This window comes from Sphingobium psychrophilum, from assembly GCF_012927105.1.
Lineage (GTDB): Bacteria > Pseudomonadota > Alphaproteobacteria > Sphingomonadales > Sphingomonadaceae > Sphingobium > Sphingobium psychrophilum.
Genome location: NZ_JABBFV010000022.1, coordinates 1 through 55676, shown reverse-complemented (window position 1 = coordinate 55676; position 55676 = coordinate 1). Strand labels below are relative to the sequence as shown.

General features: G+C 63.8%; 55 protein-coding genes, 1 tRNA gene and 4 pseudogenes (1 of these 60 running past the window's edge). 20 read left to right on the top strand and 40 right to left on the bottom strand.

All coding sequences use genetic code 11. The features are described from left to right. The 3 genes in view from HHL08_RS21055 to HHL08_RS21045 are tightly spaced (at most 46 nt apart) and all read right to left on the bottom strand, a layout consistent with a single transcriptional unit that may run on beyond the window. On the bottom strand, nucleotides 1–9 hold the start of the coding sequence (locus HHL08_RS21055) for a CcdB family protein (protein WP_169574920.1). It extends 288 nt beyond the left edge of the window; only the first 9 of its 297 coding nucleotides appear in the window; it begins with the start codon at nucleotides 7–9; its stop codon lies beyond the left edge, outside the window. Continuing rightward, nucleotides 9–251, bottom strand: a complete 243-nt coding sequence (locus HHL08_RS21050) for a type II toxin-antitoxin system CcdA family antitoxin (RefSeq protein ID WP_169574919.1) — start codon at nucleotides 249–251, stop codon at nucleotides 9–11. Before HHL08_RS21050 ends, HHL08_RS21055 begins: the two co-directional genes overlap by 1 nt. A 46-nt stretch (nucleotides 252–297) precedes the next feature. Then, entirely contained in the window at nucleotides 298–1218 is a 921-nt protein-coding gene (locus HHL08_RS21045; protein WP_206378020.1) for a LysR substrate-binding domain-containing protein, read from the bottom strand. A gap of 131 nt (nucleotides 1219–1349) precedes the next feature. Here HHL08_RS21045 and HHL08_RS21040 point away from each other — a divergent pair, with 131 nt between their 5' ends. From HHL08_RS21040 to purC, 7 genes are all read left to right on the top strand, one after another. Further along, entirely contained in the window at nucleotides 1350–1511 is a 162-nt protein-coding gene (locus tag HHL08_RS21040; protein ID WP_169574918.1) for a hypothetical protein, read from the top strand. Nucleotides 1512–1641: 130 nt separating this feature from the next. Then, complete coding sequence (gene otsB, locus HHL08_RS21035; protein WP_235955206.1) at nucleotides 1642–2346, top strand: trehalose-phosphatase; 705 nt, start codon at nucleotides 1642–1644, stop codon at nucleotides 2344–2346. 125 nt (nucleotides 2347–2471) lie between these two features. Further along, nucleotides 2472–4250, top strand: coding sequence for a glycoside hydrolase family 15 protein (locus HHL08_RS21030; protein WP_268932744.1), 1779 nt, complete (start codon nucleotides 2472–2474; stop codon nucleotides 4248–4250). Beyond that, nucleotides 4247–5653, top strand: a complete 1407-nt coding sequence (otsA, locus tag HHL08_RS21025) for an alpha,alpha-trehalose-phosphate synthase (UDP-forming) (RefSeq protein ID WP_169574917.1) — start codon at nucleotides 4247–4249, stop codon at nucleotides 5651–5653. The genes HHL08_RS21030 and otsA overlap by 4 nt, the downstream gene beginning before the upstream one ends. Nucleotides 5654–5664: 11 nt before the next feature. Next, entirely contained in the window at nucleotides 5665–5796 is a 132-nt protein-coding gene (locus tag HHL08_RS26000) for a hypothetical protein (RefSeq protein ID WP_254913722.1), read from the top strand. 87 nt (nucleotides 5797–5883) lie between these two features. Next, a complete protein-coding gene (locus HHL08_RS21020; protein ID WP_169574916.1) occupies nucleotides 5884–7158 on the top strand; it encodes an aminotransferase class V-fold PLP-dependent enzyme in 1275 nt (424 codons plus the stop codon). A 142-nt stretch (nucleotides 7159–7300) separates the two neighbouring features. Beyond that, nucleotides 7301–8089: a phosphoribosylaminoimidazolesuccinocarboxamide synthase gene (purC, locus tag HHL08_RS21015; protein WP_169574915.1), complete on the top strand. Its 789-nt coding sequence runs from the start codon at nucleotides 7301–7303 to the stop codon at nucleotides 8087–8089. A 60-nt stretch (nucleotides 8090–8149) separates the two neighbouring features. On the opposite strand, the gene HHL08_RS21010 is transcribed toward purC, so the two are convergent. Beyond that, nucleotides 8150–8902, bottom strand: coding sequence for a sulfite exporter TauE/SafE family protein (locus HHL08_RS21010; protein WP_169574914.1), 753 nt, complete (start codon nucleotides 8900–8902; stop codon nucleotides 8150–8152). A 63-nt stretch (nucleotides 8903–8965) separates the two neighbouring features. Beyond that, on the bottom strand, nucleotides 8966–9115 hold the full coding sequence (locus HHL08_RS21005) for a hypothetical protein (RefSeq protein WP_169574913.1): 150 nt from the start codon (nucleotides 9113–9115) through the stop codon (nucleotides 8966–8968). Nucleotides 9116–9276: 161 nt separating this feature from the next. Here HHL08_RS21005 and purS point away from each other — a divergent pair, with 161 nt between their 5' ends. Beyond that, nucleotides 9277–9510 (top strand): phosphoribosylformylglycinamidine synthase subunit PurS, encoded by a 234-nt coding sequence (gene purS / locus HHL08_RS21000; protein ID WP_088182756.1) that lies wholly within the window; start codon nucleotides 9277–9279, stop codon nucleotides 9508–9510. Nucleotides 9511–9513: 3 nt separating this feature from the next. Next, nucleotides 9514–10188, top strand: a complete 675-nt coding sequence (gene purQ, locus HHL08_RS20995) for a phosphoribosylformylglycinamidine synthase subunit PurQ (RefSeq protein WP_169574912.1) — start codon at nucleotides 9514–9516, stop codon at nucleotides 10186–10188. A 119-nt stretch (nucleotides 10189–10307) separates the two neighbouring features. Here the strand turns inward: purQ and HHL08_RS20990 are convergent, their stop codons facing one another. The 5 genes from HHL08_RS20990 to wecB form a co-directional block, all read right to left on the bottom strand. Beyond that, a complete protein-coding gene (locus tag HHL08_RS20990; protein ID WP_408021797.1) occupies nucleotides 10308–12425 on the bottom strand; it encodes a GumC family protein in 2118 nt (705 codons plus the stop codon). After that, complete coding sequence (locus tag HHL08_RS20985; protein WP_169574911.1) at nucleotides 12425–13132, bottom strand: polysaccharide biosynthesis/export family protein; 708 nt, start codon at nucleotides 13130–13132, stop codon at nucleotides 12425–12427. The genes HHL08_RS20990 and HHL08_RS20985 overlap by 1 nt, the downstream gene beginning before the upstream one ends. Nucleotides 13133–13234: 102 nt before the next feature. After that, nucleotides 13235–14530 carry a UDP-N-acetyl-D-mannosamine dehydrogenase gene (gene wecC, locus HHL08_RS20980; RefSeq protein WP_169574910.1) on the bottom strand — a complete coding sequence of 432 codons (1296 nt, stop codon included), beginning with the start codon at nucleotides 14528–14530 and terminating at the stop codon, nucleotides 13235–13237. A gap of 94 nt (nucleotides 14531–14624) precedes the next feature. Continuing rightward, on the bottom strand, nucleotides 14625–14861 hold the full coding sequence (locus tag HHL08_RS20975) for a hypothetical protein (protein ID WP_129926133.1): 237 nt from the start codon (nucleotides 14859–14861) through the stop codon (nucleotides 14625–14627). 175 nt (nucleotides 14862–15036) lie between these two features. Then, nucleotides 15037–16164 carry a non-hydrolyzing UDP-N-acetylglucosamine 2-epimerase gene (gene wecB / locus HHL08_RS20970; RefSeq protein ID WP_169574909.1) on the bottom strand — a complete coding sequence of 376 codons (1128 nt, stop codon included), beginning with the start codon at nucleotides 16162–16164 and terminating at the stop codon, nucleotides 15037–15039. 175 nt (nucleotides 16165–16339) lie between these two features. Here wecB and HHL08_RS20965 point away from each other — a divergent pair, with 175 nt between their 5' ends. Beyond that, the gene (locus tag HHL08_RS20965) at nucleotides 16340–17644 is read left to right on the top strand and encodes a UDP-glucose dehydrogenase family protein (protein ID WP_169574908.1); all 1305 of its coding nucleotides are present in this window, start codon (nucleotides 16340–16342) and stop codon (nucleotides 17642–17644) included. A gap of 148 nt (nucleotides 17645–17792) precedes the next feature. Here HHL08_RS20965 and HHL08_RS20960 read toward each other — a convergent pair whose 3' ends face one another. Next, nucleotides 17793–18653: an ABC transporter permease gene (locus HHL08_RS20960; protein WP_169574907.1), complete on the bottom strand. Its 861-nt coding sequence runs from the start codon at nucleotides 18651–18653 to the stop codon at nucleotides 17793–17795. Between the two features lie 116 nt (nucleotides 18654–18769). On the opposite strand from HHL08_RS20960, the gene HHL08_RS20955 reads away from it, so the two are divergent. Then, entirely contained in the window at nucleotides 18770–19465 is a 696-nt protein-coding gene (locus tag HHL08_RS20955; protein WP_169574906.1) for a GcrA family cell cycle regulator, read from the top strand. Nucleotides 19466–19535: 70 nt separating this feature from the next. On the opposite strand, the gene HHL08_RS20950 is transcribed toward HHL08_RS20955, so the two are convergent. Continuing rightward, nucleotides 19536–20375: an outer membrane protein gene (locus HHL08_RS20950; protein ID WP_169574905.1), complete on the bottom strand. Its 840-nt coding sequence runs from the start codon at nucleotides 20373–20375 to the stop codon at nucleotides 19536–19538. A 157-nt stretch (nucleotides 20376–20532) separates the two neighbouring features. Here HHL08_RS20950 and parE point away from each other — a divergent pair, with 157 nt between their 5' ends. Further along, nucleotides 20533–22509: a DNA topoisomerase IV subunit B gene (gene parE, locus HHL08_RS20945; protein ID WP_169574904.1), complete on the top strand. Its 1977-nt coding sequence runs from the start codon at nucleotides 20533–20535 to the stop codon at nucleotides 22507–22509. A 68-nt stretch (nucleotides 22510–22577) separates the two neighbouring features. Beyond that, the gene (locus tag HHL08_RS20940; RefSeq protein WP_235955204.1) at nucleotides 22578–23819 is read left to right on the top strand and encodes a serine hydrolase; all 1242 of its coding nucleotides are present in this window, start codon (nucleotides 22578–22580) and stop codon (nucleotides 23817–23819) included. Here the strand turns inward: HHL08_RS20940 and HHL08_RS20935 are convergent. The 10 genes from HHL08_RS20935 to uvrC form a co-directional block, all read right to left on the bottom strand. Beyond that, entirely contained in the window at nucleotides 23800–24210 is a 411-nt protein-coding gene (locus HHL08_RS20935; RefSeq protein WP_169574903.1) for a hypothetical protein, read from the bottom strand. The genes HHL08_RS20940 and HHL08_RS20935 overlap by 20 nt on opposite strands. A 21-nt stretch (nucleotides 24211–24231) precedes the next feature. After that, nucleotides 24232–25023, bottom strand: coding sequence for a LysR family transcriptional regulator (locus HHL08_RS20930; RefSeq protein WP_169574902.1), 792 nt, complete (start codon nucleotides 25021–25023; stop codon nucleotides 24232–24234). Next, nucleotides 25020–25418 carry a Co2+/Mg2+ efflux protein ApaG gene (gene apaG / locus HHL08_RS20925; protein WP_088182769.1) on the bottom strand — a complete coding sequence of 133 codons (399 nt, stop codon included), beginning with the start codon at nucleotides 25416–25418 and terminating at the stop codon, nucleotides 25020–25022. The genes HHL08_RS20930 and apaG overlap by 4 nt, the downstream gene beginning before the upstream one ends. Before the next feature lie 32 nt (nucleotides 25419–25450). Further along, a complete protein-coding gene (locus tag HHL08_RS20920; RefSeq protein WP_169574901.1) occupies nucleotides 25451–26659 on the bottom strand; it encodes a trans-sulfuration enzyme family protein in 1209 nt (402 codons plus the stop codon). Next, nucleotides 26656–27654, bottom strand: coding sequence for a threonine dehydratase (locus tag HHL08_RS20915; RefSeq protein ID WP_169574900.1), 999 nt, complete (start codon nucleotides 27652–27654; stop codon nucleotides 26656–26658). The genes HHL08_RS20920 and HHL08_RS20915 overlap by 4 nt, the downstream gene beginning before the upstream one ends. A gap of 149 nt (nucleotides 27655–27803) precedes the next feature. Next, the gene (gene leuB / locus HHL08_RS20910) at nucleotides 27804–28847 is read right to left on the bottom strand and encodes a 3-isopropylmalate dehydrogenase (RefSeq protein WP_169574899.1); all 1044 of its coding nucleotides are present in this window, start codon (nucleotides 28845–28847) and stop codon (nucleotides 27804–27806) included. Nucleotides 28848–28896: 49 nt separating this feature from the next. Continuing rightward, nucleotides 28897–29631 carry a DNA repair protein RecO gene (gene recO / locus HHL08_RS20905; protein WP_169574898.1) on the bottom strand — a complete coding sequence of 245 codons (735 nt, stop codon included), beginning with the start codon at nucleotides 29629–29631 and terminating at the stop codon, nucleotides 28897–28899. A gap of 49 nt (nucleotides 29632–29680) precedes the next feature. Further along, entirely contained in the window at nucleotides 29681–31045 is a 1365-nt protein-coding gene (locus tag HHL08_RS20900; protein ID WP_169574897.1) for an NAD-dependent succinate-semialdehyde dehydrogenase, read from the bottom strand. A gap of 62 nt (nucleotides 31046–31107) precedes the next feature. After that, the gene (locus HHL08_RS20895) at nucleotides 31108–31728 is read right to left on the bottom strand and encodes a hypothetical protein (RefSeq protein ID WP_169574896.1); all 621 of its coding nucleotides are present in this window, start codon (nucleotides 31726–31728) and stop codon (nucleotides 31108–31110) included. A 98-nt stretch (nucleotides 31729–31826) separates the two neighbouring features. Further along, a complete protein-coding gene (gene uvrC, locus HHL08_RS20890; RefSeq protein WP_169574895.1) occupies nucleotides 31827–33740 on the bottom strand; it encodes an excinuclease ABC subunit UvrC in 1914 nt (637 codons plus the stop codon). A gap of 142 nt (nucleotides 33741–33882) precedes the next feature. Here uvrC and HHL08_RS20885 point away from each other — a divergent pair, with 142 nt between their 5' ends. Beyond that, a complete protein-coding gene (locus HHL08_RS20885) occupies nucleotides 33883–34935 on the top strand; it encodes an NAD(P)-dependent alcohol dehydrogenase (protein ID WP_169574894.1) in 1053 nt (350 codons plus the stop codon). Between the two features lie 244 nt (nucleotides 34936–35179). Here the strand turns inward: HHL08_RS20885 and HHL08_RS20880 are convergent, their stop codons facing one another. The 5 genes from HHL08_RS20880 to HHL08_RS20860 form a co-directional block, all read right to left on the bottom strand. Next, entirely contained in the window at nucleotides 35180–35791 is a 612-nt protein-coding gene (locus tag HHL08_RS20880; protein ID WP_169574893.1) for a F0F1 ATP synthase subunit B family protein, read from the bottom strand. Continuing rightward, nucleotides 35784–36278: a F0F1 ATP synthase subunit B family protein gene (locus tag HHL08_RS20875; protein ID WP_169574892.1), complete on the bottom strand. Its 495-nt coding sequence runs from the start codon at nucleotides 36276–36278 to the stop codon at nucleotides 35784–35786. The genes HHL08_RS20880 and HHL08_RS20875 overlap by 8 nt, the downstream gene beginning before the upstream one ends. A 90-nt stretch (nucleotides 36279–36368) precedes the next feature. After that, nucleotides 36369–36596, bottom strand: coding sequence for a F0F1 ATP synthase subunit C (locus tag HHL08_RS20870; protein ID WP_006961951.1), 228 nt, complete (start codon nucleotides 36594–36596; stop codon nucleotides 36369–36371). Between the two features lie 53 nt (nucleotides 36597–36649). After that, entirely contained in the window at nucleotides 36650–37435 is a 786-nt protein-coding gene (locus tag HHL08_RS20865) for a F0F1 ATP synthase subunit A (protein ID WP_088182781.1), read from the bottom strand. 48 nt (nucleotides 37436–37483) lie between these two features. Then, nucleotides 37484–37807 carry an AtpZ/AtpI family protein gene (locus tag HHL08_RS20860; RefSeq protein ID WP_169574891.1) on the bottom strand — a complete coding sequence of 108 codons (324 nt, stop codon included), beginning with the start codon at nucleotides 37805–37807 and terminating at the stop codon, nucleotides 37484–37486. Between the two features lie 192 nt (nucleotides 37808–37999). On the opposite strand from HHL08_RS20860, the gene HHL08_RS20855 reads away from it, so the two are divergent. Then, on the top strand, nucleotides 38000–38305 hold the full coding sequence (locus HHL08_RS20855; protein ID WP_169574890.1) for a metalloregulator ArsR/SmtB family transcription factor: 306 nt from the start codon (nucleotides 38000–38002) through the stop codon (nucleotides 38303–38305). Nucleotides 38306–39234: 929 nt separating this feature from the next. Here HHL08_RS20855 and HHL08_RS20850 read toward each other — a convergent pair. Genes HHL08_RS20850 through HHL08_RS20840 form a run of 3 tightly spaced genes read right to left on the bottom strand, consistent with a single transcriptional unit; the run spans nucleotide 39235 to nucleotide 43045 of the window. Beyond that, a complete protein-coding gene (locus HHL08_RS20850) occupies nucleotides 39235–39636 on the bottom strand; it encodes a YdbL family protein (RefSeq protein ID WP_169574889.1) in 402 nt (133 codons plus the stop codon). After that, entirely contained in the window at nucleotides 39633–39821 is a 189-nt protein-coding gene (locus HHL08_RS20845) for a YnbE family lipoprotein (RefSeq protein ID WP_066601632.1), read from the bottom strand. Before HHL08_RS20845 ends, HHL08_RS20850 begins: the two co-directional genes overlap by 4 nt. Then, a complete protein-coding gene (locus HHL08_RS20840; protein WP_169574888.1) occupies nucleotides 39818–43045 on the bottom strand; it encodes an intermembrane phospholipid transport protein YdbH family protein in 3228 nt (1075 codons plus the stop codon). Before HHL08_RS20840 ends, HHL08_RS20845 begins: the two co-directional genes overlap by 4 nt. Nucleotides 43046–43205: 160 nt before the next feature. Here HHL08_RS20840 and radC point away from each other — a divergent pair, with 160 nt between their 5' ends. Then, on the top strand, nucleotides 43206–43901 hold the full coding sequence (gene radC, locus HHL08_RS20835) for a RadC family protein (protein ID WP_169574887.1): 696 nt from the start codon (nucleotides 43206–43208) through the stop codon (nucleotides 43899–43901). Nucleotides 43902–44114: 213 nt separating this feature from the next. Here radC and HHL08_RS20830 read toward each other — a convergent pair whose 3' ends face one another. Continuing rightward, nucleotides 44115–45611 carry a DEAD/DEAH box helicase gene (locus HHL08_RS20830; RefSeq protein ID WP_169574886.1) on the bottom strand — a complete coding sequence of 499 codons (1497 nt, stop codon included), beginning with the start codon at nucleotides 45609–45611 and terminating at the stop codon, nucleotides 44115–44117. Nucleotides 45612–45736: 125 nt separating this feature from the next. Next, nucleotides 45737–46171, bottom strand: coding sequence for a hypothetical protein (locus tag HHL08_RS20825; RefSeq protein ID WP_169574885.1), 435 nt, complete (start codon nucleotides 46169–46171; stop codon nucleotides 45737–45739). 77 nt (nucleotides 46172–46248) lie between these two features. Here HHL08_RS20825 and HHL08_RS20820 point away from each other — a divergent pair, with 77 nt between their 5' ends. From HHL08_RS20820 to HHL08_RS20810, 3 genes are all read left to right on the top strand, one after another. Then, on the top strand, nucleotides 46249–47688 hold the full coding sequence (locus HHL08_RS20820) for an FAD-binding oxidoreductase (RefSeq protein ID WP_169574884.1): 1440 nt from the start codon (nucleotides 46249–46251) through the stop codon (nucleotides 47686–47688). 135 nt (nucleotides 47689–47823) lie between these two features. After that, nucleotides 47824–48624 (top strand): SapC family protein, encoded by an 801-nt coding sequence (locus HHL08_RS20815; protein WP_169574883.1) that lies wholly within the window; start codon nucleotides 47824–47826, stop codon nucleotides 48622–48624. Between the two features lie 377 nt (nucleotides 48625–49001). Beyond that, nucleotides 49002–49076 (top strand) — tRNA-Glu (locus HHL08_RS20810). 210 nt (nucleotides 49077–49286) lie between these two features. On the opposite strand, the gene HHL08_RS20805 is transcribed toward HHL08_RS20810, so the two are convergent. The 5 genes and pseudogenes from HHL08_RS20805 to HHL08_RS20785 all read right to left on the bottom strand — a co-directional run. Beyond that, nucleotides 49287–49526: an excisionase gene (locus tag HHL08_RS20805; protein WP_328804714.1), complete on the bottom strand. Its 240-nt coding sequence runs from the start codon at nucleotides 49524–49526 to the stop codon at nucleotides 49287–49289. A gap of 331 nt (nucleotides 49527–49857) precedes the next feature. After that, a complete protein-coding gene (locus tag HHL08_RS20800) occupies nucleotides 49858–50409 on the bottom strand; it encodes a lytic transglycosylase domain-containing protein (protein ID WP_235955203.1) in 552 nt (183 codons plus the stop codon). Between the two features lie 445 nt (nucleotides 50410–50854). After that, nucleotides 50855–51193, bottom strand: a pseudogene (locus HHL08_RS26320) (relaxase domain-containing protein); the annotation flags it as partial. Then, nucleotides 51190–52275 (bottom strand): annotated as a pseudogene (locus tag HHL08_RS20790) (type IV secretion system DNA-binding domain-containing protein); the annotation flags it as partial. The pseudogenes HHL08_RS26320 and HHL08_RS20790, both read right to left, overlap by 4 nt. Continuing rightward, a pseudogene (locus HHL08_RS20785) lies at nucleotides 52275–52397 on the bottom strand (DUF736 domain-containing protein); the annotation flags it as partial. The pseudogenes HHL08_RS20790 and HHL08_RS20785, both read right to left, overlap by 1 nt. Nucleotides 52398–52743: 346 nt before the next feature. On the opposite strand from HHL08_RS20785, the gene HHL08_RS20780 reads away from it, so the two are divergent. Further along, on the top strand, nucleotides 52744–53019 hold the full coding sequence (locus HHL08_RS20780) for an HU family DNA-binding protein (protein WP_169574881.1): 276 nt from the start codon (nucleotides 52744–52746) through the stop codon (nucleotides 53017–53019). Nucleotides 53020–53317: 298 nt separating this feature from the next. Here the strand turns inward: HHL08_RS20780 and HHL08_RS20775 are convergent, their stop codons facing one another. The 3 genes and pseudogenes from HHL08_RS20775 to HHL08_RS20765 form a co-directional block, all read right to left on the bottom strand. Then, nucleotides 53318–53674, bottom strand: coding sequence for a hypothetical protein (locus tag HHL08_RS20775; RefSeq protein ID WP_169574880.1), 357 nt, complete (start codon nucleotides 53672–53674; stop codon nucleotides 53318–53320). A gap of 97 nt (nucleotides 53675–53771) precedes the next feature. After that, nucleotides 53772–54326 (bottom strand): nucleotidyltransferase family protein, encoded by a 555-nt coding sequence (locus HHL08_RS20770; protein WP_169574879.1) that lies wholly within the window; start codon nucleotides 54324–54326, stop codon nucleotides 53772–53774. 88 nt (nucleotides 54327–54414) lie between these two features. Continuing rightward, nucleotides 54415–55563, bottom strand: a pseudogene (locus tag HHL08_RS20765) (Tn3 family transposase); the annotation flags it as partial. Between the last annotated feature and the right edge of the window lie 113 nt (nucleotides 55564–55676).

The following is a 55676-nucleotide window of genomic DNA, read 5'->3' as shown; positions in this document are numbered from 1 at the left end:
ACGCGCCATTAGAATTGCCGGTATTTTTCAAGCGGCAATCCATGTTTTTCAACATAGGCGTTGGAGGCAGCGATGCCGGCGGCATTGTCTTCTTTCCAGCGCCGCCCGCGCTCTGCCGCAATTTCGCTGCGCAATGCCTCTTCGCACGCACGGGACAGGTTGATGCCCAATTCTTTCGCATCGGCCACCAAATCAACATCCAACGACAGATTCGTCGCCTTGCGCGTAGCGATCCGCTTATGCCTGGTCATCACAAACTCCTGCATCCATCATGCGTACAAATATACGCATGACGCATCAGCGCGGCAAGTATCGTCCTTCGGGATCTGCGGCGATCTCGGCGGCGAATGCCGCCACGATCCAGTCGCGAAAGGCCTTCACCTTGGGCGTGTTGCGGGCATGGGGCGGATAGACCACCCAATAGCTGGCGATTTCGCGGACATAGGAGGGCACCGCTTCGACCAGCAGGCCGGATTCGATCTCCATCTTCCACAGGAAATGGTTGAGGATGGCGACGCCCTGTCCGCCGATCGCGGCGCGGCCCTCCATGACCTGGCTGTCGAGCGCAATGCCAGGCGGGCCATCGGCGGGATCGGCCTCCACCGCCATCGCGGCGAACCATTCATGCCACCACATGTCGTCGGGCGACAGGCGTGGCAGGGCATGGAGGGCCTCCGCACCGGCGATGGGACCGTGCCGGTCCAGCCAGGCCGGGCTGCACATCGGCACGAGGCGGTTGTGGGTCAGCAATGTCGCCTCCAGCCCCGGCCATTGTCCCTTCCCGCCACGGATCGCCAGGTCCACGCCGTCGCGCGCGAGATCGACTACGCCGTCCTCCGCCTGTATGCGCACGGCCAATTGCGGATGGCGCATCTGGAAGGCGCCGATCTTGGGCGCGAGCCAAAGGTGCGCGAAGCTGTTGGTGCAACTGATCGTCAGCACGGCCGAATGATCCTGTGTCAGAGCGGCGAAGCCCTGGCGCATCTGATCGAAGGCGCGGGTCAGGACGGGCGCGATGTCGCGCCCCTTGTCGGTCAGTACGACCTTTCGCCCGATGCGCTGGAACAGGCTGAGGCCCAGTCGCTCCTCCAACAGCTTCACCTGATAACTGACAGCGGCCTGGGTCATCCCCAATTCCAGCGCGGCGGCGGTGAAATTTTCGCGGCGGGCCGCCGCCTCGAACACGCGGATGGCGGACAGGGGCGGCAGGATCGACATAGCCTTATCAATAAGCTGAGCTTATCTAAGACGTCCAGCCTTTTGTTGGCGACCGTAGCGGCAATCGGGCAGAGGCAACGGTGCGGACGGTCTTTCCGATCCGCCTCCCGCTTCAGGGAAAGGACCGCATCATGCGTGACGAATATGACGACCGGTTGCGGCATGACGGCCGCGCGCAGATCAACAGCGGCATCGACCGGTTGCTGGCTAGGATCATGCAGGCGTTCCGCGTTCTGCACATGATCCATTGGTCCGCACCCTGGGCGATCCATGAGCGCCGATGCCGTCACTGAGCCAGCCGCCGGCAAAATCGACCGGCGGCGGCAAATCGGGGGTTGCGGTTTCGGGCGGGAACGCCACTTTGCGCCCGTGTCCGAATCCGCATTTGCTCCCCTTCCCGCCCTTCCCCCTCCCCCAACGGCGTTGCTGAACGGCGCGGCACTGTTCCTCGATTTCGACGGAACGCTGGCACCGCTGGCCGAAACGCCCGACGCGGTGGATGTGGACGACGACCTGCTCTTGCTGCTGGCCCGGCTGCGCGATCAACTGGGTGGGCGGCTGGCGATCGTCAGCGGCCGATCGATCGCGACCCTGCGCGAGTTGGGTTTTGGCGACTTCCTGCTGTCCGGCACGCATGGCCTGGAGTTCGCCCGGCCCGGTGCGGCTGTGGACGCCCCGCCCCGCCTGCCCGCGATCGATGCGGTGGAGGCCGCCTTCAACGCCTTTGTCGAGGGCAAGCCTGGCCTGCTGGTCGAGCGCAAGTCCATCAGCGTGGGGCTGCATTTCCGCGGCGCGCCGATATGGGACGAGGAGGCGGGCCAATTGGCGAAGGCTCTGGCGGATGCGCATGGCCTGGCGCTCCAGCGCGGCAAGATGCTGTATGAATTGCGCCCCGGCGGCGCGGACAAGGGCAGCGCCCTCCTTGCCCTGATGCAGACTGCGCCGATGGCGGGGGGCGTGCCAGTGTTCATCGGTGACGACGTGACCGACGAGGAAGGCTTTGCCGCCGCCGCCGAACTGGGCGGCGCGGGCATATTGGTCGGGGCGCCGCGACCGACATTGGCCGCATTCTGTTTGGAACAGGTTGCCGCCGTCAGGCATTATCTGGCGGAGGGGGTCGCCGGATAGAATTTTCGGCGTCCCTTGTCGTGAGCAACGAAAGGGGCAGACCGATCCAAGCACAGCAGCAATCCACCTTTGGCCAATCCGTGCCGGGCGAATCCATTCTGGCCGGTAGCGCACGCACGCTCGACCTGTGGCCCATCGGCAATTGCCAGGCATCCGCACTGATCGACCGCATGGGCCGCATGGTGTGGGCGTGCGTCCCGCGCGTCGATGGCGACCCGGTCTTTTCCGCCCTGTTGGATGACAAGGCATGGGATGATCCGCAGGCAGGGGGTTTCTGGGCGATCGAGCTGGAAAATTGCGTCGCCGTCGAACAACATTATATCCGCAACACCCCTATTTTAGTGACCCGCCAGAGCGATGCGCAGGGCAATGCGATCGAGATCATCGATTTCTGCCCACGGCATAAACATAAGGGTCGTATCTACCGCCCGGTGGCGTTCATCCGCATCGTGCGGCCGGTGGCCGGCTCCCCCCGCATCCGGGTGAAGTTGCGCCCGACCACCGCCTGGAACGCGGAAAAAGTGCCGGTCAGTTACGGTTCCAACCATATCCGGATGATCCTGTCCTATATGGCCATGCGGATATCGACCAATGCCCCCATCGGCCTGATCGCGCAGGAAAGCTGGTTCCGACTGGAGCAGGACGCGCATTTCTTCATGGGACCGGATGAAGGCTTTTCCGATGCGCTGCGCCCGGCGATCGAGCGGATGCTGGACGATACCATCAACGAATGGCAGCTTTGGGTGCGCGGCCTCGCTATCCCGGCCGAATGGCAAGAAGCCGTGATCCGATCCGCCATCACGCTCAAGCTATGCCAGCATGAGGAAACCGGCGCGATCGTCGCCGCGCTCACTACGTCCATCCCCGAACATGCGAACAGTGGGCGCAACTGGGACTATCGCTACTGCTGGGTGCGCGACGCTTATTATACGGTCGAAGCCCTGAACCGTCTGGGCGCGCTCGACGTGCTGGAAAGCTATCTCGTCTATCTGCGCAACATCGTCGATGGCGCGAAGGGCGGGCACATCCAGCCGCTTTATGATGTCCGTGGTAATGCGACGCTGACCGAATGGGAAGCCGAGCAACTGCCGGGCTATCGCGGCATGGGGCCGGTGCGCGTGGGCAACGCCGCCTATGAACAGATCCAACATGACGCCTATGGCCAGATCGTGCTGTCATCCGTGCAGGGTTTCATCGACCAACGTCTGCTGCGCATGGCCGGCCACGCCGATTTCGAGGCGCTGGAGGTCGTGGGTGAACGCGCCTGGGCCGTCTATGACCAGCCGGACGCGGGCCTGTGGGAGCTCCGTACCCGCGCCCATGTGCATAGCTATAGCGCGGTGATGTGCTGGGCGGCGTGCGATCGCCTGGCCCATGCCGCCACCGCGTTAGACCTGCCATTACGGTCAGCCCATTGGCAAAACCGTGCGGACACGATGAAGGCGCGCATTTTGGATGCCGCATGGCGCTCCGACAGCAAGGCGATCTCCGCCAATTTCGAGGATGATTCACGCGATGCGTCGCTCCTGCAACTACTCGACCTGCGCTTCCTGACGGCAGACGATCCAATGTTCATCGGCACGCTGGCGGCGCTGGAAGCCGACCTGCGGCGTGGCAACGACATGCTGCGCTACAGCGCGCCCGATGATTTCGGCGAGCCGGTGACGGCGTTCAACGTCTGCACATTCTGGCTGATCGAAGCGCTGCATCGCACCGGCCGGACCGAAGAGGCGCGCGCCTTGTTCGAGGAAATGCTATCCCGCCGCACCGCCGCGGGCCTGCTGTCCGAGGATATCGACCCCGCAACCGGGGAATTATGGGGCAATTATCCCCAGACATACTCATTGGTCGGCATCATCAATTGCGCCGTCTTGCTGAGCAAACCATGGAGCGTCATGCGATGAGCCGCCTTATCGTCATATCGAACCGGGTCAGTCGCCCCAGCAAGTCGGGCAATCAGGGAGGCCTCGCCGTCGCATTGTCGCAAGCCTTGCGCGAAAGCCGGGGCATCTGGGTCGGCTGGTCGGGCGAGGTCACCGACAATTTCACCGGCCATATCGGCTTTGCCGAGGATGAAGGCGTCAAGACCGCGACGATCGACCTGGAAGAACAGGATGTCGACGAATATTATAATGGCTATGCCAACAAGACGCTGTGGCCGCTCTTTCATTTCCGCATCGACCTGGCCGAATATGCCCGCGATTTCGAGGGCGGCTATAATCGCGTCAACAAGCGCTTCGCCGACACTGCGGCTCCGCTGATCGAGCCTGAAGACGTCATATGGGTCCATGACTATCATATGATCCCGCTGGGCCAGATGCTGCGCGACAAGGGGCTGAACAATCGGATAGGCTTTTTTCTGCATATTCCTTGGCCGCCGACCCGGCTGCTGGTGTCGCTGCCCCATCACAGCAAGCTGGTCAGCACGCTGTTTGCCTATGATGTCGTGGGTTTCCATACCGAGGAATGGCTCGAATCCTTCCGCCATTATGTCGAACGGGAAATGGGCGGGACCGTCGATGGCGACTTCGTCACCGTGGGCGATCGTACCATCCAGGCGGTCGCCTGCCCGATCGGCATCAATGCCAAGGAGTTTGCAGAAGCCGCCGAGAGTGAGCAGGCGCAGGACATGCTGACCCTGGTCCGGGCATCGTTGCAGGACCGGTCGATGATCGTCGGGGTCGATCGGCTGGATTACAGCAAAGGGCTGGAGGAGCGGTTCAACGGCTATGCCCGCTTCCTGAAGGACCATCCCGAACATCATCGCAAGCTGTTGCTGACCCAGATCGCGCCACCGTCGCGCGGCGAGGTAGAAAGCTACCAGCAGATCCGCGCGACATTGGATTCGCTCGCAGGACGGATCAACGGCGAATATAGCGACGTCGACTGGACCCCGATCCGCTACGTCAACCAGGGCTATCCGCGCGACAAGCTGGCTGGCATCTATCGCGCGGCAAAGATCGGGCTGGTGACGCCATTGCGCGACGGCATGAACCTGGTGGCGAAGGAATATGTCGCGGCCCAAGACCCCGAAGATCCTGGCGTGCTGATCCTCTCCCGATTCGCCGGGGCGGCGATGCAGCTCAAGGACGCGCTGCTGATCAACCCCTACAGCCCGGAAGAGATGTCCGACGCGATCCTGCGCGCGCTGGCCATGCCGCTGGATGAGCGCAAACGGCGCTGGCGCGCGATGATGGACAGTGTGGAGGGGCAAGACATTAGCTGGTGGCGGCAATGCTTCACCGGACGATTGATGGCGGTCGATCGCGACACGGCACGGGTTGAGCCGGAGACAACAGCAGGTTAACGCTGTCGCCGATGACAGAGGATGACGACGAACCCCGCGGCCTGATCGCCGCTATGCGCGCCCGATCGGGTGTCATCATCGCGGCCGTAGGCATGGTGGCCTGGGCCGCGTTGCTGTGGGCGATGTTCGGGGATGTGCTGTAGATTGCAATAGCGCGCGGATTTCCGCTTGAGCATCGTTGAACATCGGGCAGACTTGTCAGTGGGCCATGCCGGCCCGGAAAGGCGCCCATGTTCGATCGTCGCAGTTTCCTAGGTTCCGCCACAGCCGCTTCCCTCGCCTCACCCGCCGCCGCGCAGGCGCTCAAGGCTGTGCCCTTACCCGCCGCAGGCCTGTATGGCCGGGATGAGGATGCCTATTGGAAGGCGCTGCGCGCGCAATTCCTGATCCCCGCCGATGTCGTGAACCTGAATGTCGGCACGGTCGGCTCCTCCCCCCGCCCGGTGCTCAAAGCCATTTTCGACGGGTTCGAGCAGACCGAGCAGATGACGCAGGCGGGATCGGAAGATTATCCGATCTGGGGCTATGGATCGTGGGAGGCCTATCGCAAGCCCTTCGCCGACTTCATGGGCGCGCAGGTCGACCAGATGGCGATCCTGCGCAACTGCACCGAGGCGAACAGCTACGTCGCTAATGGCTTCGACATGAAGGCCGGCGACGAGGTGCTGATGAGCGACGAGGAACATGGGTCGGGCGAAATGCCGTGGCTGCTGCGATCCCGCCGCTATGGCGTGGTTGTAAAGACATTCGCCATGCCCAAGCCGCCCAAGGATGCGGCGGCAATATTGAACCGGATCAACGATGCGATCACCCCAAAGACGCGGATCATCTTCGTCAGCCATATCAGTACGGCCACGGGCGTCGTTCTGCCGGCCAAGGAGATTGCCGCGCTGGCCCGGTCGAAGGGGATCGTGTCCGCCTTTGACGGCGCCCATGCGCCGGGCATGATAAAGGTCGATCTCAACGATATAGGCTGCGATCTTTACACCGGATCGATGCACAAATGGCTGTTCGCGACGAAGGGAACGGGTTTCCTCTACTTGCGCGACGAAAGCGTGATGGACCGGGTGTGGAGCACGATCGCGACCGGCGGCTATGACGATCCGGCGCGCAAGGCGGACCGCTATATGCAGATCGGTTCCTCCTGCATCCCCACCTTGATGGGACTGAACGCCGCGATCGGTCTGGCCAACAGCATCGGCATGGACCGGATCGAGGCGCGCAATCGCCTGTTGGCCGACTATATCCATGGCGAGATGGTGAAGCGCGGGGCGGAAAGCTGGACCTCCCCTGACCCGACGCTGCGTGGGGCTATCGCCACCGTCAATGTCCCGCCGGTGCAGCGCATGGAATTGCAGGATTGGCTGTGGACCAACCATAAGGTTCGCATCCGCGGCGGCAACCCCAGCAAGCTTCGGCTGGCGACCCCCTATTTCCTGAGCAAGGCGGATATCGACCGTTTCCTGGGGCTGTTCGACGAGTTTCGGAAGATGAAGGGCGCGTGATGCGCGCGCTTGGAGAACGCATGGAATTGCACGCCTTTCAACTTTGCTCTATGGGCGGCCCAAGCAGCCCCGGCACCCGCTGATCCTCAACGATTCGCGATTGCCGGGGCGCAGTGTTTTCTAAGACAAGTCAGGAACGCGCATGGCCCGTCGCCGCCAGATTTACGAAGGCAAGGCAAAGATCCTTTACGAAGGTCCTGAGCCAGGTACGATCATCCAATATTTCAAGGATGACGCCACGGCCTTCAATGCCCAGAAAAAGGGTACGATTTCCGGCAAGGGCGTTCTGAACAACCGGATTTCCGAGCATATCTTCACCCTGCTCGGCCAGATCGGTGTCCCGACCCACTTCATCCGCCGCCTCAACATGCGCGAACAGTTGGTCCGCCAGGTCGAAATCATCCCGATCGAGGTCGTGGTGCGCAACGTCGCCGCCGGATCGCTCAGCAAGAAGCTGGGCATCGAGGAAGGCACGCAGCTGCCGCGCACGCTGATCGAATATTGCTACAAGGACGATGCGCTCGGCGACCCGCTGATCTCCGAAGAGCATATCGCCTGCTTCGGCTGGGCGACGCAGGACGAGATGCACGACATTGCCGACATGGCGATCCGCATCAATGATTTCATGTGCGGGCTGTTTGCTGGCATCGGCATCCGCCTGGTCGATTTCAAGCTGGAATTCGGCCGGCTTTATGACGGCGAATATAGCCGCGTCATCCTGGCCGACGAAATCAGCCCGGATGGCTGCCGCCTTTGGGACATGGTGACCAACGAGAAGCTGGACAAGGATCGCTTCCGTCGCGATCTGGGTGGCGAAGTCGAAGCCTATCAAGAGGTTGCGCGCCGTCTTGGCCTGCTGCCCGAAGGACTGGACACCACCGTCCTCGACCTCGACACGCATCGCAAGAAGCGCGAGAAGGAAGAAGGCTGATCCTTCGCCCTGAACGAACAAACCCGGCGAAGGCATCAGGCTTTCGTCGGGTTTTTCGTGTCAGGCGATCAGCGCGTCGGCCATCAGTTTGATACCCAGCAGCACCATCAGCGCGTAGATGAGCGTGTAGAAACGCGCCGGATCGACCCGCCGGACCAGAGCCACGCCGGCGAAGGTCGATAGGATCGCCACCGGCGCCAGCATCGCCGTCGCCATCAGATTGGCGTGGGTAAACTGCCCCAGCGCGGCATAGGCGGGCAGTTTCATCCAGTTCATCGCGGCAAAGGCGAGCGCGGTGGTCCCCACCAGCATGTCGCGGGGCAACCGCTTGGGCAGCACCCACATCTGGAAGGGCGGCGACCCGGCATGGGCGATATGGCTGGTGAAACCGCTGCCGATGCCGAACAGGAAGCCGACCCAGCCAGGCGAGTCCGACGGCAGCACCACGGCCTTGCCTCGCTCGATCCACAGGCGTTGCAACCCAAACAGCACGGAGATGCCGCCAAGTACGCCCAGCACCGCCGTTTCCGACACCTGCGCCGCGAACAGATAGCCAAGGCCGATTCCGACCGCCGCGCCCGGCAGCATGACCTTTAGGATGTGGCCATCCCAGCTGTGGCGATAGACCCAGACGCTGACGACGTCCTGCAGGATCAGGATCGGCAGCAGGATGGCCGCCCCGCGCACGGGATCGACGGCGAGCGCCAGCACCGGCATGGCGAGCGCGCCGATCCCGGCGAAACCGCCCTTGGCCAGCCCGGCGAGGCTGACGGCGATGATGGCGCAGACATAATAGAATGTATCGGGGTTCATCCTCGTCGCTTAGGGGATGCGCGCGGGGATGAGAATGGGAGATTTACCGGCACGGGGGTGCCATCAATGATTGGCGCGATAGCCGATCAGCAGGCCGAAACTGAAGGTTGCGAGCAGCGCGAGTTGGACCTTGCCGTGTGGATCATCATATCCCACGATCTGCTGTCCCCATGCGAACAGCCCGACAAACATAGCCAGCGCCAGCCCGGACATCGTCCCGCACGTCCCCCAAAATCATCCAATCACAGTAGCGTAATGGTCGCTACCAAAGTCATAATGGCTTGCCTACGCGCCGCGCCGCGCTTAGGGGGTGCGGCAAAGTTCGGCCGTGCGGAATCGCGCGGCGCCAGTCGATTCCAAGGAGTCCGCGTCCCATGAAAGCCCGCATCTTCGTCACTCTCAAGGGCGGTGTCCTCGACCCCCAGGGCCGGGCCATCCACCATGCGCTCGACGGGCTGGGCTTTGGCGGCGTCAATGACGTGCGCGCCGGCAAGCTCATTGAACTGGACCTGGCCGACGACACCAGCGACGAGGATATCGACGCCATGTGCCGCAAGCTGCTGGCTAATACGGTGATCGAAAACTACCGCATCGAAAAGGTAGCCTGAGCCATGAAGAGCGCCGTCATCGTCTTTCCGGGCAGCAATTGCGACCGCGACCTGGCGGTGGCGTTCGAGGCTGCGACCGGTCAGAAGCCCGCCATGGTGTGGCATCGTGACACGGACCTGCCCGACGGCATCGACCTGATCGGCGTGCCGGGCGGGTTTTCCTACGGCGATTATCTGCGGTCCGGCGCGATGGCCGCCCGTTCGCCGGTGATGCAGGCGGTGGCTAAGGCCGCGGAGCGCGGAGCGTTCGTACTGGGCATCTGCAACGGTTTCCAGGTGCTGACCGAAAGCGGCCTGCTGCCCGGCGCGCTGCTGCGCAATGCCGGCGGCCATTTCGTGTGCCGCGACGTCGCCCTGACGGTCGAGAATGCGCAGAGCGCCTTCACCAGCCGCTATGCTGCGGGCGAGGCGATCCGCTATCCGGTGGCGCATCATGACGGCAATTATTTCGCCGACGATGCGACGCTCGACCGGTTGGAAGGGGAAGGCCGCGTGGCGCTGCGCTATGCGGAAAGCGTCAACGGGTCGGCGCGCAACATTGCCGGCATCCTGAACGATGCAGGCAATGTGCTGGGCATGATGCCGCATCCAGAGCGCGTGATCGAGCCGGCCCATGGCGCGACCGATGGCAAGCGGCTGTTCCAGGGCCTGGTCGAAGGGCTGATGGCACGGGCATAAGCCGCCCCGTACCGATCGTGCCATGAAAACAGCGCCTCCCTATGGGATGGCGCTGTTTTCATTGTAAGGCAGTAAGGGACTTCGACAGGCTCAGGCCGAACGGATTTTGAGAGTGGTCATCACCCGCCGCGGTGATAGTCGTAGTCCATCGCCCGGCCTTGCTGTTTGGTCAGGATGGCGCCGACGATCGCGCCGCCGCTGCGTCGCAGCCGTTCGACCGCCGCGCGCAGGCCGCCATGATGGTTGCGGCCCCATTCGACCACCAGCAGACTGGCTTGCGCCTTGGCCGCCAGCAGGGGCGCGTCGGCGATCCCCAAGATCGGGGGCGCATCGATCAGCACCGTATCGTAGCGGTCGCGCACGCCAGCGAGCAGCCCGTCCAGCGCCGGGGTCGACAGCAGTTCCGACGGATTGGGCGGCAGCGTGCCGCAGGGCAGCAGCGCCACGCCGGTAACGCCGGTGTCCACGATCACATCCTGCGCCGTAGCCTGACCGGTCAGAACTTCGCTGATGCCGCGCGTGGGCGACAGGCGGAAGAGGCGATGCTGCACCGGCCGACGCATGTCGCCATCGACCACCAGCACCGACTTGCCCAAACCCGCCAGCGCCAGCGCCAGCGCGTGCAGGGTGAGCGACTTGCCCTCCCCTTCCTGCGCGCTGGTCACCAGGATAGATTTTGGCAGGCCTTCGGCCGACGCCAGCAGCAGCGACGCGGCGATCGGGGTGAAGATGTCGGGCGGCTGAGGATTGTCGCCGGTAACCGGCACCGCGCCGAGCAAAGGCAGTCCGACTCGTTCCGCCAGCGTATCGGCGGAGGTCACGGCGTCGTCGAACATATGCCGCGCCGCCACCAGCAGCAGACCCAGCGCCAGCCCACCGAGCGACGCCAGCAGCAAGGTCACGCCGATCCGAGGCGAAAAGGGCCGCGTCGGCACCGCCGCGCGATCGAGCGGCTGGATGCGGCCAGCCTGGAAACCCGCCTGCGACGCCATGTCGCGATAGCGCTGCAGCAGGCTGTCGTGCAGCATCCTGTAGGTATCGACCGAGCGTTCCATGATGCCCATCTGGACATCGCGGCCTTGCTCCACCTGGGCCTGTTGTTCGAGCTGCGCGATTTCCCTGGCGATCTGATCCTCGCCGCGCACCGCAACGATATATTGCTCGCGTAGCGACGCACGGATCGTGTTGGCCATCGAATCGGCCTGCTCGTCCAGCGCCGCCAGCTTCGCCCGTGCTTCCCGCATTTCGGGATGCGCGTCCTTGCGGAACTGCCGTTCCTCGGCCACCGCCGCGCGAGCCTGTGCCCGATCTGCCATGATCTGCTGCATCGCGCCGTTGCCCAGCACTTCGGGCAGCGTGTCGGCATTGGCGCGCCGCGCGCTTTCCCAGCGTTTCTGGGCCGTGATACGATCGGCCGCGGCCTGCGCGCGGAAGGCGTTGAGTTGCGTCAATCGTGTCGCCACCGATCCGTCGGGGGCGGCAGGTTTGACGGGCTTGCTCTCTTCTCCTGGCTGGGCCGGTGTGCCGGTGCGCGCGGCATAGACGGCCATGTCCCGCTCGGCTCGCGCCAGATCGTTGCGCGCGCCGTCCAGTTCGCCCAGCAGGAAGCGGCGCGCCTGCACCCCGGATTCGAAGCCGCGCTTCAAATCGGCGCGGATCAGGCTGTCGGCATAGCTGTTGGCCACGCGCGCCGAGAGCACCGGATCGGCGCTGACGAAGCTGATGCGCAGCACCCGCGACTTGCCGGGCAGTTCGACCTCCAGATTGTCGCGCAGCAGCCGCACGACCATGTCCTGCTCCACTTGGCGCTGCGACAATGTGCCGACGCCCTCTGGCGGGCGGACTTCGTCCATGCCGCTGAAGAAGGTCGGCGTGCCGACCAGCGACAGATCCCGCGCAACATCCTCCGCCAGCGCCCGGCTGCGCAAAACCTCCAATTCGGTCTGCATCAGCGTTTCGGTGTCGTTGGCCGAGCCCGAGCGCTGGGCAGCGGCAGAACCGGCCGCTCCGGCAGGCACATCCTCCACCTCCACCGAGGCGGTGGCGCGATAATCAGGCGTCGATGTCAGGATGAAGAACGCGCCGGCCAGCAGGCAGAGCGCCATGGTGACGAACAGAATGACGCGGTGGCGGCGAAGCACCAGCCAGCAGCGTTGCGCGGCGGCGGACAGGCGAGCGCTGAACCCTTCGCCGTTGCTGTCGGTGTCATCACGCATCGGGAAAGCAGGAAGACCCATCAGTGATTTCCGTCCAGCGCGATAAAGCCGGTGGCGAGCGCAGGCAAGGCCAGCAGCGTGCCGCCCACTATCGCCTTGGCCCGCGACAGGCCGACGATGACCAGGTCGCCCGGCAGGATTTCAGGATCAGGCGCGCGCCCCTTGCGAATGGCGGCCAGATCGAACAGAGCGGCCTGCCGCTGGCCGTCCAGTTGGCGTATGACGACCACCTGATTGAGGCCGGCAAGCCGGGTCGGCCCCTTCGCCAGGGCCACGGCCTGCAACAGGGTCAACCGCCCCTCGACCGGATAGAGGCCGGGTTCACGCACTTCGCCATCCAGCGTGACGCGGCGTCCCACCGCCTTCTTCACGAACAACGTGACCTGCGGCGACACCAGATAGCGTTCGCCCAGCCGCCCGGCGATGACATCGCCCGCCTCGCCAGCGGTCAGGCCCGCGACCGAAACGTCGCCGATCAGCGGCATCCGGATCATACCCGCCGCCGTGACCTGCGCATCTTCCAGCGACAGGCCAGGTTCGTGATAGACCTGGATGCGCAGCACATCGTCGGGCGCGATGCGATAATCCATCCCGATCGCCGGCGGTGGCGGGATCGCCGCATAGGCGGCCTCGCCCCGCGGCGCATCCTCCACGGTCGCGCACGCCCCCAGCAGCCCGCAGACGGCCAACGCCGCAATCGATCGGTTGATGCTGTTTCCGCGCTTCATCCGCGCTCCCGCCCCGTCTTAACCCAGATGAGGCCGGGGGTTAACGGCGCGGCACGGTGATGGCAACCACGGACGGGACGGGCCGAATAGGCCCGGTGACTGTTAAACGGCGAGGCGGTCGGGTGCCGGCTGCGCCAGACGGCGCGGCTGATCGGGCCAGATTCCGCGCGTGTCATAGACAGCCTTGCCGGCGCGTTCATCGACGGGGACAGATTTGAACATGTCATGATCGACTAGAATGACGAAAACGCCACATTGTTCCAGTGCCGTATCGAGATCGATCAGTTCGGCCCCCGTTCCGGCAAATTCCATTGGCAGCGCCTGGGCATAGGGTTCGACCAGCTTGATGCGGCGGCCATAGCGCCGCGCCAGTCGCGCCGCGACCTTCACCGCGGGGCTTTCGCGGAAATCGTCGATATTCGCCTTGAAGGCGAGGCCGAGGCAGGCGACGTCTTCGCCAGCAAAGGCATCGATCATGTCCGACGCCTTCGCCACGACATAATCGGTCTTGCCGTCATTCACTTCACGCGCCGTGCGGATGATGCGGGCATTTTCCGGATCGCCATGGACAATGAACCAGGGATCGACGGCGATGCAATGCCCGCCGACGCCGGGACCGGGCGAGAGGATATTGACACGCGGATGACGGTTGGCGAGGCGGATGACCTCCCACACGTCGATGTCCATATTCTCCGCGATCACCGACAATTCATTGGCGAAGGCGATATTGACGTCGCGAAAGCTGTTTTCGACCAGCTTGACCATTTCGGCAGCGCGGGCGGTGGTGGTGATGCAGGCACCCCGCACGAACTGGCGGTAGAAGCCCAGCGCCTTGCGCGCGCAACGGGGCGTGATGCCGCCGATGCAGCGATCATTGTCGATCAGTTCGACCAGGATGCGGCCTGGCAGAACCCGCTCCGGGCAATAAGCGATCGCGATATCACCCTGCGTCCCTTGCCCCGGCATTTTGAGATCGGGACGGATGGTCCCGATGACGTCGCGCATCGCTTCGGTCGTGCCAACGGGCGAGGTGGATTCAAGGATCACCGTATCGCCGGCCTTGAGCACCGGGGCGATGGTGCGTGCGGCTTTGAGGACGTAAGAGATATCGGGCGCGCGATCTTCCGATACCGGGGTCGGCACGGCGATGATGAAGACGTCGCTTTCCTCGACCTCCAGGCTGGCGCGCAGGTTGCCGCGGGCGACCACGCCCTGCACCAGGCCATCCAGGTCGACTTCCTCGATATGGACGCGGCCGCTATTGACCGTTTCGACCACATGGGCGCTGACGTCGACGCCCACCACCTGCGCGCCGCCACGCGCGATCAGCGCGGCGGTCGGCAGGCCGATATAGCCAAGGCCAATGACGGAAACCTTCTGCTTTGCGTCGACGGGCATGAGGCGGACAATCCTTCAAACGGTGAATTTGCCCGCTTTTGTGCCCGGAAATGCTGAAGATTTCGGTAACGCTCCGCCCGCCTCGGTCTAACCCCTAGCGATAGCGCGGCAAAGGCTGGCGCGCCATGTGCATGGGCGAGCGGACGACGGGCGTGGTGATGATCTTGGTCTTCATCAATGTGCGGATGCGATCGGCGCCATCGGGATTGAGCAGCACGACGCGGGTGCCGCCCGACGTCAGCGGCTCAATGGTCGAAATGGCGATGGCGTGGCGGGCGCACAGCGCAGTCACATCATCCAGCGGCGCATTTAGATTGATGGCGCGGCTCATGCGGACGGCCTCGTAAGATTGAGAATTGTGTTGGCGCGAATCGATAAGGTCATGAGACAGGCTCCTTGCATGGCAAGCGGGAGCGCGATCTGTCTCTCGGTCGTAGCGAATGCTTGCGGGCAGGTTTCGCGGCGATGCCGTCCGTTAGCAGATGGCGGCCGGAACGTCGCCGCTTTTATTCCGACGGGACCGCGTCCGCGCCAATCACCGCGGCGATTCGCGCCGCCGCCTGGCCGTCGCCGAATGGATTATGCGCCCGCGCCATCGCCTGATAGGCGTCCTCATCGTCCAACAACGCCAGCACCTCACGCACGATGCGCTCCCGGTCCGCGCCGACCAGCCTGGCGGTTCCCGCATCGACACCTTCGGGGCGCTCGGTCGTTTCGCGCATCACCAGCACCGGCTTGCCGAGAGAGGGCGCTTCCTCCTGTACGCCGCCGCTGTCGGTTAGCACCAGATGGCACATGTCGAGCAGGCGGACGAAATGAGGATAGTCGAGCGGATCGATCATCGCGACATTGGGCAGGTCGCCGAGTACGGCGTCCATCACCGGCCGGACATTGGGATTGGGGTGAACGGGGAAGATCACCGCCACGTCGGGGCGCGCCGCGATATCGGCGATCGACTGCGCGATCGCCTCCATCCCGCCGCCGAAATTCTCGCGCCTATGGCTGGTGACGGCGACGATTCGCTTGCCCGCAAAGCGCGCGGCCAGATCATCCAGGCCGCTGGCCAGCGCCGGCTCCGCCATCAGCCGATCGCGGGTGGCAAGCAGCGCGTCGATTACGGTGTTGCCGGTGATGTGGATGCTGGCGGCGTCCCGGCTTTCGCGCAACAGCGCATTGGCCGCCGCCTGGGTCGGCGCGAAATTCATGTCGGCGATGCAGGCGACGACGCGGCGGTTCACTTCCTCTGGCCATGGATGATGGATGTCGCCGCTGCGCAGGCCAGCCTCGACGTGGGCGACCGGGATCTTGCGATAATAGGCGGCCAAACTGGCGACCATGGTGGTCAGCGTATCGCCATGGACGACGATGCGGTCGGGCTTTTCCGCGTCAAACGCCTTGCCCAGTTCGACGATCAGCTTGGCCGTCAGCCCGTCCAGCGTCTGGTTGGGGACCATCACGTCCAGGTCGATGTCCGGTACGATCCCGGCAATGTCCAGCACCTGGTCCAACAAGCCGCGATGCTGCGCGGTCACGATGACGCGCGTTTCCACCCCCGGCTGCGCGCGCAACGCATGGATGACCGGGAACATCTTGATCGCTTCGGGCCGCGTCCCGAACACCAGCGCTACTTTCACATTTGCTCCTTCGCCTGCCGCTACCTGCCTGCCGCTCCGCCCAGCATGTCGCAGAAATTGGTAACCAGCGGCTGAACGCCATGACAAATTCACCGCTGCAATGCAGCGAATTGAAATATACGCGGACGATGATACAGCCGCTTTTAGTCACCACGCCTTCGGAGCTGAATAGTCCATGAAAATCACGATGATCGGCACGGGCTATGTTGGACTTGTGTCAGGGGCCTGTTTTGCGGATTTCGGTCATGACGTGGTGTGCGTGGACAAGGATGCCGGCAAGATCGCGGCGATCGAGTCCGGGCGGATGCCGATTTTCGAGCCGGGGCTGGACAAGCTGGTGGGCGATAATGCCGCATCGGGCCGGCTGACCTTCACCACCGACCTGGACGCTGGCGTCAAGGGCGCCGAAGCGATCTTCATCGCGGTCGGCACGCCTTCGCGCCGGGGCGACGGCCATGCGGACCTGAGCTATGTCTATGCCGCCGTCAGGGAAATCGTGGAAGCGCTGGATGCGCCCGCGGTGATCGTGACCAAATCGACCGTTCCCGTGGGCACCGGCGACGAAGTCGAGCGGATCGCGCGTGAATTGAAGCCTGACCTCGACATTCAGGTCGTGTCCAACCCCGAATTTCTGCGCGAAGGCGCGGCCATCGGCGATTTCAAGCGGCCCGACCGCGTCGTCGTGGGCACCACCGGTTCGGAACGCGCGATTGCGGTGATGAGCCAGGTTTACCGTCCGCTCAACCTCAACCAGGCGCCGTTGATGTTCACCGGACGTCGCACCGCCGAACTGATCAAATATGCTGCCAACGCTTTCCTCGCGACCAAGATCACCTTCATCAACGAGATGGCGGATCTGTGCGAAGCGGTCGGCGCAGAGGTGCAGGACGTGGCCCGCGGCATCGGCCTCGACAATCGCATCGGAGCCAAGTTCCTGCATGCAGGGCCAGGCTATGGCGGCTCCTGCTTCCCCAAGGACACGCTGGCGCTGGTCAAGACCGGCCAGGATTATGACGCTCCGATCCGCATCGTCGAAACGGTGGTGCAGGTCAACGACCTGCGCAAGCGGGCGATGGGCCGTAAGATCGTCAAGGCGATGGGCGGCGACGCCCGCGGCAAGACGATCGCGCTGCTGGGCCTGACCTTCAAGCCCAACACCGACGACATGCGCGACGCGCCCAGCCTGGCCATCGTCCAGGCGCTGGAAGACGCCGGCGCGAGGATCGTCGCTTATGATCCCGAAGGCATGGAGATCGCCGCGCCGATGATGCCCAAGGTGGTCATGGCCAAGGACGCCTATGAGGCCGCCGACGGTGCCGATGCGGTCGTGCTGATCACCGAATGGGACATCTTCCGCGCTCTAGATTTGAAGCGCCTGGCGGCTGCAATGACAGGTACGGCGCTGATCGACCTGCGCAACATATATCCCGCAGGCGAGATCGAAGCCGCCGGCCTCGACCTCTCTCGCGTCGGTGGATAAGCATAAGACGGGGCATCCTGACGACGCCCCGCCTTCTCTGAATCGCTGGCCGCGCCTGCATCATTGGCTGATCGCGGCGGCCACGCTTTTCATAATGGGGATCGCCGTCCCGCTCTTCGCCGCCTTCATCTGAAGCGGCGGCAGCGGATCAGGCCTTGATCTTCCAGCCGCGCTTGAGCAGCGTGTAGCACAGCCCGCCCAATATCAGGTTCAGGCCCAGCAGCACGCTACTACCTACCACGACATTGGTGTCCGCCGCCGCGACGAAGCCGTAGCGGAAGCCGGAAATGATGTAGAAGAACGGGTTGGCGTGGCTGATCGCCTGGAAAATGGGGGGCAGCCGATCAATCGAATAGAATGTCCCCGACAGCAGCGCCAGCGGCCCGATCACGAAATTGGTGATCGCCGCGCCATGATCGAATTTGTCCGCCCAGATCGACGTCAGCACACCCAGGAAAGCGATGAAGCTGGTGCCGAGAAGGCCGAACCAGGCGACCGCCCACAGATGCGCGGGCGTGACATGGACGCCGGGCCACAAGGCCATGGCCAGCCATAGGGCGAAGCCGACGAACATCGCGCGCGTCACCGAGGAAGCGACCAAGGCGAACAGCAATTCACCCACCGCGATCGGCGGCATCAGATAATCGACCAGCGTGCCCTGTACCTTGCCCACCATCAGCGCGAAGCTGGCATTGGCGAAGCAGGCGTTGATCATGCCCATGATGATGAGGCCCGGCGCGATGAAATCGGCGAAAGCCACGGCTTCACCGCGTAGCAGCACGGTCCGCCCGCTGCCCCCCAGCGCGACGATGAAGATCACAAGGAACATCAGTGTCGTGATCGCCGGCGCCCAGACGGTCTGGAGTTGGACCTTCAGGAAGCGCCGCACTTCCTTGGCGTAAAGCGCCCAGGTGCCGGCCCAGTTGATGTTGCGAATCTGCGGCACGCCCGGTTCGGGGAATGGCGGCCGTACCGCGGGCGCGGCGTGAATTTTGGGCTGGTCGTTCATGGTTGGATCGACTATCGGCTGGTCCGTTATGCTGCAAGGGGGAAGATCCAAGGATTTGAACCTGCGGCGCGGCTTCCCATATAGGAAGCCATAGAAGATTTGTGAGGAGTTTTTCATTGTCCTGGACCGACGAGCGTATCGACCAGCTCAAGGGTATGTGGGAACGCGGCCTGACCGCCAGCCAGATCGCCGATGAACTCGGCGGGGTCAGCCGCAACGCGGTGATCGGCAAGGCGCATCGCCTGGGCCTGCAATCCCGTCCTTCGCCGGTGAAGGCGAACGAGACGCCCAAAAAGGCTACTGCCCCTGCGCCGCGCAAACCCGCGCCCGCCGCGGATGTAGAAGCGCCGCGCGCCGCCGCACCGGCCGTGTCTGCCCCGGCACCTGTCCGTGCGCCCGTCGCCGCGCCGGCAGCCCCTGCGGCACCGGCTCCCGCCGCGGCAGCCGCGACCGACGCACCGCCCCCGCCGCCTCAGCCCCGCATCATTTCAGTCGGCCCCGGCGGCTTCCTGCGCCAGGGTCCGGGTGACCAGCAGGCACCGATCCCGCCCGCGCCGCCACGCCGCCTGGTGCCGGCCAAGCCGAGCGCGGAGATTGCGGACAAGACGACGCTGCTCGACCTGACCGAGCGGATCTGCAAATGGCCGATGGGGCATCCGGGCGAACCCGACTTCCATTTCTGCGGCGAGCAGGTGAATCCCGGCTTCCCCTATTGCGTCGAGCATTGCGGTCGCGCCTATCAGGCGCAGTTGCCGCGCGGCACGCGCCGTCCGCCCCCGCCGCTGCCTTTCGGTGGCCCACGGGTCCGCTAACACTTCACGCCAGACGCGAAAAAGGCCCGGTTTCCATATGGAAACCGGGCCTTTTTCGTAGTCGCTGCAATCAGAAGCGGAAGCTGGTGGTTACCATCACGCTCTGGGTGTCGAATTTGTCGCCACGGTTCATGCTGGCGCCGCCCGACGGGGTGATGCGGAACGGATTGGTCGCCGGTGCCGTGCCTGCGCCGACATCGACGCGATAGTCGCCGACATTATAGCGGGTCCACAGATAGCGTGCGCCGACCGAGAAATTATCCGATACCTTGGCTTCAATGCCGCCGCCCATCGTGTAGCCCCAGCCATCTTCCTTGCGGTCGAATTGTGTGAAGCTGTTGGCGCCGTTGCTGGTGGCGAAGCTGTTCTTCACCTTCGCATAGGCAAGGCCGCCGGTGATGTAGGGCATAATGCCGCCGGGGGTGGTGTAGCCCAGGCGGGCGCGCAGGTTGGCGTTATAATTAATCCGCCGGGTCATGGTGTAGAAAGCAGGCGTGGTCGAATATTCGGTCACGCTATCGCTGATATAGGCCTTGCCCGCTTCGGCGACGACGCCCGCAACGATGCTGCCGAACTGCCGGTCATAGCCGACATGGCCCATCCAGCCGATCGCATCCTTGTCATCGTCGCAGCCAGCAACCGGGGTTGACCCGCGTGAGGCACCGCCACAAGTGCCCGGCGAAAAGGCATTGGCACCGGTCGTAGTGCGGATAACATCATTATAGTCGCCATTAGCGTCGGTATCGAAACGTAGATGTTCGCCCTGGTCGCTTTTCTGCCAGTTGTAGCCGAACGATCCACCAATATAGGGGCCGGACCAATCGACGGCACCACTGTCCTGCGCCATGGCGGGAGCGCCAATGGCAAATGCGAGCGCAGCGCCCAGCGGCGCGATTAATGTGAGCTTCAAGATAATGTCTCCTCCTTATACGGAGAGCCCATCTCCGCATTCCCGCCGCTAACGACTGACATTGGATTTTTGTTGCACTGCCCTTTGTGACATATCGTTTCTGTCCCGACATGGCTCGGCGCTTGCGCCCGCCGCGCGCCCGCTTATAGCTTGTGGCATGTCCGAAGACCTGTTCGCCGCCAACACCTCCGCCACACCGCAATATGACGCCTCCACCATCGAGGTGCTGGAGGGACTGGAGCCGGTCCGTCGTCGCCCCGGCATGTATATTGGCGGCACCGACGAGCGCGCGCTGCATCACCTGGCGTCCGAAGTGCTGGACAACAGCATGGACGAAGCCGTGGCCGGTCACGCTACCCGGATCGAGGTGACGCTGGAGGCCGGCAACAAATTGACCGTAACTGACAATGGTCGCGGCATTCCGGTCGATGCGCATCCCAAATTCCCCGGCAAGTCGGCGCTGGAGGTCATCATGACCACGCTCCATTCGGGCGGCAAGTTCGAGGGAAAGGCCTATGCCACATCGGGTGGCTTGCATGGCGTGGGCATTAGCGTGGTCAATGCGCTGTCGACCGACACGGTGGTCGAGGTGGCACGGAACAAGGAACTGTTCCGGCAGAAATTTTCGCGGGGCTTGCCCGTCACGACGCTGGAAAAAGTCGGCGCGGCGCCCAACCGGCGCGGCACTTTGGTCAGCTTCGTCCCCGACACCGAGATTTTCGGCGAGCAGAAGTTCAAGCCGGCCCGGCTGCATCGCCTGGCCCGCTCCAAAGCCTATCTGTTCGCGGGCGTCGAAATCCGCTGGAAATGCGATCCCTCGCTGATCAGCGATGATACCCCTGCCGAAGCCGTGTTCCAGTTTCCCGGCGGGCTGGCTGACCATCTGAAGGAGCAGGTCGGCGACCGCGACTGCGCGACCAGCGTCTTCTTTTCGGGCAATCAGGATTTCCCTGGCACCGCAGGCCGCGTTGAATGGGCGGTCGCCTGGCCGCTCTGGTCGGATGGCAGTTACAGCTGGTATTGCAACACCATCCCGACCCCCGATGGCGGCACGCATGAAGCCGGCCTGCGCACCGCGCTGGTCAAGGGCATCCGTGCCTTTGCCGAACTGATCGGGCAGAAGAAGGGCAAGGATATCACCGCCGACGACATCATGACGTCATCGGAAATCATGCTGTCCGTCTTCATCCGCGATCCGCAGTTCCAGAGCCAGACCAAGGACCGGCTGACCAGCCCCGATGCGGCACGACTGGTGGAAAATTCGGTGCGCGACCATTTCGACCATTATCTGACCGACCATATGGATCGCGGCAAAGCGCTGCTCGCCTATGTGCTCGACCGGATGGACGAGCGCCTGAAGCGCAAGCAGGAGAAGGAGGTCAAGCGCAAGACCGCGACCAACAGCCGGAAGCTGCGCCTGCCCGGCAAGCTGACGGATTGTTCGAACGATGACCCGGAAGGTGCTGAAATCTTTCTGGTCGAAGGCGATTCGGCCGGCGGTTCGGCCAAGCAGGCGCGCGACCGAAAGACCCAGGCCATCCTGCCCCTGCGCGGCAAGATATTGAACGTCGCTTCCGCCAATAATGCCAAGATCCTGGCCAATCAGGAAATCGCCGACATGACCCTGGCGCTGGGCTGCGGCACGCGCAAGGATTGCAACCCGGACCATCTGCGCTACGAACGCATCGTCATCATGACCGACGCCGACGTGGATGGCGCGCATATCGCGACGCTATTGATGACCTTCTTCTTTCAGGAAATGCCCGAACTGGTGCGGCGCGGCCATCTCTATCTGGCGCAGCCGCCGCTCTATCGGATCGTGTCGGGCGGCAAGAGTCTATACGCCAAGGATGATGCCCATCGCGAAGCGCTGATGGCGAAGGAGTTCAAGGGCAAGAAGGTGGAGGTCAGCCGTTTCAAGGGGCTTGGCGAAATGAACCCCATGCAGCTGCGCGAAACGACTATGGACCCTAAGACCCGGATGCTGATCCGCATCACCCTGCCCGACAATGTCGAGGATCGGGCACAGGTGCGCGATCTGGTCGATCGGCTGATGGGCACCAACCCCGCCCATCGCTTCGCCTTCATTCAGGAAAATGCCGCTGCGGTGGACGAGGAAGCGATCGACGCGTGAGGATGGGGGCGGCCCGCCCGAAGCGAACACGCTGCGTTTGGCTGGTTGTCCTGCTATCGTTGCTGACCATGTCCCTTTTCCCCGCATCTTCCCGCGCAGCCTCCAACCCCGCCTATCAGGCCCGCGCCGAACAATTGCTGCGCATCCTCAGCGCGCCCGGCGGCGAGGAGGCATATTTCTCCAGCCTTTTTCTCGACGCCGTGCCCGTCGATCGCTGGCGTACGATCGCCGCTGACCTGCGCGCCCAGCATGGCGAACCGCTGGCGCTCGGCGCGGTACGGACCGACAGCGCCACCGCCGGGCAGGTCGAAATCCGTTACGAACGCGCGACTATGGGTTTTACCCTGGTCGTCGCGCCGCAAGCGCCCCATATGGTCGTCGGCCTGCATATCGTCGGCGCTCGCACCGCCAATGACAGCCTGGACAAGGTCATGGCCGATATCGCCGACCTGCCGGGCGCGACCGGCTTTGCCATCGCGCAGCTGACCGATTCCGGCCCCCAATGGCTGCGCGCTCACCGCGCCGACGTGCAGATGGCGACCGGCTCCAGCTTCAAACTCTATATCCTCGCCGAACTGGCGCGCGCAGCGGCGGCGCGGGAGCGGCGCTGGAGCGACGTCATGCCTCTCGGCCCGAAAAGTTTTTCCGGGCGGCTGATGGCCTGGCCCGATCGGGCGCCGATGACGCTGCACAGCCTCGCCACGGCAATGATCGCCGAAAGCGACAATAGCGCCAGCGACACGTTGTTAGCGGCGTTGGGACGGGATCGGGTGGACGCCATGATGGCGACGACCGGCCATGCCGATGCGGCCAAAGCGCTGCCGATCCTCAGCACCGCCGAAGCCTTCGCGCTCAAAATGCCCGCCAATGCCGATCTGCGCCGGCGCTACGAAGCGGCATCGCTTGCCGACCGCCGTGGACTGCTACGCGATGCAACTGCACGCCTTACCGCCGACCGGGTAGATTTGGGCAGCGTCGCGGAAATACCCACGGCGATCGACAGCATCGAATGGTTCGCATCGCCAAAGGACGTGATCGGCCTGCTCGACTGGCTGCGTCTGCATGGCGGCGACGCGCTGCCGATCCTGGCCGTCAATCCGGGCATCCCGCCCGCCGACGCGAAACGCTGGCGCTATCTGGGCTATAAGGGCGGCAGCGAACCCGGCGTGATGGCGATGAACATGCTGGCGCAGGCCCGGAATGGCCGCTGGTATGCGATCAGCGCCAGCTGGAACAACCCCGCCGCGCGGCTGGACGAAACAAAGCTGGTGGCGCTGATGACGAGGGCGCTTAATCTGCTGGCGGAATAAGGTTTGTCTGACCAGCCGACGCAGGATCAGCCTCTTCCGCCAACCAGGCCTGCGCCTCTTCCATGGTCAGGAACACGCGCACTCTGGGATGGACCAGGGTTCGTTCCGCCTGCGCCCTGTTCAATTGGCTGCCGACGACCACCGCCGTCCGCCCGCTGGTCAGCGTCATGCCGCCGCGCATGATGCCGGCGAGCAGATCGGCGACGTCGTTCGCCTGCACCGGGAAATCGAAGGATTCGACGATGACGTTGAAATCGTCACGGATCGCCCTGGCCTGATTGGCCTTCAGTCCCACCTCTTTGGCGAGGGCGACCACATTGTCCGGCTTCCAGAAACCTTCGACCTTCATCGTCAGGCAATTGGTTCGGGCGTCATAATTTACGTGAAACATCAGCAACTCGATTGAAGCGACTTAGGCCGTCAGCGCCTCGACCAGCGCCTTGACCTTCTTCTGCCGCCACTGGGGTAACGGCGCGATCAGCCAGTAAGCCAGCAGCGTCGGGGTCGTGTCACCCACCTGTCGCACCCGCCCCGCGGCCAGGTCGGCCTGCGCCAGCAGCAGCGGCACGCGCGCACGGCCAAAGCCGTTGACTGCCGCCTCGATGGCGAGACCGCCGTCGGCGACACGGATGATCGCGGGCTTGTCGCCTGCCGGGCATCCGGGCCAGTCGATCCGATGGTCGGGACCGCCCGCCGCCGCCTCGACCGTGACATAGGCGGCTTCGCCGATCTTGACGCCCTCATGCTCGCCTGCGCCATCTGCCAGGCGGATCGCAATGTCGAGATTGGCTTCGGTGAAGTCGAGCGCTTCGTCCGCGGCGATCAACTGGAATGTCAGGTCGGACTGGCCGGCGGCATAGGCGGCCAGGCGCGGCTGGAGCCATTTGCCTGTGATGTCGCGCGGCGCGGCGATGGTCAGCGCATGGCTGGACTGGCCCGCCTGCATCGCGCGCACGGCTTCCTCAAACTCCAGAAAGCCGGCGCGTAGCGCGTCGAGGCCGCCCTCTGTCTCCGGCGTCAGTTCCAGCCCCTTGGGCGTGCGGCGGAACAGGACGACGCCCAGCATATCTTCCAGCGCGCGAATCTGCTGCCCCACGGCGGCAGGTGTTACCGCCAGTTCGTCCGCGGCGCGGGTGAAGGACAGGTGCCGGGCGGCCGCGTCCAGCACGCGCAGGCCGTTGAGCGGCAAATGGGTCCGCTTCATTCGGCCACCGCGGGGGCAATCAGGGCGAAATGAGGGATGGCCACATCGAACGTCTCGCCGCCGACACCAATCATGCGGTAACTGCCCTTCATCGACCCGGTCGGCGTGTTGAGCGGGCAACCCGATACATAGTCATAGCTTTTCCCCGGCTGCACCACCGGCTGTTCGCCGACCACGCCGTCACCATCGACCATATGCTGCGCGCCGCGCCCATCGGTGATGATCCAGTGGCGGGTCAGAAGCTGCACCGGCTGGTCGCCCTGATTTTCGATGCGGATATGATAGGCCCAGAACCAGCGGCCCCGATCCGGCTCCGACTGTTCGGGCAGGAAGGTGACCGCGACATGGACGATGATGTCCCGCGTGGTGGCGTGGAAGGGGAAAAGTGCGTTCACGTCTCGGAAATGCGCCCTAACCCCCTCATTCGTCAACGCCCTATCGACCGCAGCGCCTGATCGAGGTCGGCGATGACGTCGTCCGCATCCTCCAAACCGACGTTGAGGCGCAGCATGTCTTCGGTGATGCCGACTTCCAGCCGCGCGGCTTCCGCCATGCCGAAATGGGTGGTCGATGCCGGATGGGTCATCAACGAACGCGAATCGCCGATATTGTTGCTGATATCGACCAGTTCCAGGCCGTTAAGCAGGCCATGCGCCTCCGCCCGGCCACCGCCGACATAGAGCGAGAAGATCGGACCGGCCATGGCCATTTGGCGCATGGCGAGCGCATGCTGGGGATGGCTCGGCAGGCCGGGATAGAGCACCTTGGCGACACGGCCTTCCAGGAAAGCGGCGACCTTGAGCGCATTTTCGCTTTGGCGGCGGATGCGCAGATCGAGCGTCTCCAGCCCCTTGAGGACTACCCAGGCGTTGAACGCGGCCAGCGTTGGCCCGGTATTGCGGTGGAAAGGCAGCAGAATATTGTCGATCCAGTCGCGCGTGCCGCAAATCGCGCCGGCCAGCACGCGGCCCTGCCCGTCCATCATCTTGGTCGCGCTATAGGCGACGACGTCCGCGCCGAAGTCCATCGGCCGCTGCAAGGCGGGCGTGGCGAAGGCGTTGTCCACGACGCTGGTGATGCCATGCGCCTTTGCAATGGCGCACACCGCCGCGAGGTCAACGATGTCCATCGTCGGATTGGCGGGCGTTTCGAAGAAAAATACCTTGGTATTGGGCCGGATCGCCGCTTCCCAGGCCGCGGTATCGCTGCCGTCGATCGTCGTCGTCTCGATCCCGAATTTGGGCAACAGCGTATCGGTCAGCCAGCGGCATGAGCCAAAGGCGGCCTTGGCGCCCACGACATGATCGCCCGCCGACAATTGGCACAGCAGCGCGGCGGTCATCGCCGCCATGCCGGTGGCGGTCGCGCGGCACGCCTCTGCCCCTTCGAGCAGGGCGATACGCTGTTCCAGCATCTCCACGGTCGGGTTCTGGAGGCGCGAATAGGTCATGCCGACCTGCTCGCCAGCGAAGCGCGCCGCGGCATCCTCGGCCCGGTCATAGCTATAGCCGCTGGTCAGGAACAGGGCTTCGGACGTCTCGCCATATTCGCTGCGCGCCGTGCCGCCCCGGATCGCCAGCGTAGCAGGCTTCCAGTTCTTGGTGATGTCAGGGTTCTGACCGCTTTTCCGCTTCATATCGCTTTCCGCATGTCCATCGTCACTTGCGGCGTGGCGCCGCGCAATATCTCGGCCATCTGGCTCATGTCGCCATTACCGCCCGACAGGATAACCGCAACCTTCTTGCCACGCATTCGCTCCTTTTCCTGAAGCGCGGCCGCGAGCGCGACGGCCCCTGCCCCTTCGGCCAGATTATGCGTGTCCTGCCAATAGATGCGGATCGCCTGCGCCACTTCATCATCGGTGACGCCGACGAAGCGGTCGGCGCGCGGCCCGAAATAGTCGAGCGCCGCCTGAACCGGGGTGCAGACGGCAACGCCATCGGCAAAGGTATAGGCGGTCGGGCTGGAAATCAGCCGTCCGGCTTCGAAGCTGCGTTTGGCGGCATCGACATGAGCGGACACGACGCCGACCACCTTGGTCTTGAGGCCCAGCGCGTCGCGCGCTGCGATCGTGCCGCACAGGCCCGATCCGCAACCGACCGGGACATAGACGGTATCAAGGTCGGGCACCGCATCGAACAGTTCCAGGCCATAGCTGGCGACGCCGCGGACCAGTTCGTCATGATAGGCCGGGACCATGAACAGGCCCTCCTGCGCCGACAGGCGGATCGCCTCCGCCTTCGCACTGTCGAAATCATGGCCATGTTCGATCAGGGTCGCGCCGAACGCGCGCATCGCGGCGTTCTTTTCCAGCGCATTGCCATGGGGCACGACGATGGTGGCGGCGATGCCAGCGGCGGTGGCGGCGCGGACCTGCGCTTGGCCATGATTGCCGCGGGTGGCGGTGATGATGCCCTTCACCTCCGGGTGGGTGCGCCGCAGCCAGTCGATATAGGTGATCGCCCCCCGCGCCTTGAACGCGCCGGTGGGGGTGTGATTTTCATGCTTCACCCACAGGTCGCAGCCGGACCGGCGGCCCAGCAACGGCCAGGCATATTGCGGCGTCGGCGGAACCTGGGCATGGACCATGTCGGCGGCGGCGCGGAGACTGGACAGGGAGAAATCGTTCATCCCGCCTCCCTAATGGCTATGCAGGGTGTAGGACAGGACCGATAACGCGCAATTGGCCCCATAAACGGCTGCGTGACTGGCCCCGCAACTGGCCCTTCCCGACCAGTCCGGTGCCAATCCATTCGGGCGGCGCGGCGCTTCCCTCCTTATCAGAGCACCGCCAGAACCGCGGCACCCATCTCTACCGTCGTCATCGTGCCGCCCAGGTCCGGCGAGCGCGCGCCATCGGCCAGCGCCTTCGCTACCGCGGTTTCGATCCGGTCGGCCTGTTCGGGCAGGTTGAGCGAATAGCGCAGCATCATTGCTGCGGACAATATGGTCGCCAGCGGGTTCGCCTTGCCGGTGCCAGCGATATCGGGGGCGGAACCATGAATCGGCTCATACAGCCCCTGCCCGGTGCCGTTGAGCGTCGCCGATGCCAGCATCCCGATGGAGCCGACGCACATGCTCGCCTGGTCCGAGAGGATGTCGCCGAACAGGTTGCCGGTGACGATGACGTCGAACTGGCCGGGGTTGCGGACTAGCTGCATCGCGGCATTGTCGACATACATGTGGCTGAGCGCAACGTCGGGATAGTCGGCCGACACCTCGATCACCACGTCGCGCCACAATTGGCTGGTTTCCAGCACATTGGCCTTGTCCACCGAGCACAGCTTGCCGCGGCGCGCGCGGGCGGCCTGGAAACCGGCATGGGCGATGCGGCGCACTTCGGCTTCGTTGTACGACATGACGTCATAGCCTTCGCGCAGGCCGTCGGCGGTGGTACGGAAGCCCTTTTCGCCGAAATAGACGTCGCCATTGGTTTCGCGGACGATCAGCAGGTCGATCGCACTGGCGACTTCGGGGCGCAGCGCGGATTCATTGGCCAGTTCGGGAAAAACCTTCGCCGGGCGGAGGTTGGAGAAAAGGCCCAGTGCCTTGCGCAGGCCCAAAATCGCCTGTTCGGGCCGCAGGTGCCGTTCCAGCGCGTCGCAATCAGGATCGCCGACCGCGCCGAACAGGATGGCGTCGGCACGGCGCGCTATCTCCAGCGTTTCGGGCGGCAGCGGATGGCCGACCGCCTTATAGGCCGCGCCGCCGACCAGTCCGTCTTCATAAGTGAGGCCGGGGATCGCCAGCGCGTCGAGCACGCGGACGGCCTGCGCCACGATTTCGGGACCGATGCCGTCTCCGGGGAACAGGGCGATCAACATGGCGAGACTCCTTATATTGCGTGGCTGCCCCTTATGGAGACAGGAGGTTTCACGCAACCGCCCTTTTCAGCCGGTCGACCAGTCGTTCGCGCGCCGCGAGGATTTCGGCGCGCCGATCGATCAGGATCGAGCGTTCGAGGAAGAAGCCGGTAAGGCGCAGCCCGTCCAGTATCTGCGTCCAATCGCCCATGCCGCCTTCGATCAGGAAAGGCGGCAGCGGCAACAGCCGGGCCTCGTAGCCGACTGCCGCCGCGCGGCTGACCGCGGCGGCGCTGCGGGGGCTGACGAAGGCGAGATCGTCGGTATCGCCCAGCGCGGCGCAGCGGGTCAGGTCCAGGCCAAAGCCCAGTTCCGCCAGCAGCAGCAATTCGTAGCGCACCAGCGCCACCGCCCAACCGCGCGCCGCCGGGGCCGCCTCCACCGCGCTCAGCACACCGTCCAGCGCCTGATGCAGGGCGGGATAGGGCGTGCCTTCGGGCAGGGATGCGGCCGTCAGGGCGCAGCTCCAGTCGATCGCCACGGCGGGTAGCGGTTCGGCCAGCAGCGGCGCGCGGCTCTGCGCCAGTTCCACCGTCAGTCCGGCCAGTTGATCCTCCGTACGAGCGCGGAAATCTGCCTTCACGATATTGCCGGGCATCAGCACCGGGCGCATCGCCCGCGACCGCCCGCCGCGGACATAGCCGGGCAGCAGGCCATGATCGGGCGTCAACAATCGCGCGATCGCCCCATGTTCGCCATGATGGCGCACGGAACAGACGATGGCGGTGGTGGTCAGGCTGGGCATGGCGCCTGTCTGTACGGGCAAGCATTGCTATAGGAAAGCGGTTCGCGCTTCACCCTGCCCTGTAGACGCTCTTCAGATTCATGAATTCATGCAGGCCGAACGGGCCGAGTTCGCGGCCGTGGCCGGAGCGTTTGACGCCGCCGAAGGGGGCTTCGGGAGCAGAAGCGAGCATCTGGTTCACCGCCGTCATGCCCGCCTGCACATCGCGGACGAAGCGCGCCTCCTCCGCCTCGTCCGTCGTCCAGACTGACGAGCCGAGGCCGAAGGGGATGGTGTTGGCGATGGCGATCGCGTCATCGATGTCGGCCGCCTTGAACAGCATGGCGATGGGGCCGAAAATCTCCTCCCCCATCAGCGCGGGATCGGTTGGCACGTCGGTCAATATGCCGGCGGTCATATAGGCGCCGGGACCGGGGAGCGCTTCGCCACCGATCAGGGTCGCGCCCGCCGCCTGCATCTTCCAGATCTGTTCCTGCACGGTGCGGCGCTGTTCCTCACTGGAGAGCGGTCCCATGTCGGTGGCGGGGTCGAACGGATCACCCGCCTTGACCGCCGCCATAGCGGCCGAGAAGCGATCGAGGAAGGCGTCGTAAATGTCGGCATGGACGATCATCCGCTTGCCGCAGATGCAGGATTGGCCGCTATTCTGGACCCGCGCCGTCACCGCCTGCTTGACCGCCGCATCGAGATCGGCCGAGGGCATGACGATGAACGGGTCGGCACCGCCCAGTTCCAGCACCACCTTCTTGAGCGCCCTGCCCGCCTGTTCCGCTACGGCGCGGCCGGCACCCTCGCTGCCGGTCAGGGTGACGGCGGCAACGCGATCGTCGGCGATGATCGCCGCGACCGCGTCCGATCGGATCGGCAGATTCTGGAACAGGCCTTCGGGCGCCCCGGCTACGCCCATCATCTCCTGCATCAGCGCGGCGACGCCCTGCACATTGCTGGCGTGCTTGAGCAGGCCGACATTGCCGGCGAGGATGCAGGGGGCGAGGAAGCGGACGACCTGCCAATAGGGGAAATTCCACGGCATCACCGCCAGCACCGGGCCGATCGGTAGCCAGACGTAATCGGCCTTGCCCCCGGCGGCGAGCGGGATGCTGCCACCGTCCAGCATGGCCGGGCCAGCTTGCGCATAATGGCGGAAGGCGGCGACGCATTTGTCGATCTCCGCCAGCGCGGATTTCAGCGTCTTGCCCATTTCCAGCGTCGCCATGCGGGCGAGCCGATCGCGATGGGCGTGATAGGCGTCGGCAAGGGCGATGAGGAGCGCGGTGCGCTCCGCGATGGGGGTGGTCCGCCATGTCGCAGAGGTCGCGGTCGCCCGGTCCAGCGCTGCGTCGATCTGTGCTGGCGTCAATGGTTCGTGGGTGGCGATCTCTTCTCCGGTGGCGGGGTTGATGCTTTTCATCATTGATGGATGTCCTCGTGCGGATTGTTGTCGAACAAGCGCGCGAGGGGCGATGATCGATCCGGTCAGCCGTCCTTCTTTTTCCGCCCAGCGATATAGCGCGACAGTTCCAGTCCGAATTCTTCGGCGAGTTTTTCGCGGATGCCGCCGCCGCGGATCACCATGCCGCCCCAGCCGCCATGGCTGTTCTGCACCTCTACCCGGAACGACCCCAGCAAGCCGCCATGGGTCGCGTCGATCACGTCCACATTGCCTTCCAATATGTCGGAACTGCCCGCAATCAATATGGCCATCGCCGCATTGGCGGTTTGCAGGCGGTCCAGCGTGATTCGCAGGATGACGGGGGTGCCGCTGTCCAGTTTCCAGTCGCGTGTGACGTCACGGATGACAAGCGGGAACATCTGCTTGAACGGCATGGTGGCATAGCGCGCGCCGTCGAGCGGTCCGGTGGGGTAGCTGGCGGAATCGAGCGGGGGCAGGCCCGCCTCCACGCGCTTACGGGCCGCCTTGGCATCGCTTTCGCCCAGTTCGGCGAGGATTTGCGGCGCGAAACTGAGGTCCATGCCAGTGACGCGAACGGGCTGGCCAGCGACCAGGCTCAACGGTTGGATCGGTTTGACCTGCCGCGCCTGAACGGTCGAGGCGCAGGACAGGGCGAACAGCAGGCACAACAAGCGGTGGCGCATCGGCGTTTCTCCATCAAACGCCGATGCATTAGCCGCACCGGCTTAAAGCCTGCTTTCCCGGCATGATTAATGCGCCAGGCCGTTAGCCCTACCCCCCATCACCCATGAAAATAATCATAGACCTGTTGCGCCACCGCCTTCGACACGCCGGGCGCGCGCGCCAGATCGTCCAGCGCGGCGTCGCGGACGGCGCGGGCGGTGCCGAAGTGCATCAGCAGCGCCTTCTTGCGGGCCGGACCGATGCCGGGCACCTCGTCCAGCGACGACACGGTGATCGCTTTGCTGCGCTTGGCGCGGTGGGCGCCGATGGCGAAGCGGTGGGCTTCGTCGCGGAGCCTTTGCAGGTAGAAGAGGACCGGGTGGTTTACGGGGAAATTGATTTCGCGGCCGTCGAGCATGTGGAAGACTTCGCGCCCGTCGCGGCCATGATGCGGCCCCTTGGCGACGCCGATCATGGTGACGTCCTCTATCCCCATTTCCTCCAGCATGTTACGGGCGGCCGATAGCTGGCCCTTGCCGCCGTCGATCAACACCAGGTCGGGCCATTCGCCGCTGTCGCGATCCGGGTCTTCCTTTTGCGCGCGCCCGAAGCGGCGTTCGAACATCTCGCGCATCATCGCGAAATCGTCGTTGGAGATTTCGGGATTCTTCATGTTGAACTTGCGATAGGCGTTCTTGCGGAAGCCCTCCGGCCCCGCGACCACCATCGCGCCCAGCGCATGCGCGCCCTGGATATGGCTGTTGTCGTATATTTCGATGCGGTCGGGCACGCCCTCCAGCCCGAACGCCTCGACCAGTTCGTCGAGGATCTTGCCCTGGCTGGTGGTTTCGGCCAACCGCCGGTCGAGCGCCTCCACCGCGTTGCGCTGCGCCTGTTTGATGAGGCGGGTGCGGTCGCCGCGCTGGGGCACTTCGATGCGGACCTTGCCCCCTGCCCGTTCGCTGAGCGCCAGCACCATCAGTTCGCATTCGGCGGGCTGGCGATCGGCGAGGATCAGGCGGGGCGGCGGCACTTCCTCGTAAAATTGCGCCATAAAACTTTCCAGAACTTCATCCTCCGCCACGTCGGCGGTATGGACGGGGAAGAAGCTGCGATGGCCCCAATTCTGGCCGCCGCGGATGAAAAAGGCCTGGATGCACATCGCCCCGCCCTTCGCCGCCAGCGCGAAGATATCGGCATCGCCCAGCCCTTCGGCATTGATCGCCTGGCTGCCCTGGATGAAGGTCAGCGCCTTCAGCCGGTCGCGGATGACGGCGGCCTGCTCGAAATCGAGCGATTGCGCCGCCTGCTCCATCGCCGCGCCCAGCTTTTTCTGGACGGTGATTGACTTGCCGCCCAGGAAATCCTGCGCGTCGCGGACCAGTTCGGCATAGCCATCCGGGTCGATGCGATCGACGCAAGGGGCCGAGCAGCGCTTGATTTGATAGAGCAGGCAGGGGCGCGAGCGGTTGGCGAAGAAGCTGTCGGTGCAGGAGCGCAGCAGGAACAGTTTTTGCAGCGCATTGATGGTGCGGGTGACCGATCCGGCGCTTGCGAAGGGACCATAATAGCGCCCCTTCGCCTTGCGCGCGCCGCGATGCTTCTGGACGCGGGGGAAGGCATGATCTTCACGCAGCAGGATGAAGGGGAAGCTTTTGTCGTCGCGCAGCAGGACGTTGTAAGGCGGGCGGTAGCGCTTGATGAGTTGCGCCTCCAGCAGCAGCGCTTCGGCTTCGCTGTTGGTGGTGACGATGGTCATGCTGCGCGTCTGGGCCACCATCCGCTGGAGCCGGCGCGGCAGGCGATCGACCTGGGTATAGTTGGCGACGCGATTCTTGAGCGCCCGCGCCTTTCCCACATAGAGCACGTCGCCGCGCGCATCATGCATCCGATAGACGCCGGGACGGATCGGCAGGGTCTTGAGCGTGGTGCGGATCGCCTCCACGCCCAGGTCGATATCCGGCTGGCTGCCGGTGACGGTGAAGCTTGCCTTGTCTTCGTTGAAGCGATCGGGAGATTGGGGGCCGGACATGCGGGCAGAAATAGCGTGCGCGGCTTCTTTAGCAATGGCCGGGGTTGATCCAGACCGCCCAAAGCCCATCTATACCGTACCGTACAAAAAGATGCGGCCATTCCACGACCCATTATCCAACTAGCATCAGAGGGACCACCCAATGAGCGTAAAAGCCTATGGCGCTTATGCGGCCGACAAGCCGTTGGAAGCCATCACCATCGAACGCCGCCCGGTCGGCGCGCATGACGTACAGATCACCATCGCCTATTGCGGCGTGTGCCATTCCGACCTGCACCAGGTCCGGTCCGAATGGGACGGCACGCTATATCCCTGCGTCCCAGGCCATGAAATCGTCGGCCATGTCACCGCCGTCGGTGACCATGTGGCCAAGTTCAAGGTCGGCGATACGGTAGGCGTCGGTTGCATGGTAGATAGCTGCCAGTCCTGCGCGTCGTGCGACGAAGGGCTGGAGCAATATTGCGAAACCGGCTTTGTCGGCACCTATAATGGCCCGACCGCAGATGCCCCCGGCCATACGCTGGGCGGTTATTCGCAGAGCATCACGGTCAAGGATGACTTCGTCCTGAAGATCAGCCATGCGCCGGAGCAACTGGCGGCGGTCGCGCCGCTGTTGTGCGCGGGCATCACCACCTGGTCGCCGCTGCGCCACTGGAAGGTCGGCCCCGGCATGAAGGTCGGGATCGTCGGCATCGGTGGCCTCGGCCATATGGGTGTGAAGCTGGCCCATGCGCTGGGCGCGCATGTCGTCGCGTTCACGACGTCGGAAGGCAAACGTCAGGACGCGCTGGCGCTGGGCGCGGACGAGGTGATCGTATCGCGCAATGCGGACGAGATGGCGGCCCACGCCAGCAGCTTCGATTTCATCCTGAACACGGTCGCGGCCAGTCATGATCTGGATGCGTTCACCGCGCTGTTGAAGCGGGACGGCACGTTGACGCTGGTCGGGGTTCCGGAGCATCCCCACCCTTCGCCCAGCGTCGGGGCGTTGATTTTTGGGCGCAAGGCGATCGCCGGATCGCTGATCGGCGGTATCGCGGAGACGCAGGAGATGCTCGATTTCTGCGCGGAGAAGGGCATCACGTCCGAGATCGAGATGATCGCGATTCAGGATATCGAGACTGCCTATGCGCGGATGCAGAAGAGCGACGTCAAATATCGCTTCGTGATCGACAGCGCCACGCTGGCGGCGTGAGGGAACGGGCGGCTGTCTGATGGGGCCGCCTGTTACACACTGACGTTGTCAGATTGATTTTGGCAACGTCCGTTCGTTTCGAGCGTGTCGAGAAACGCTAGCACAGCGCTTGCCGCTTCTCGACTTCGCTCGAAGCGAACCGATTGGCGGGGGTCTGCCTCCCGCTCGCGAGGTGGTAAGAGATACGAAAAAGGGGCCGGTGCGACGATGCGCACCCGCCCCTTTTATCGTCATTACAGACGGATCAGTTGATCGTGCCAAGCCCGCCAATAGCGCTGTCGACCAAAGCCTTGTCGGCAACGGCGTCATGGCCCTGCGCGATCAGAACCGCGGCGGCGGCGGTGGCCGCGTTCACGGCCTTGGCGCGGATGGCGGTGATGGCGGCGCGTTCGGCGGCGCCGATCTTGTCTTCCGCCATCTTCTGACGACGGGTGACCAGATCCTCGGCATTGGCCCTGGCGTCGGCGATCAGCCCTTCGGCTTCATGCTCGGCCGCCTTGCGCATGGCGTCGGCTTCACCGGCTGCGGCGGCAAGCTTGGCTTCATATTCGCCCTTGAGCGCTTCGGCTTCGGCGCGCAGGCGCGAGGCTTCGGCGAGCTGTTCCTTGATCTGGGCGATCCGGCCGTCCAGCGCGCCGCCGATCAGGGCAGGCACCTTCTTGATCAGCAGGATGATTATGAACGCCAGCATCGCTAGGCTGACCCAGGCTGTCGCGTCCATGCCGACCGCTTGGGGATCGGTGTGGGGGACCACGCCTTCATGGGCGACGGTGCCGACCGGCTCCATGCCTTCGCTGTGGATCGCCTCGTTCAAGTGCGGAACCTCCGATGCGCTATGGGACGCTGCCTCAGCCATGGGCCAGTGCCGCCTTTACTGCGTTGCGGGCGGCCTCGTCCGACGCTTCCACGCCGGAGATGCGCGCCACCATGTCGCGCGCCGCATCAGCGGCGACGGTTTCGATTTCTGCCATTGCCGCGTCGCTGGCACCCTTGATACGGGCTTCGGCGGCGGCGATCTTTTCAGCGACTACCGCATCGGCGGCGGCCAGCTTGACTTCGGTCGCCTTGGTGGCGTCGCTCTTGGCCTTGGCCAGAGTCGCCTGGGCGGCCGCGCGGTTGCCGGCGTCGCGGACGCGATAGTCCGCTTCCGCTTCATCAGCGCGGGCGAAGGCGGCCTTGGCCGCATCCAGATCGCCACTGATCTTCGCGTCGCGCGCGTCCGCCGTGCCCTGCACCTTGGGCACCATGCCAAGGCCGATGACGAAGAAGACGAGGCCGAAGGTCAGCAGCAACCAGAAAATCTGGCTGGAGTAGGTATCGGCGATTTGCGCGATTTGAGGCATTTTACGGTCCGTCCGGTCAGAGGGCGGTCAAATAGGCGAAGCGGGCAGGCTGTGGCACGACGCCGCCCTGCCCGCTCCTCATTTCGTGTGTTAGGCCACGAACACCAGGATCATGGCGATAACGAACGCCAGCAGACCCAGAAGTTCCGCCGCGGCGAAACCGATGAACAGGCGACCCTGCTGGCCATCAGCGGCACCCGGATTGCGCAGCGCGCCTTCGAGGAACGCGCTGAACACGTTGCCCACACCGAGGGCGGCGATGCCCGCACCGATGGCGGCCAGGCCAGCACCGAGCAGCTTTGCGGCTTCTGCGTCCATGTCGTAAACTCCTTCGTTAGAATAGTGGTATTGTTGAGGAAATCAGGTAAAACTTAGTGCAGGTTCTCGGCATCGTTGAGATAGACCGATGTCAGTAGCGCGAACACATAGGCCTGGATGACCGCGACCAGCATTTCCAGCGCGCTGATGCCGATCATCAGGACGAAGCTGGCGCTGCCGACGGTCAGGCCGTAGCCGATGCCCGCGTTCGAGCTGTTGATGACGAAGCCGGCCAGAACCTTGAGCAGAACGTGCCCGGCGGTCATCGCGACGAACAGTCGCAGGCCCAGGCTGAACGGACGCACCATGAACGAGATCAGCTCGATCGGGAAAATGACCGGGATCATCGCCAGGGGCGTGCCGTGCGGCACGAACAGCGAGAAGAAGTGCAGGCCATGCTTCCAGAAGCCGACGATCAGCACGATCGAGAAACTCATGATCGCGAGCACGCCGGTCGCGGTAAAGTGGCTGGTGAAGGTGAAGGGGTGAAGCCCGACCAGGCCCAGCGGCAGCAGGCCCAGAAGGTTCGCCAGCAGGATGAACATGAAGAGCGAGAAGACGTAGGGAATATATTTCTTGCCGCCTTCACCCACGTTGGAGATCAGCAGGTTCTTAATGAAGCCGGTCATATATTCGACCGCCATCTGCCAGCGACCGGGGACCAGTTCGCGCTTCATGCCGCCGATCACGAAGATCCACAGCACCACGGCGGCAAGCACCATATAGAGCGCGCTGTTGGTGAAGGCGATGTTGAAGCCGCCCAGCGACCAATGATCCGTACCGAACAGGGGTTCGATAGCGAATTGGTGCATCGGATCGATCTTGCCGGATTCTGCCACGTTGACCCCTGTAACGCCTAATGTCTTCGGACTATGAGCGAAGCTGCCTTATTCTTTGGGCGGCTTCGTCGTCGTCAATCTGATGATGTTCCTGAACGCCGCCACGATCCCAAGACCGAGGAAGACGAGCAGGAGCCAAGGCGTCGTGCCAAGCAGCCGGTCGAGAACCCAGCCGATCAACGCGCCACCGACAAGACCGCCGATCAGTTCCGCAAGCACCCTGTTGCCCAACCGCGAACCATCGTCCGCCGCTTGCACAGTGGCTCCTTGCCTGACCTTTTCGACCTGCTCGGCCTGCGCGATCCGCTCCTCAAGGGAAGCGATCCGCGAGTCCTCGCCCGCCGGGTCCTGTCCGGGTGTATCCGCCGCCATGCATCGTCTCCATCAGGCGATTGAGCCCGTGGCGTTCGGCATGGCGCTTGCGGCTGCACCCGTCAAGGCGAGGCCCCTCTAGAAAGGGTTAGAGGGAGTGTCAACCCCGCGCAAAAGGCGGGAAATCGGCCTTTCGGACTATGCCGGGTCGCACCCTTGCATTTAGTCATTTTCCTATTTAGCTAAATAAGAATGGACAAGATCTTCAAGGCCCTGGCGTCCGAACCGCGCCGCCGCATCCTGCATCATCTGGCGCAGGAGCCAATGACCGTGGGCGAGATCGCCGACAATTTTGAAATGGCGATGCCGTCCATTTCGCGCCATCTAGCGTTGCTGAAAGAGGCAGGCGTGGTGCGAGAACAGAAACGCGGGCAATATGTGCTCTATACGCTGGTGACGGATCGGCTGACCGGGCAGTTGTATGATTTCCTGGCCCCCTTTTGCACGCAGGCGCGCGGGATTGTGGAGGCTAGGCCGCGGCGGCGTGGGCGGGATTGAGGGGCATTGGGGGATATTTGTCTTCCGTCATGCCGGGCTTGACCCGGCATCCCGCTTATTGCGCGGATCAAGAAACGCGGGATCCCGGCTCAAGGCCGGGATGACGTTGGGATGCGTGGCGAGGTTGGGTGGATTGCGGACGGGTTGCGCCCGCGCTTATATCTTCGCTAGCGGACATTTGTTGATGGAGAGAAGAAGATGCTTCTGATGCTTATATCTGCGAGCGTTTCGGCATCTATGCCAGTTCCTATGCCGATTAAGGCGAGAGCGTTTATCAAATACGAACTTAAGCTTGATCGCTATCGGGCTGCTTCGGCCGATCTGAACGGCGATAACAAACCTGAGATCATCGTATACGCTGACGAGGCCCGTTTCTGCGGCAGCGGCGGCTGTCGGCTATATGTTCTGACACCCCATGCGGGAAGCTATCTCGTCGTCACGACGCTTTCAGTGACTCGGCCGCCTATTCGGGTCCTCGCCACGTCCACTAATGGATGGAGCGACTTGGGCGTACGGGTTGCTGGGGGTGGCATCGCACAGGCCTACGAGGCTCGCCTAAGGTTCGATGGCCGATCTTACCCGCGCAATCCCACGATAGCGCCTGCGGTTCCAAATGGAAAAGCAAGCGGTCAAATTGTGATGGAATGACGGCTCGCAGGACGCCGGGGCCGCCGCAATGATGACTGACAATGGTCGTTTCCGGTAATTCCGTCCTAGTAGGAGAGTTCAACGGAGCCATGTGTCTCCGTGATACGAGCCGAAGGCGTGACGGAGGGGTAGTTAGCGGCATGGAATACGGGTGTGGAGGCACTCTAACCCTCCGAGGCGCTTCGTGCCCCACCTCCCCTTTCCGGCGAGGATTTGCCGCAAACAAAAAGGCGCGGTGACATCGCCACCGCGCCCTTCCTGCATTCTCTAACCCGCTGCGATCAACCAGCCGTCGCGCAATAGCCCGGCAATGCAATTGCGCCCGCGCCCTTGGTCTGCCAAGCGCCTGCGCCGATGCGATAGGCCTGGCCCTGCTTCACTCGGCTGCTGAGCGTCTGGCAACCGGTGGCGGCGGCGACATCCTGCACCGTCACGCCGCGCTGGCCCGCCAACTGCGTATAGGCGGCGCGGCGCTTGATGTTGATCGATTCGACTTCCGATCGCACATCCGCACCGACCGTGCCGGCGATGCCGAGATAGCCGTCCGCCTGCTCGCCCACCGTGCCGGCCGCCATGGCGGCGGCGACGGGGCCGGACTGGGCGCGCGCGGGCGCGGTCATGGCGAAGCCGCTGGCCAGCGCAATCACAGCGCCGGCGGCGAACATGAATATCTTGCGTGTCATTGCGGGAACAACTCCGGGTTATTCTGGATAAGATCCTGCGCGTCGCGTTGCAGCTTGACGACGACTTCCTGCTGCACCTTGACGTTCAGGTTGATTTCGATCGGCTTGTCGGGCGCCTTCACCTGAATGCAGCCCCCCAGCGCGGAAGCGGTCAAAGCCGCTGTCATGATTGCCTGTATCTTCATTTCTGCTCCCCGTTTGGCACAGTGTCGCTTTCCGCAGGCTGAACCGCAAGGCCGTTGTTGCCATTGACCTTCATCTCCTGCTGCACCTTGTCGCCGATGCTGTTCTGGATCAGCTGCGACGGGTCGATGAAGGATTGGGCGGTGCCAAGCAACCCGCGGAAGGGCGCGGAAACGCGGACGTTGAAGATGAAGGGCAGGCCGATGAAGCTGCGGCTGATGCCGCTGGGTATATTGCCCAACTGGCCGCGATTGACCCCGTTGAAGACGACGTTGGTGACCATTTCGCCGTCTAGCGCACCGTCCATCAGGATGGTCAGGCATTTATATTGGAGATTTTTAAGCGCGTCGAAGGCCATCTTGCCCATGACGCCCAATTGTTCGTTCGATACCGGACCGACATAGGACAATACACCAGACTGGCGGCCAGGATCGCAGGGGATGGAGGGCAGCACCCCTTCGGGCATGATGAGCGGCGGCATCCCCTGTTGGCGGGCGACCAGCACGCCGCCGGCCACGCGCCCGCCCTGCGCGTTGAAGATCAGCGGCATGATGCCGTCGAACGTGCCGGTGGCGGAGATATTGTCCAGTTCCATCGCCTGGATGAAGGCGCCCGCGTCCAGCCCGACGACCCGGAAGGTCAGGTAGCGGTCGACGTCCGCGCTGAAATCCATGGTGGTGGGCAGCAGCGAGAGTTCGCCTCCGGAGAAGGGCCAGCCGCCCCCTTCGATCCGCACCTTCTGCCCGGCCTCCAGCCGATAGCGGATGATGCCGTCACGCACTTCGACGCCCGGATTGACCGACTTGATCCGCGCTTCCTGCCCCGGCGCGGTGACCATGCCGATCAGGTCGGTGAAGCGGATTTCGCCCGACAGCCCCTCTACCGGGCCAAAAGCGGCGGCGAGGTTGGCGTTGTCGGTGCGGAAAGTGCCGGTGGAGGTGACGGCCGATCCGGTCCAGTCGATGCGCCCCTGCCCCGTCACAGTTGCTTTCACATTGGCGACGACGCCGAGCGCGAGCGGGGTCACATCCTCCGGCTGGAGGCCGGGGCCGAAGACGAGGTTGGCGACGATGAGGTCGGCATTGCCCTTCCCGCTCGACAGGTCGTGGGCAATGTAGGTACGGGCGACGGTCGCGCCGTTGCGCGGCGCATGGAGCGTGCCGGTGGCGGCGATGCGGCCATCCTTGAGGGTCAGCGCGAAGTCGGGGACCGAGAGCGGAGTGAAGCGCGCGGGCCCCTGCGAATCGCGCACCGTCATGGCGGCGTGGAACGCCAGTGCGCCTTTGGCGAAGCGCCAGTCGCCTGCGCCTTGCTCGACGATCAGCGGTACGCTGCCGATCTGGCCGCCCGCGCCCGTCACCTTGCCGCCGAACCCGTCTTTGGTCAGCGCGCCGTCCAACGCCGCGGCGGCTAGGCGCACCGGCGCGTCCTGTGGGCCGATCGTCAGCGCCGGATTGGCGAGCGCGAAGCCGGTGCGGCCCAGCGCCACGCGCGCCTGATCGGCGGTCAGGCGCATCGGGCTGTCGCCGCTGCGTCCATTGAGGGCGAGATTGCGGATTTCCGCGCCGCCGCTGATGCCGCCCGGCCCGGTCGCCAACATCGCGCCGCCGACCGGGCACAGCGTCTGGCGCGTCTGGCCCAGCGCGAAATTGCCGTAGCGCGCCTCGACCAGCGATACCGGCACGCAGCCGGGGTTGATGGTCAGCGCGCCATTGGCGGCCATGCGCCCTTCGACCGGCAGGCTGAGGCCGCGCAGGCGTCCATCGGGCAAGGGACCGTCGAGCCGGACGGCGGTGGAAAAGCGGGTCGCGCCGTTGGCGTCGGCCGTGAAGCGCATCCGGTCGAGCGCCATGCGGGCGTCGCCGGCCGCATAGGGATCGACGAATAATTCGCCGCCGAAACCGCCGCCCGGTCGCCGCTTCAGGCGCAGCGCGCCCCTGGGCAAGCCGCCGCCGTCCGTGGTCAGCGCGCCGTCCAGCGCCCAGTCCAGTCCGCCGACCTTGCCCGGCCAGGCCAGGGTCGCCAGCGCGCCGGGCGCGAGGCCGATCCGCGCGCCGCTGCCCGCGTCGAGGGCAGCGTCAGTGATGACGACGCTGCCGCTGCCCTGTTTCTGCACCAGGGCGAATCGGGTATGAAGGCGATTGGCTTGGCCCGCGCGTTCGACCGCATCGGCAAAGCGTGCGGCGAGCGGCCCCACCGGCGTTCCGGCCGCAGCGGCGCGGACACCGGCCAGGCGATCGCGCCCGGCAAGGTGGATATCCTGCCCCGACAGCGCGCCCTTCAGGCTGGTGCCTTCGGTGCCGATCACCCACTCGCCGATCAGGCGCGCGTCGCGCAGCAAGGCGCCGCGTCCGGTGACCGCCTTCGCGCCCAGCCGGACTTTGCCGCCGGTGCGCGCGGCCGTGCCGTCAAAATCGATGCGGCCATCGGGCGACGCCAGCACCAGGCCATTGCCCCTGAACGCTTCGCCCGACAGATCGACATGGCCGCTCCAGCGATCGAGCGCCTGGCCAAGGTTGAGGTCGATCGCCGCGACCGGCCGGGCGATCGCCGCGCCGGCCTCGCGGCATGCGACCGCGTTGGCGCGCAGCGGACCGGACAGATGGGGCTGGCCCTGGCGCATTGCGATATCGAGCATGGCCGTTGCTTGCGACAGGCCGCAGCCAGCCAGCGACGCGCGCGGCATCGCTGCGGCCAGCCTACCGCGGAAGCCTGACTGGAGATTGCCATCGCCGTCGATCTGCATACCCACGCGCCCGGCGTCTGAATCCAGCGTCAGCCGCGCATCGGCGAGGGCGACGATGATGTCGGGCAGGCTGAAGGGCGCAGTCGAATCGGGATCGCGGAATTTATCGAGTTCGCCCAGACGCAGGACGCCGTCATGCAGGGAGCCACGCATCCGCACGCCCCCTGCCCGCACCGCCGCGACCTGCGGCGTCAGGCCGACAAAGGCGATGTCGACCTCCACCCAGCGCGCCGTCAGGTCTGGCTTGGCCGGATTGCCCAGCACGATATTCTCGATCCGCTGGGTGCGCAGCCCGACATCGACCAGGTCATAATTGGCCTGTACCCCGCGCCGGTTGAGTTCCCGGCTGACGAAATTCTCCGCGATCGGCGCGCGTTGCGTCCAGAGCGCCACCAGCACCAGTGCCAGCGACCCGGTGCCGACGCCCAGCCAGCGCAGCCATGCCCGGCGAACCGTCTCTTCGCCGTCCTGTTCTTCCATGCTTATGGCCAACCCCGGCTTGCTGCGAGAATGATTACGATATTGGGACTATGATAGCCTTGGCCCGTAACGGCACCATAACGTCTTGGGGCCCTTAAATATCCTTGCTCCGCGATTCCGCAACGCATAGCGTCATCGGGCCAGTGAAGGGGACGAAAGTTTGGCGGATCAGGACGAAAAGACCGCGCATGACGGCGTCGGCCATCGCGCGCGGTTGCGGCAGAAGCTGGCCGATAGCGGTGGCGACGCGCTGCACGACCATGAACTGATCGAATATCTCCTCGCGCTGGCGATACCCCGGCGCGACACCAAGCCGCTGGCCAAGGCGTTGTTGCGCGAATTTGGCGGCATCGGCGGCCTCATGAGCGCCGACTGGCAGGCGATCGCCCGCGTGCCCGGCATGGGCGACACCAGCATCGCCGCGATCAAGATCGTACAGGCGAGCACGCTGCGGATGCTGCGCAACGAAGTGGCGGCGCGGCCGGTGCTGGCGAGTTGGCAGGCGTTGCTCGATTATCTGCGCGCGGATATGGCGCACCTGCATGTCGAGCGGGTGCGGGTGCTGCACCTCAACAGCCGCAACATGCTGATCCGCGATGATCATATGGGCGACGGATCGATCGACCAAGCTGCCATCTATGTGCGCGAGGTGATCAAGCGGGCGATGGAATTGGGGTCAGCGGCGCTGATCCTGGTGCATAACCACCCGTCGGGCGATCCGTCGCCCAGCCGGCAGGATATCGACATCACGCGGCAGATCGTGGAGGCAGGGAAACGACTGGGGATCAGCGTGCATGATCATATCATCATGGCGGCGAGCGGTCATGCGAGTTTGCGGGCGCAAGGGTTGTTGTAGGCAGGCCGAACAGCCGGACCGTGCATCGAAAGTGGCGGCCGGGATGAACGATATCAGCGCTTAGCTTCGCACATTTCCCGCTCATCTTGTCATTTTGTTAGGCGGTGGCGATCCTATCGTAAAGCGGTCGTTAGAACGCCGGAAGACGGGTGCATGATGGCATGGAACGAGAAAATAGGACAGGAATAGGTTTCCGCCCCATGCCAAACGGCGTTAGCCGTTGAAACCGAAGTTGAGAAATTCCGGCATCGGGCCATTCCAGCCATCGTCCGGGCCGTCATCGGCCTGCTCGTTGCGGCGGCGCGGCGGCGGCGCGGCGGCGGCGCGGTCGGGGCGAGAATCGCGGGGGCGGTCGTCACGGGGACGATCTTCCCGTGCACGATTCTCGCGGGGGCGGTCTTCGCGTGGACGCTCCTCACGGGCCTTTTCTTCGCGCGGCGCTTCTTCGCGGACCGGAGCGGGAGCCGCCGCTTCGATCGGCGCTTCCTGAGCCGGGGCGGCGGCGGGGCGTGCGCCTCGGCCGCGGCCGCGCGGGGCGCGGGCGGGTTCGGCCTTGGCGGGTTCGTCCTTCGCCGGTTCGGCCGATGCCACGACATCGGCGGCGCCTACGACCTCGATCTTGGTGCCGATCAGCTTCTGGATATTGTCGATCGCCTCGGCATCGGCTTCGGTAACGAAGGTGTAGGCGACGCCCGACGCGCCCGCCCGGCCAGTGCGGCCGATGCGATGGACATAATCGTCCGGGTGCCAGGGCGCGTCATAGTTGAACACATGGCTGACGCCCTTGATGTCCAGCCCGCGCGCCGCGACGTCCGACGCGACCAGAATGTTGACGGTGCCGGCGCGAAAGCGTTCCAATTCGGCGATGCGCGATCCCTGGTCGATGTCGCCATGTATCTCGCCCGACTTGAAACCATCGCGTTGCAGGCTCTTGTTCAAGTCCCGCACCGTCGTCTTGCGGTTGCAGAAGATGACCGCGCTGGTGACGTCGGTTTCCCGCAGCATTTTGGCGAGGGTGTCGCGCTTCTTGCGCGAATCGACCTTCACGAGCCGCTGGGTGATGTTGATCGAGGCGCTGGCGGGGCGCGCGACTTCGATCGACTTGGGGTTGGACAGGAATTTGTCGGCCAGCTTCTTGATGACCGGCGGCATAGTCGCGGAGAACAGAAGCGTCTGGCGCTGCGCGGGCAGCTTGGTGCAGATTTCCTCGATATCGGGGATGAAGCCCATGTCGAGCATCCGGTCGGCTTCGTCGATGACCAGCAGCGAACAGCCGTTCAGCATAATCTTGCCGCGACCAAACAGATCCATCAGGCGGCCCGGCGTCGCGATCAGCACGTCTACGCCCTTTTCGAGCGCGGCGAGTTGGTCACCCATCGACACGCCACCGATCAGCAGCGCCATGGAGAGTTTGTGATATTTGCCGTACTTCTCGAAATTCTCGGCAACTTGCGCCGCGAGTTCGCGCGTCGGCTCCAATATCAGCGAACGCGGCATCCGCGCGCGGCTGCGGCCATGGGCGAGGATGTCGATCATCGGCAGCACGAAGCTGGCGGTCTTTCCCGTCCCCGTCTGGGCGATGCCGATAATGTCGCGCATCATCAGGACGGAGGGGATCGCCTGCGCCTGAATGGGGGTGGGCGTGTCGTAACCGGATTCGGTTACGGCCCTGAGCAATTCGTCGGAAAGGCCGAGATCGGCAAAAGTCATTCAATGGTCCGGGAACAGGAGGCTTGTCCGCCCAGCGCGCATGCGAGACGGAAATCGGCCGCGCATTGCGGAAATATCGGCCTCTTGTCAAGAAAATCGCGCAGTTGCCGGGCTATGGCCGCGGATCAATCTTCCTCTTCGACCGGGATGAGGCGGCGGAAACTCTCGATTGCGCAGCTCAGGCCGCTGCGCGCCTGTAATTCGTCCCGCCCCGAACAGAGCGATCCATCCTCGTCCGGTTCGACATAGAAGCCGGAATAGAAGCCCACTGAGTCGCAGCCCTTTTCCAGCCGAGCGCGATAGCGGTGATTGTCCGCCAGAACGAGATCGACGCCGTTTTTCACGACGATGCTGCCGCCGCGAATCGACCGTAGCGCTATGCAACGCGGTCCCTTTTTTTCCTGCCATTGTTCACGCGCATCCGGCGCGATGCGCGCCGGCGCCCGGCCCTTTCGGGTCATCGGCACGCGGATGATGACGCGCTGCTGGATGGACAATTGCGCCCATTGGACCGGGTCGCCGGTCGATGCGGAAAGCAGCAGCAATATGGAATGAACCAAGACGGACCCCTTATATGGCCGCGATGCTATCGAGCGGTGGTTGAACCGTCGATGAATTCCGGGGATAGGTGCGTCCCATGATTGGACAAGATATAATCGACCGCTTCATCGCCCTGCTCGGCCCCAAGGGGGTTGTCACCGATCCCGACGACATCGCCCCCTGGGTCAGCGACTGGCGCGGGCGCTATCATGGAGCGGCCGCCGCGATCCTGGCACCAGCCTCCACGCAGGAGGTCGCCGCGACCGTGGCGCTGGCCGCGGAACTGGGCGTGGCGCTGGTGCCGCAGGGGGGCAATACGTCGATGGTCGGCGGCGCGACCCCGCCGACCGACGGATCGGCGCTGATCCTGTCGCTGCGGCGGATGAACCGGATTCGCAGCTTGTCGCCGGACGACAATCTGGCGGTGTGCGAGGCCGGCGTCATCCTGAGCGTGCTGCACGATGCGGCCGAGGAACAGGGGCGGCGCTTCCCGCTGAGCTTGGGGGCCAAGGGGTCCGCTACGATCGGCGGGCTGGTATCGACCAACGCCGGCGGCACGCAGGTCTTGCGCCATGGCACGATGCGCGCGCTGGTCGAGGGGATAGAGGCGGTGCTGCCGGACGGCAGTATCTTCGACGGGCTGGATGCGCTCAAAAAGGATAATCGCGGTTACGACATCAAACAGTTGCTGATCGGGGCGGAAGGCACGCTGGGCGTCGTCACCGCCGCGGCGCTGCGGCTCGTCCCCGCCATCGCCGCGCGGGCGGTGGGCTGGGTCGGGGTACAGACGCCGGCCGACGCGCTGGCGCTGCTGCGGCTGGCCGAAACCATGCTGGGCGACAGCGTGGAGGGGTTCGAGGTGATCGCCGACGAGACGCTGGGCTTCGTACTGGGGCATATCCCCGGCACGAGATCACCGATCGAAACGCGCACGCCCTGGCATGTGCTGATCGAGGTCGACCATGCCGACCTGTCCGAACCTGGACCGGCCGATCGGCTGGAGGCGGCGCTGGCGCAAGCGTTCGAACGAGGCATCGCCATCGACGCCGCGCTTGCCGCCAACGAGGCGCAGGCCGACGCCTTCTGGCGCATCCGCGAATCGCTGTCGGAATCGGAAAAGGCGCAGGGTCCGGCGCTGCAATATGATATCAGCGTGCCGGTGGCGAAGATGCCCGCCTTCATGATAGATGCGGCGGCGGCGGCGGAAGCGCGCTTTCCCGGCACCACGGCGTCCTCTTTCGGCCATCTGGGCGACGGCAACGTCCATTTCCATGTGCGCGCGCCCAAGGGGACGAGCGACGGTCCGGCCTGGATCGCGGCGGAAGGTCAGGCGATCAACGGCTTCATCCATGATGCGGTCGTCGCGGCGGGTGGCTCGATCTCCGCCGAACATGGCATCGGCCAGATGAAGCGCGCGGAACTGGGCCGCCTCGCCAGCCCGGCGCGGATCGGGGCGTTGCGTGCGATCAAGGCGGCGTTCGATCCCAAAGGGCTGTTCAATCCGGGCAAGCTCATTCCGCTGCCCGGCGAAGGCTGAAGGCGGCAAGCTGAACACGGGCCGCCGACAAACCGATTGCCACCAACCGGCAAGGCCATTATCGCCCTGCCCCAATATTCAGCCCGCGGCGCGCACATAAAAGGCGGCCGCAAATTGACAGAATGGACCCGGACCATGGCCAGCGCGCCCGCCAACAACCTGCCGATCTTCTACAATGATCTCCTGCCGCTGAGCAGCGTGGACCATGTCGATTATCGCACCCGCCAGATCGATTCGGCCCCGTTCCTGACGACGCAGCACGCCATTCCGCTGACCATCGACGAATTCGTCCCCGCCCAGCGCTTTGCCCCGATCATCTTTTCGGCCGGCACGGATTCGGTGCCGCTGCTGCTGATGGGCCTGAATGAAGGCGTCAACATCTTCGTGGACGAAGACGGCAAGCTGCGCGGTCCGGCCTATGTCCCGGCCTATGTCCGTCGCTATCCCTGGATGCTGGCCAAGCTGCGCCCCGACAGCGACGACCTGTCGCTCTGCTTCGATCCCACCAGCCCGGCGATCGGCGCGTTCGAGGACGGCAAGCCGCTGTTCGAAGACGGCAAGCCGAGCGAGCAGACCCAGGGCGTGATGAAATTCTGCGAGGATTTTGAGCAGGCTGCGGCCCGCACCAGTCAGTTCGTGCGCGATCTGCAGGAACTCGACCTGTTGATGGACGGCGAAGTCGCGATCCAGACCCCAGTCGCCGATCAGCCCTTCGTCTATCGTGGTTTCCGCATGATCAACGAGGAAAAGCTGCGCGACCTGCGCGGCGACCAGCTGCGCAAGATCAACCAGAATGGCATGTTGCTACTGATCCACGCGCACCTGTTCTCGCTCCAACTGATGCGCGAAATCTTCGAAGCGCAGGTGGCGCAGGGCAAGGGTCCGATCGCCATGCCAGCCACGGCGGAAGCGACCCCGGAAGTGGCCGGCGCCTGAATGAGAAATTAACCCGAAAGGGTTTGAAAAATTGATGGAAAGGGCGTCGCATCCCCTCTTGTAAGGCGATGCGAGCTGCCCTATCTATCAATCATGCGGTGCACCTGCCCCCCTTTCGGGTGTATCGTATGGGCGCCTCCCCCTTTGGAGGCGTCTCCTCCCTGAACCTTGGCCACCCCATGCTCTGCATGGGGTGGTTTTTTCTGTGAGGTGCCGACCATTGTCTGAACGGATGGTTTTTTACACGGCGTGACTGGCCGGGCCCTGTACAGGGCGGTTTTATGCCGCGGACGGGATGAATGCCCTGCGGTTTCGCTTGACGCCATGGATGCCCCTGCCTAAAGGCCAGCCCCTGCCGACCGCCCAGCGCGGTCCATGGCCCCTTCGTCTAGCGGTTAGGACGCGGCCCTCTCACGGCTGAAACACGGGTTCGATTCCCGTAGGGGTCACCAATATTTTCAATGACTTAGCTCTTGAGGTTGGCCCAGAAATACCGTCTTGTCTATTTCTTGTCCTTTTGACTTCCTGGGATTGAGTAGGACGCGCTCGGAAAAATTTTTGATGAGCTGCCTCGTAGTCTGTCGGCGCTCGCTCGGCTGTCCATCGGTATGAAGCGCGAGGCACCACCTGCCTGCCGCCCGCCCTGCATTCTTGTCCGGGCTTCAGCGTGATCGCCTTCGCTCGATTGCCTCACGCAAACTTGCAACGATGATCAAAGTCGAACTTCGATCTTTCACGATCTCCAGCTCGCCGGATTTGATCAGCTCATAGAGGCGGGACCGGCTTAACCCCGTCATTGTCACCGCTACCGCGATCCTTACGCTGATTGGATCGATGAGCGCTGGTGGCTTCGACTTCTCGACAGGAAGTGGCGCATTAAATCTTGGCAGGCTCTTTCGCACGGCAAAACGGCTCCTAGTTGGAGTCTGCCAGATGGGATGAAGCCTCCTCAATCTACCGGAACTACGCCGAATTGGAAGTCCTAAGCTAACCGGTTTGGGGAGGCGAAATGCGCGCGCGCCGATGGCTCATCGTTTACGAGGCTCTTGAACGTACCGAAAGAGCCGTAGGTCCAGAGCCTTACGCCGGATGGTGTCGCCAGCGCGGCACGCCGCCAAGGTGCCCGAGAAAGGGCTGGTCAAATGAATTTCGAATCGGAACATGTGCACTACGCGCATCACATCGGCTTTTCTTGATAGCGTTGCTGCAGGCTCAGATGACCGAGGCTGCCGGTCATCTTGTTCGCTCAGCGAACTCCTCCTCCAATGCCCCCGCGCGGGAAGGCGAGAAAATCGCCTCGCCAAACCGGCGCTTCAGATGCTGCGCGACGCTGCGGGCATATCGCTTCTGGCGATCAGAACTCGGACTGTGATAGACGCCGACCGCCTTCCAAAAGCTGCCGGTGGAAGCGAGCGCAGCAACGAAAATCCACCGGGCTGCGTTGGCATTGAAACACGGATCGTAACGCAACCAATGACGAACGTCCTCTGGTGAACGATCAAGCGTTTCTGCGATTTTGGGCACCCACCAGCTGTTGATCTGGAAAGTCCCGAAGTCGTGGCTCCCATTGCGGTTCGGCACTGCAGCGCCAATCCATCCTCCTTCCTGGTCGCGTAGTCCCCACAGGGTCACTTCGAGCCATTTCTGCCCACCCGCTGCTTGCCTGATGCAATGGGCGACCCTCCGTTCATCGGCCGCATCATGACCAGACGTTGCTGCAAGACCTTCCGATTGCCAGATGCTCAGCACCATCAGGGCGGCTATCCGCTTACCGATCGTGACCATGCGATCGCTCCTCAATGTTCCGGGCTGTGGCACGGTCCTCCGCCTTGGACGCATGGGCTTGCCGATTCCCGGCAAGCGTCTGCAAATGACGGTCGAGCGTCTCGAACAGTGAGCGGGCATTGCCTGCGAGACGTCCGGCAATTCCGCGGTCCGGCTCTCGCTGATCAAGTTTGCGCGCGAGCGCCCTACCCTCTGCCTTCCGCCGCTCCTCAACCTGTTCGAGCCTTAGGCCCTTCAGCCGTGCCTCGTTCCGTGCGGCAAAGCGCCTGCTGTGATCGCGCTCCAGCCGGCCCACACCTTCAAGCGCCGATGTCTTCTCGCCCGACCGCTCTTCGAGTTTTGCGATGAGCTTCCTGGGGTCTTCCGTCCAGAGTTTGGCGCCGTACCGGGCTCGCGTGATGGCGGTGTAAAAGTTCGACCCATTGACGAGTGGAGACGCCACGGGGGCCAGCACATAGACGCGGTCATGCGCCGCAACTATTCTCTCATCGCGAAGGGCAAGCGCCATGATCGATACTGATTTGGGGGCGCTGATTGCAAAGTCCCACCCAGGATGGTGATCAATCCCGCCTGCCCGTCGACGCCCTAGCTGCTGGTCGCCGACAGCGCCGCTGAGCAGCGCATTGAACTGCGCGGTATCCACCTCTCCGTGCAAACCAAGTTCATTGGCGAGCGAACCGCCCCAGGAAGAGGTCTCCGCATCTCCTTTCGTATAATAATCCCCGACAGTGTAATAGCGGGCGATGTTGCCCGGAGAGCCCTTGAGGCGGCGCGGATGCATCATGCCGGCCTCGCATCGTCACGCTCACCGTTGGAGCGGCTGTGTTTGTGGAGATTGAAGCCGCTCCTCGGCCCAAGGAGCTTGGGCGGTTCGGCGTTCGGCGAGTCCCCTTCCTGCTTCAGAACTTCGTTGGCCCTGTGCGCAGGCGGTTCACCCGCAGTTGCTCCTTCGGGTGAGCTCCCGTCCAAGGGAAGTTGCGGCTCGGGCTTCGCATCCTTCCCAGAGCGACGACGCTTTCTCTGCGGCGCCTTTTCTTGGGGAGGCGGAGCGTTGCCCTCCTCAAACCGCTTTGCAGGTTCCGTTCGCTCGATGAACGCCGGTTCGATCGTTGGCAATCCATTATACCGATCCCGGAAATGGACGACAGGCAGATTTCTTCCGAACCGGAGAAATCCAGACAGGTTGGGAAGGTTCGTGACCTCGGTATGCATGACCAGTGGGCGGGTGACCTGCATGCGGGAGAGATTGACGCCGTCCCGCATGTCGTTGACCCCATAGGACATGCCCTCATTGGCCTCGACCTGCTCGACCTGGCCCAAATTCTCCGACACATGCTTGGCCGTAGGAGTATCGTTCGCGCGTAGCGCCACCCAGGTCGAGCAGTAACCGGTGATCGCGGCCGCATCCTGTATGCCATAGGTTGCCTCCAGCTGCGGGTAGGACTGGAATCCCAATATGCCGCATCCGCCATATTTGCGGGCGCGCGCCAGGAAGTCGCTGAGCGAGGGCAGACGCTGTAGAGTCGGCAGCTCATCGATGACGCAATAGAGCCGGCGTTTCTGGTCCGGCGGAAGGCTCATGATCGCGCTGATCGCAATGTCGAGCCAGACGGTGACGAGGGGCCGGAGCGAGGGAAGCTGATCGGCTTTCACCGTGATGAACAGCCAGCTGTCATCCTCTTCATTGGCCACCCAGTCGCGCACGGAGAAGCCGTCGAGCGTATCATCCAGATAGGAGAAACTGCGCATGACAGAGGCCAGTTCGGCGCGAATGCCCGCGGATGTACGGTCCCCCTCCATCGAGATGAAGGCGGCGGCATCCGTCCCTTCCGCGAACGCGGCCAGCGTCTTCAAAGGGCTCCGCAGACCGGCGCGCGCTCGTTGGTGCTTTCGACAGGCCGGAGCCCCAGGCGCGGCAGGTCGATCGAACGGGTCGCGATATGACCGATAAGACGACCGTTCACGGGCTTGATTTCACCGATATTCATAACCTTAACTCCTTGGCAAAGCCGCTCTCGACCATCCGAAAGCGACACTCTCCAAGATCCTTCTCCCCTCTCACACGCGGGGCGTCCGTCGGGCGCGATCGCCGTTCCCGAAGGAGCCTTCCGCGCCCCGAACTCTACCCAACGCAGCAAATAGATCCCTCCTACCCATCGCTGTTCGGATCTCGCAGACGCTCATCAGCACTGACCTGCGCGACTTTTTAGAGACAGCGCCGCTATCGCGATGAACTGAGCGCACGTGTATCCAACCACCATCCTCTAAAATCGCACTTCAAACTGGCGGTCGCAGCCCCTAAAGCGACCGCCTCTCAATCACAAAGGATGCGACATGAACAATAGCGACCTGGCCGAAGCCCTTGCCAGCGAACACGGCCTGACCAAGGCGGACGCCCGTAAGTACGTTGATGCCGTCTTCGCGCATATCACCGGAGCCGCTGCCAAGGGCGACGAAGTCTCGCTGAACGGCTTCGGCAAGTTCAAGGTCAAGGACAGCCCGGCGCGCGAAGGTCGCAATCCTTCGACTGGCGCGACCATTCAGATCGCCGCGTCGAAAAAGCTCACCTTCACGCCCGCCAAAGCGGTGAAGGATCAGTTGAACGGTTGATTGAGTTGGAGGCGTCCCGGATGCGGGACGCCTCTTCCCCCTTTGAAAACCTCCGCGACGCCCTTCTCGCGCCTTGGACATAAATTCCGTCATCCCGGCCCGAGTCACAATTTTGGGACAAAACCGCCGTTCCTGCGCACGACGGCGAGTGTCGGGTTTCGGATAAACCTGCCAATTGCCATGCCGGATGGCCAGCGGCGCCGTGATAATCATTGCGCTGCAGCGCTGTCGACAAAATCCCGGTAGCGGAGGCCTCTGAAAAACACGTGATTTCCGTGTAACAGCGACGGCTCGAACGCTATTCCGCGCCGCGCAAAGTTTTCTCAATCAGACGAAGGTGCAAAATTTGAGCTCCGAGGAAGATGCCCCCAATGAATATCAGGGACGGTATCATCATCCCTTCTTGGCCGGGCCTCGGCGTGAGAGTGAGAGAGCCAATCGCGAATAGCGCCAGCACTAAGATCGCCAAAGCAGGAACGAGGCTGAGAGCAAAAATGCGGGGGGCGGACCAAATTACGGTGCTGGACAGAGGTCGTGATCGCGAAAGCATCCATTGCATCGGAAGCTTCCGCTCTTGCCGGAAGCGCGAGTTGGCGCGAACAGACAACAAGATCATTGTCAGCCCTATGGCAGCGGCCAAGATGATAACGACCATGCGCCGGTCCTTTCATCCCCACACATAACATGATGCCAGAGGGCCGCAAGCTGACGACGGGTATCGTGATCAGCCGGAGAACACACGGATTACCGGATTAGCCCTCGGCCCTTGTGAGAAGCGGCCAAGAGCTAAACCATCCTTTGGTGCGTATCCGATCCTCATAGATTGTGCGCTTTTCGACGCGAAAACGCGAGGTTGGGCGCAAAACAAGATCGAGCAGATCGTCCAATCCAAAAGGGGCCGCGATATCGCAGCCATCCGATCCACGTCTCCGGGCGGCAACCGCCGTCGCGGTCTCCGGCCAGTAGCGCATGGCGTCGGTGGCGGAAGCGTAAGGAGCATCGCCGTTCCGACCATGCATTCGAGCTTGGTTCTTTACTGACCAGATGATCGAAGGCTCCAGAGCCTGCAAGTGGGCCTCGAATTTTCGATCTTCTGCCGCCTCGGCGCGATGCGGATCATACCAGATCACATCAACGTCTGCATCCGGTGGCGCTATAGAACGCTGATGAAGATGATCCCATACAGCGTTTCTCACAAAGCCCGCTCCGATCCAGCAGTCTGGCAAGTTTAACGCTTCGACCACACCCAGAAGATGCCAGCGGAGCGGATCTGCACGAAGGATCGAGCTTATGCGTGAGGCGGCCATCGAAACAAGCTAATGGCATGTTCGCCAATTGGAGGGCAGAGCGCTGGTTTGACGCTAAACAACGGCAAGGCAGAACATTTGCGAACGCTTAGCGGGGATTACCGTCGCCTGCGATATTGAGGGGCTTGCGGCGGACGGTTTCGGCTGCGCGATCCCACAGGAAGTCGCCGGAGAATGCAATATGCTCCCAACCGACCGGGGAAGTGTGTGCGAGCAACCCCGGATCGGGCGCCTCGCCGATTGAAAGCAGATGCTGGACTGCATCGGCGATGTATGTGGAGTTCCAGTAGACGATCGCGGCGATCACCAGGTTCAAACCGGACGCGCGATATTGCAGCGTCTCGTGCGTCCGGTCGATAATCCGGCCTTGGCGGAACGTGCAGATCGCCTGTGTGAGAACGTGACGCTGCTCACTCTTGTTCAGGCCAGCCTGACAGCGCCGCCGAAGATCGGGGTTTTCCAGCCAGTCGAGCATGAAGAAGGTCCGCTCGATCTTGTCGATTTCCTGGAGGGCGACGTCGACCTGGTTCTGGCGTTCGTATGCGGCCAGTTTGCGCAGCATCGCCGATGGGGCGACGTGCCCCGCCTTGAGCGAGGCGACGAGGCGGAGGACCTCTCCCCAATGCTCGCGGATCGTGTCGGTCTTCACGCGCTTGCCGAGCAGCGAACCGATCGCCGGATAGGAGGCCACAGGGCCGAGCGCGGCCAGACGCCGGTCGGGGAAATCCCGCAGGCGTGGGCAGAACCGAAATCCCAGCATCGCGCAAAGCGCGAACACATGGTCGGTCGCGCCGCCCGTGTCGGTATAATGCTCAGCGATCTTCAACGACGAGCCGTGATGGAGAAGGCCATCGAGGACATAGGGCGCCTCATGCGTCGCCGCGGATATGACCGTGACACTGTACGGCGCGTGCTGGTCGGAGACATGGGTATAGAAGCTGAATCCGGGATCGACGCCATACCGGGCGTTGATATCGCCGACCGCCATCCGCTTGCCGCCCCGGAAGAACTGGCCGTCCGAACTCGATGTGGTGCCCGTTCCCCATGTCGAGGTGATCGGCAGGCGATGATGCGCATCGACGAGGATGGCGAGAGCGCGGTGGTAGCTGTCCTCGCGAACATAGGCGTCCTTCGTTCAGACCAGCTGGTCGCGCGTAACGCCCTGGCTGGCTGCGGCCATGCGCGCGAGACCTAGATTGGTGCCGTCGGCGAGGATTGCCGCGAGCAGCCGCATTGCCTCACCCTTTTTGCTCCTGAGTGACAGGCCGTTGCCTCATCTAGAATGCTCCCGGCAACGGTCGGGAGGGAACGATGAGGAAGATGAGCATGGCAACGCGGAAAGAATTGATC

Coding starts and splice junctions, on each gene's coding strand:
- HHL08_RS21050 (WP_169574919.1), bottom strand. CDS start 251: ATGACCAGGCATAAGCGGATCGCTACGCGCAAGGCGACGAATCTGTCG.
- HHL08_RS21045 (WP_206378020.1), bottom strand. CDS start 1,218: ATGTCGATCCTGCCGCCCCTGTCCGCCATCCGCGTGTTCGAGGCGGCG.
- HHL08_RS21040 (WP_169574918.1), top strand. CDS start 1,350: ATGCGTGACGAATATGACGACCGGTTGCGGCATGACGGCCGCGCGCAG.
- otsA (WP_169574917.1), top strand. CDS start 4,247: ATGAGCCGCCTTATCGTCATATCGAACCGGGTCAGTCGCCCCAGCAAG.
- HHL08_RS26000 (WP_254913722.1), top strand. CDS start 5,665: ATGACAGAGGATGACGACGAACCCCGCGGCCTGATCGCCGCTATGCGC.
- HHL08_RS21020 (WP_169574916.1), top strand. CDS start 5,884: ATGTTCGATCGTCGCAGTTTCCTAGGTTCCGCCACAGCCGCTTCCCTC.
- purC (WP_169574915.1), top strand. CDS start 7,301: ATGGCCCGTCGCCGCCAGATTTACGAAGGCAAGGCAAAGATCCTTTAC.
- HHL08_RS21010 (WP_169574914.1), bottom strand. CDS start 8,902: ATGAACCCCGATACATTCTATTATGTCTGCGCCATCATCGCCGTCAGC.
- HHL08_RS21005 (WP_169574913.1), bottom strand. CDS start 9,115: ATGTCCGGGCTGGCGCTGGCTATGTTTGTCGGGCTGTTCGCATGGGGA.
- purS (WP_088182756.1), top strand. CDS start 9,277: ATGAAAGCCCGCATCTTCGTCACTCTCAAGGGCGGTGTCCTCGACCCC.
- purQ (WP_169574912.1), top strand. CDS start 9,514: ATGAAGAGCGCCGTCATCGTCTTTCCGGGCAGCAATTGCGACCGCGAC.
- HHL08_RS20990 (WP_408021797.1), bottom strand. CDS start 12,425: ATGGGTCTTCCTGCTTTCCCGATGCGTGATGACACCGACAGCAACGGC.
- HHL08_RS20985 (WP_169574911.1), bottom strand. CDS start 13,132: ATGAAGCGCGGAAACAGCATCAACCGATCGATTGCGGCGTTGGCCGTC.
- wecC (WP_169574910.1), bottom strand. CDS start 14,530: ATGCCCGTCGACGCAAAGCAGAAGGTTTCCGTCATTGGCCTTGGCTAT.
- HHL08_RS20975 (WP_129926133.1), bottom strand. CDS start 14,861: ATGAGCCGCGCCATCAATCTAAATGCGCCGCTGGATGATGTGACTGCG.
- HHL08_RS20965 (WP_169574908.1), top strand. CDS start 16,340: ATGAAAATCACGATGATCGGCACGGGCTATGTTGGACTTGTGTCAGGG.
- HHL08_RS20960 (WP_169574907.1), bottom strand. CDS start 18,653: ATGAACGACCAGCCCAAAATTCACGCCGCGCCCGCGGTACGGCCGCCA.
- parE (WP_169574904.1), top strand. CDS start 20,533: ATGTCCGAAGACCTGTTCGCCGCCAACACCTCCGCCACACCGCAATAT.
- HHL08_RS20940 (WP_235955204.1), top strand. CDS start 22,578: ATGTCCCTTTTCCCCGCATCTTCCCGCGCAGCCTCCAACCCCGCCTAT.
- HHL08_RS20935 (WP_169574903.1), bottom strand. CDS start 24,210: ATGTTTCACGTAAATTATGACGCCCGAACCAATTGCCTGACGATGAAG.
- HHL08_RS20930 (WP_169574902.1), bottom strand. CDS start 25,023: ATGAAGCGGACCCATTTGCCGCTCAACGGCCTGCGCGTGCTGGACGCG.
- HHL08_RS20920 (WP_169574901.1), bottom strand. CDS start 26,659: ATGAAGCGGAAAAGCGGTCAGAACCCTGACATCACCAAGAACTGGAAG.
- HHL08_RS20915 (WP_169574900.1), bottom strand. CDS start 27,654: ATGAACGATTTCTCCCTGTCCAGTCTCCGCGCCGCCGCCGACATGGTC.
- leuB (WP_169574899.1), bottom strand. CDS start 28,847: ATGTTGATCGCCCTGTTCCCCGGAGACGGCATCGGTCCCGAAATCGTG.
- recO (WP_169574898.1), bottom strand. CDS start 29,631: ATGCCCAGCCTGACCACCACCGCCATCGTCTGTTCCGTGCGCCATCAT.
- HHL08_RS20900 (WP_169574897.1), bottom strand. CDS start 31,045: ATGATGAAAAGCATCAACCCCGCCACCGGAGAAGAGATCGCCACCCAC.
- HHL08_RS20895 (WP_169574896.1), bottom strand. CDS start 31,728: ATGCGCCACCGCTTGTTGTGCCTGCTGTTCGCCCTGTCCTGCGCCTCG.
- uvrC (WP_169574895.1), bottom strand. CDS start 33,740: ATGTCCGGCCCCCAATCTCCCGATCGCTTCAACGAAGACAAGGCAAGC.
- HHL08_RS20885 (WP_169574894.1), top strand. CDS start 33,883: ATGAGCGTAAAAGCCTATGGCGCTTATGCGGCCGACAAGCCGTTGGAA.
- HHL08_RS20880 (WP_169574893.1), bottom strand. CDS start 35,791: ATGGCTGAGGCAGCGTCCCATAGCGCATCGGAGGTTCCGCACTTGAAC.
- HHL08_RS20875 (WP_169574892.1), bottom strand. CDS start 36,278: ATGCCTCAAATCGCGCAAATCGCCGATACCTACTCCAGCCAGATTTTC.
- HHL08_RS20870 (WP_006961951.1), bottom strand. CDS start 36,596: ATGGACGCAGAAGCCGCAAAGCTGCTCGGTGCTGGCCTGGCCGCCATC.
- HHL08_RS20860 (WP_169574891.1), bottom strand. CDS start 37,807: ATGGCGGCGGATACACCCGGACAGGACCCGGCGGGCGAGGACTCGCGG.
- HHL08_RS20855 (WP_169574890.1), top strand. CDS start 38,000: ATGGACAAGATCTTCAAGGCCCTGGCGTCCGAACCGCGCCGCCGCATC.
- HHL08_RS20850 (WP_169574889.1), bottom strand. CDS start 39,636: ATGACACGCAAGATATTCATGTTCGCCGCCGGCGCTGTGATTGCGCTG.
- HHL08_RS20845 (WP_066601632.1), bottom strand. CDS start 39,821: ATGAAGATACAGGCAATCATGACAGCGGCTTTGACCGCTTCCGCGCTG.
- HHL08_RS20840 (WP_169574888.1), bottom strand. CDS start 43,045: ATGGAAGAACAGGACGGCGAAGAGACGGTTCGCCGGGCATGGCTGCGC.
- HHL08_RS20830 (WP_169574886.1), bottom strand. CDS start 45,611: ATGACTTTTGCCGATCTCGGCCTTTCCGACGAATTGCTCAGGGCCGTA.
- HHL08_RS20820 (WP_169574884.1), top strand. CDS start 46,249: ATGATTGGACAAGATATAATCGACCGCTTCATCGCCCTGCTCGGCCCC.
- HHL08_RS20815 (WP_169574883.1), top strand. CDS start 47,824: ATGGCCAGCGCGCCCGCCAACAACCTGCCGATCTTCTACAATGATCTC.
- HHL08_RS20800 (WP_235955203.1), bottom strand. CDS start 50,409: ATGGTCACGATCGGTAAGCGGATAGCCGCCCTGATGGTGCTGAGCATC.
- HHL08_RS20780 (WP_169574881.1), top strand. CDS start 52,744: ATGAACAATAGCGACCTGGCCGAAGCCCTTGCCAGCGAACACGGCCTG.
- HHL08_RS20775 (WP_169574880.1), bottom strand. CDS start 53,674: ATGGTCGTTATCATCTTGGCCGCTGCCATAGGGCTGACAATGATCTTG.
- HHL08_RS20770 (WP_169574879.1), bottom strand. CDS start 54,326: ATGGCCGCCTCACGCATAAGCTCGATCCTTCGTGCAGATCCGCTCCGC.